General features: G+C 43.1%; 42 protein-coding genes, 2 pseudogenes and 1 riboswitch. Of the genes and pseudogenes, 17 read left to right on the forward strand and 27 right to left on the reverse strand.

Annotation, left to right across the window (positions count from 1 at the left end; translation table 11 throughout):
• Nucleotides 1–1132: 1132 nt before the first annotated feature.
• Nucleotides 1133–2182: a class I fructose-bisphosphate aldolase gene (gene fbaB, locus EAE92_RS18945; RefSeq protein WP_214069205.1), complete on the forward strand. Its 1050-nt coding sequence runs from the start codon at nucleotides 1133–1135 to the stop codon at nucleotides 2180–2182.
• A 151-nt stretch (nucleotides 2183–2333) separates the two neighbouring features.
• Here the strand turns inward: fbaB and thiD are convergent, their stop codons facing one another.
• On the reverse strand, nucleotides 2334–3134 hold the full coding sequence (gene thiD / locus EAE92_RS18950) for a bifunctional hydroxymethylpyrimidine kinase/phosphomethylpyrimidine kinase (protein WP_214069231.1): 801 nt from the start codon (nucleotides 3132–3134) through the stop codon (nucleotides 2334–2336).
• A gap of 40 nt (nucleotides 3135–3174) precedes the next feature.
• A riboswitch (TPP riboswitch) is annotated at nucleotides 3175–3267 on the reverse strand.
• Nucleotides 3268–3382: 115 nt separating this feature from the next.
• Nucleotides 3383–3592 carry a transcription antiterminator/RNA stability regulator CspE gene (cspE, locus tag EAE92_RS18955; protein ID WP_036781809.1) on the reverse strand — a complete coding sequence of 70 codons (210 nt, stop codon included), beginning with the start codon at nucleotides 3590–3592 and terminating at the stop codon, nucleotides 3383–3385.
• Nucleotides 3593–4193: 601 nt separating this feature from the next.
• Here cspE and pagP point away from each other — a divergent pair.
• Nucleotides 4194–4817 carry a lipid IV(A) palmitoyltransferase PagP gene (gene pagP / locus EAE92_RS18960; RefSeq protein ID WP_214069206.1) on the forward strand — a complete coding sequence of 208 codons (624 nt, stop codon included), beginning with the start codon at nucleotides 4194–4196 and terminating at the stop codon, nucleotides 4815–4817.
• A 67-nt stretch (nucleotides 4818–4884) separates the two neighbouring features.
• Here pagP and EAE92_RS18965 read toward each other — a convergent pair whose 3' ends face one another.
• Nucleotides 4885–6264, reverse strand: a complete 1380-nt coding sequence (locus EAE92_RS18965) for an amino acid permease (RefSeq protein ID WP_214069207.1) — start codon at nucleotides 6262–6264, stop codon at nucleotides 4885–4887.
• A gap of 169 nt (nucleotides 6265–6433) precedes the next feature.
• The gene (gene mgrB / locus EAE92_RS18970; protein WP_082300881.1) at nucleotides 6434–6577 is read right to left on the reverse strand and encodes a PhoP/PhoQ regulatory lipoprotein MgrB; all 144 of its coding nucleotides are present in this window, start codon (nucleotides 6575–6577) and stop codon (nucleotides 6434–6436) included.
• Between the two features lie 315 nt (nucleotides 6578–6892).
• Here mgrB and EAE92_RS18975 point away from each other — a divergent pair, with 315 nt between their 5' ends.
• Nucleotides 6893–7276: a helix-turn-helix domain-containing protein gene (locus EAE92_RS18975; protein WP_214069232.1), complete on the forward strand. Its 384-nt coding sequence runs from the start codon at nucleotides 6893–6895 to the stop codon at nucleotides 7274–7276.
• A gap of 404 nt (nucleotides 7277–7680) precedes the next feature.
• On the opposite strand, the gene yddG is transcribed toward EAE92_RS18975, so the two are convergent.
• A complete protein-coding gene (yddG, locus tag EAE92_RS18980) occupies nucleotides 7681–8586 on the reverse strand; it encodes an aromatic amino acid DMT transporter YddG (RefSeq protein WP_246545295.1) in 906 nt (301 codons plus the stop codon).
• A gap of 344 nt (nucleotides 8587–8930) precedes the next feature.
• Between yddG and EAE92_RS18985 the strand changes: the two genes are divergently transcribed.
• Nucleotides 8931–9365 carry a DUF805 domain-containing protein gene (locus EAE92_RS18985; protein WP_214069208.1) on the forward strand — a complete coding sequence of 145 codons (435 nt, stop codon included), beginning with the start codon at nucleotides 8931–8933 and terminating at the stop codon, nucleotides 9363–9365.
• Nucleotides 9366–9729: 364 nt separating this feature from the next.
• Here EAE92_RS18985 and EAE92_RS18990 read toward each other — a convergent pair whose 3' ends face one another.
• The 3 genes from EAE92_RS18990 to EAE92_RS19000 all read right to left on the reverse strand — a co-directional run bounded on the left by EAE92_RS18990 (nucleotide 9730) and on the right by EAE92_RS19000 (nucleotide 15560).
• Entirely contained in the window at nucleotides 9730–10548 is an 819-nt protein-coding gene (locus EAE92_RS18990; RefSeq protein ID WP_214069234.1) for an N-acetylmuramoyl-L-alanine amidase, read from the reverse strand.
• 251 nt (nucleotides 10549–10799) lie between these two features.
• Nucleotides 10800–12272: an alanine/glycine:cation symporter family protein gene (locus EAE92_RS18995; RefSeq protein WP_036805057.1), complete on the reverse strand. Its 1473-nt coding sequence runs from the start codon at nucleotides 12270–12272 to the stop codon at nucleotides 10800–10802.
• Nucleotides 12273–14666: 2394 nt separating this feature from the next.
• Nucleotides 14667–15560: a LysR family transcriptional regulator gene (locus EAE92_RS19000; RefSeq protein WP_214069209.1), complete on the reverse strand. Its 894-nt coding sequence runs from the start codon at nucleotides 15558–15560 to the stop codon at nucleotides 14667–14669.
• 794 nt (nucleotides 15561–16354) lie between these two features.
• On the opposite strand from EAE92_RS19000, the gene folE reads away from it, so the two are divergent.
• On the forward strand, nucleotides 16355–17050 hold the full coding sequence (folE, locus tag EAE92_RS19005; RefSeq protein ID WP_214069210.1) for a GTP cyclohydrolase I: 696 nt from the start codon (nucleotides 16355–16357) through the stop codon (nucleotides 17048–17050).
• Complete coding sequence (locus EAE92_RS19010) at nucleotides 17047–17631, forward strand: 6-carboxytetrahydropterin synthase (RefSeq protein WP_105399407.1); 585 nt, start codon at nucleotides 17047–17049, stop codon at nucleotides 17629–17631. The genes folE and EAE92_RS19010 overlap by 4 nt, the downstream gene beginning before the upstream one ends.
• Nucleotides 17632–17826: 195 nt before the next feature.
• On the opposite strand, the gene EAE92_RS19015 is transcribed toward EAE92_RS19010, so the two are convergent.
• Together EAE92_RS19015 and icd are read right to left on the reverse strand one after the other, a co-directional pair.
• Nucleotides 17827–18201, reverse strand: coding sequence for a hypothetical protein (locus tag EAE92_RS19015; protein WP_036805038.1), 375 nt, complete (start codon nucleotides 18199–18201; stop codon nucleotides 17827–17829).
• A 321-nt stretch (nucleotides 18202–18522) separates the two neighbouring features.
• Nucleotides 18523–19776, reverse strand: a complete 1254-nt coding sequence (gene icd, locus EAE92_RS19020; protein WP_046395879.1) for an NADP-dependent isocitrate dehydrogenase — start codon at nucleotides 19774–19776, stop codon at nucleotides 18523–18525.
• 138 nt (nucleotides 19777–19914) lie between these two features.
• On the opposite strand from icd, the gene rluE reads away from it, so the two are divergent.
• From rluE to EAE92_RS19060, 8 genes are all read left to right on the forward strand, one after another.
• Entirely contained in the window at nucleotides 19915–20544 is a 630-nt protein-coding gene (gene rluE, locus EAE92_RS19025; RefSeq protein ID WP_214069211.1) for a 23S rRNA pseudouridine(2457) synthase RluE, read from the forward strand.
• Nucleotides 20537–20986: an NUDIX hydrolase gene (locus EAE92_RS19030; protein WP_214069212.1), complete on the forward strand. Its 450-nt coding sequence runs from the start codon at nucleotides 20537–20539 to the stop codon at nucleotides 20984–20986. The genes rluE and EAE92_RS19030 overlap by 8 nt, the downstream gene beginning before the upstream one ends.
• Before the next feature lie 84 nt (nucleotides 20987–21070).
• Entirely contained in the window at nucleotides 21071–22174 is a 1104-nt protein-coding gene (gene mnmA / locus EAE92_RS19035; protein ID WP_214069213.1) for a tRNA 2-thiouridine(34) synthase MnmA, read from the forward strand.
• A gap of 2 nt (nucleotides 22175–22176) precedes the next feature.
• Nucleotides 22177–22806 (forward strand): high frequency lysogenization protein HflD, encoded by a 630-nt coding sequence (gene hflD / locus EAE92_RS19040; protein ID WP_214069214.1) that lies wholly within the window; start codon nucleotides 22177–22179, stop codon nucleotides 22804–22806.
• 23 nt (nucleotides 22807–22829) lie between these two features.
• Nucleotides 22830–24200: an adenylosuccinate lyase gene (purB, locus tag EAE92_RS19045; RefSeq protein ID WP_214069215.1), complete on the forward strand. Its 1371-nt coding sequence runs from the start codon at nucleotides 22830–22832 to the stop codon at nucleotides 24198–24200.
• A gap of 367 nt (nucleotides 24201–24567) precedes the next feature.
• Nucleotides 24568–25236 carry a two-component system response regulator PhoP gene (gene phoP / locus EAE92_RS19050; protein ID WP_105399400.1) on the forward strand — a complete coding sequence of 223 codons (669 nt, stop codon included), beginning with the start codon at nucleotides 24568–24570 and terminating at the stop codon, nucleotides 25234–25236.
• Between the two features lie 19 nt (nucleotides 25237–25255).
• Complete coding sequence (phoQ, locus tag EAE92_RS19055) at nucleotides 25256–26719, forward strand: two-component system sensor histidine kinase PhoQ (RefSeq protein ID WP_214069216.1); 1464 nt, start codon at nucleotides 25256–25258, stop codon at nucleotides 26717–26719.
• 83 nt (nucleotides 26720–26802) lie between these two features.
• Nucleotides 26803–27924, forward strand: a complete 1122-nt coding sequence (locus EAE92_RS19060) for a ribosomal protein uL16 3-hydroxylase (RefSeq protein ID WP_214069217.1) — start codon at nucleotides 26803–26805, stop codon at nucleotides 27922–27924.
• A 241-nt stretch (nucleotides 27925–28165) separates the two neighbouring features.
• Here EAE92_RS19060 and pepT read toward each other — a convergent pair whose 3' ends face one another.
• From pepT to lolC, 5 genes are all read right to left on the reverse strand, one after another.
• Nucleotides 28166–29431 carry a peptidase T gene (pepT, locus tag EAE92_RS19065; protein WP_214069218.1) on the reverse strand — a complete coding sequence of 422 codons (1266 nt, stop codon included), beginning with the start codon at nucleotides 29429–29431 and terminating at the stop codon, nucleotides 28166–28168.
• A 55-nt stretch (nucleotides 29432–29486) separates the two neighbouring features.
• A complete protein-coding gene (gene cobB / locus EAE92_RS19070) occupies nucleotides 29487–30338 on the reverse strand; it encodes a Sir2 family NAD+-dependent deacetylase (protein WP_214069219.1) in 852 nt (283 codons plus the stop codon).
• Between the two features lie 91 nt (nucleotides 30339–30429).
• Nucleotides 30430–31677 carry a lipoprotein-releasing ABC transporter permease subunit LolE gene (gene lolE, locus EAE92_RS19075; protein ID WP_214069220.1) on the reverse strand — a complete coding sequence of 416 codons (1248 nt, stop codon included), beginning with the start codon at nucleotides 31675–31677 and terminating at the stop codon, nucleotides 30430–30432.
• Nucleotides 31677–32381 (reverse strand): lipoprotein-releasing ABC transporter ATP-binding protein LolD, encoded by a 705-nt coding sequence (lolD, locus tag EAE92_RS19080; RefSeq protein WP_214069221.1) that lies wholly within the window; start codon nucleotides 32379–32381, stop codon nucleotides 31677–31679. Before lolD ends, lolE begins: the two co-directional genes overlap by 1 nt.
• Nucleotides 32374–33576, reverse strand: coding sequence for a lipoprotein-releasing ABC transporter permease subunit LolC (gene lolC / locus EAE92_RS19085; protein WP_214069222.1), 1203 nt, complete (start codon nucleotides 33574–33576; stop codon nucleotides 32374–32376). The genes lolD and lolC overlap by 8 nt, the downstream gene beginning before the upstream one ends.
• Before the next feature lie 198 nt (nucleotides 33577–33774).
• Between lolC and mfd the strand changes: the two genes are divergently transcribed.
• From mfd to EAE92_RS19100, 3 genes are all read left to right on the forward strand, one after another.
• Complete coding sequence (gene mfd, locus EAE92_RS19090) at nucleotides 33775–37221, forward strand: transcription-repair coupling factor (RefSeq protein ID WP_214069223.1); 3447 nt, start codon at nucleotides 33775–33777, stop codon at nucleotides 37219–37221.
• 771 nt (nucleotides 37222–37992) lie between these two features.
• Nucleotides 37993–38970, forward strand: coding sequence for an L-tyrosine isonitrile synthase (pvcA, locus tag EAE92_RS19095; RefSeq protein WP_214069224.1), 978 nt, complete (start codon nucleotides 37993–37995; stop codon nucleotides 38968–38970).
• A gap of 66 nt (nucleotides 38971–39036) precedes the next feature.
• Nucleotides 39037–39882 (forward strand): TauD/TfdA family dioxygenase, encoded by an 846-nt coding sequence (locus tag EAE92_RS19100; RefSeq protein WP_214069225.1) that lies wholly within the window; start codon nucleotides 39037–39039, stop codon nucleotides 39880–39882.
• Nucleotides 39883–40398: 516 nt separating this feature from the next.
• Here the strand turns inward: EAE92_RS19100 and EAE92_RS19105 are convergent.
• The 12 genes and pseudogenes from EAE92_RS19105 to EAE92_RS19160 all read right to left on the reverse strand — a co-directional run.
• Nucleotides 40399–40890 (reverse strand): DUF2569 domain-containing protein, encoded by a 492-nt coding sequence (locus EAE92_RS19105; RefSeq protein WP_214069226.1) that lies wholly within the window; start codon nucleotides 40888–40890, stop codon nucleotides 40399–40401.
• A gap of 401 nt (nucleotides 40891–41291) precedes the next feature.
• On the reverse strand, nucleotides 41292–41636 hold the full coding sequence (locus tag EAE92_RS19110; RefSeq protein ID WP_011145456.1) for a DUF7957 family protein: 345 nt from the start codon (nucleotides 41634–41636) through the stop codon (nucleotides 41292–41294).
• Nucleotides 41637–41644: 8 nt separating this feature from the next.
• Nucleotides 41645–42535: a hypothetical protein gene (locus EAE92_RS19115; protein ID WP_214069227.1), complete on the reverse strand. Its 891-nt coding sequence runs from the start codon at nucleotides 42533–42535 to the stop codon at nucleotides 41645–41647.
• A gap of 217 nt (nucleotides 42536–42752) precedes the next feature.
• Nucleotides 42753–43208 (reverse strand): immunity 42 family protein, encoded by a 456-nt coding sequence (locus tag EAE92_RS19120; protein ID WP_023044989.1) that lies wholly within the window; start codon nucleotides 43206–43208, stop codon nucleotides 42753–42755.
• A complete protein-coding gene (locus EAE92_RS19125) occupies nucleotides 43205–44017 on the reverse strand; it encodes a hemolysin/hemagglutinin-like protein HecA precursor (RefSeq protein ID WP_214069228.1) in 813 nt (270 codons plus the stop codon). The genes EAE92_RS19120 and EAE92_RS19125 overlap by 4 nt, the downstream gene beginning before the upstream one ends.
• Nucleotides 44018–44347: 330 nt before the next feature.
• Complete coding sequence (imm45, locus tag EAE92_RS19130) at nucleotides 44348–44668, reverse strand: Imm45 family immunity protein (RefSeq protein ID WP_112896999.1); 321 nt, start codon at nucleotides 44666–44668, stop codon at nucleotides 44348–44350.
• Nucleotides 44668–45447 (reverse strand): annotated as a pseudogene (locus EAE92_RS19135) (colicin E3/pyocin S6 family cytotoxin); the annotation flags it as partial. The pseudogene EAE92_RS19135 and the gene imm45, both read right to left, overlap by 1 nt.
• Before the next feature lie 231 nt (nucleotides 45448–45678).
• Nucleotides 45679–46041 (reverse strand): hypothetical protein, encoded by a 363-nt coding sequence (locus tag EAE92_RS19140; protein WP_052105887.1) that lies wholly within the window; start codon nucleotides 46039–46041, stop codon nucleotides 45679–45681.
• Entirely contained in the window at nucleotides 46038–46826 is a 789-nt protein-coding gene (locus EAE92_RS24750) for a hemolysin BL-binding protein (protein WP_339959403.1), read from the reverse strand. The genes EAE92_RS19140 and EAE92_RS24750 overlap by 4 nt, the downstream gene beginning before the upstream one ends.
• Nucleotides 46827–46864: 38 nt before the next feature.
• Nucleotides 46865–47269 carry a DUF4279 domain-containing protein gene (locus tag EAE92_RS19155; protein ID WP_214069229.1) on the reverse strand — a complete coding sequence of 135 codons (405 nt, stop codon included), beginning with the start codon at nucleotides 47267–47269 and terminating at the stop codon, nucleotides 46865–46867.
• Between the two features lie 11 nt (nucleotides 47270–47280).
• Nucleotides 47281–47670 carry a polymorphic toxin type 33 domain-containing protein gene (locus tag EAE92_RS25045; protein ID WP_281422793.1) on the reverse strand — a complete coding sequence of 130 codons (390 nt, stop codon included), beginning with the start codon at nucleotides 47668–47670 and terminating at the stop codon, nucleotides 47281–47283.
• Nucleotides 47671–47772: 102 nt separating this feature from the next.
• Nucleotides 47773–53975 (reverse strand): annotated as a pseudogene (locus tag EAE92_RS19160) (hemagglutinin repeat-containing protein); the annotation flags it as partial.

A 53975-nucleotide genomic window follows, 5' to 3' on the forward strand; every position in this document is an offset into this window, starting at 1 on the left:
GGGGTATAGGTGCTATGATAGGCATAACTCAGTCCGTTTAGTGGTTTGGGATTATCTACAATTGATCAGATTGCAAAAATTGGACTGAGTTCCCTCCAAGTGTTCTACTATTTTGAAAAGTTATTTAAACATGGTTATTTATCATATATAATATTGAAACGTGGTTATAAATAAAATGACAAAATAAAAGATTATTCACACCAATAATTAAGACCAATGAAACTTATATCAAAAGCTGTTAGAAAAATATGAACACCTAACCTTATAAAACTCACTTAAATAATATATAAATATATTATATTTCTATAAAACACTCAATGACAAAACATTAACCTTAGAGGTATGAATAATAAAATATAAAGAATGATTTTATTTACCGGTTAACTAAACTACTCAAAAAACGCAACAAGTCAATATTAATCAATGAGTTATTTATTGAGAATGATAAATTCACATTAGTTTTCGCTCCAAAATCACCCAACAATTTTATCAATTCCATCCAACAACATTGTAATATTATAAATCAATAAAGAACAATAACTAAAAAATTGATTCCTTCATAAATAAAAAGGCACTCTTGGATTCACATAATAAATTTATTTCCATTTTTTGGTATCGATAAAGAGAAATAGTTAAACTTATAGTATATAATCTATATAGATAAAAAACTTAAACAAATAAAATATAAATTATTTTCCCGAAATTTTATAGAAATAGCAATACATATCCAATCAATAATGAAAACATTTCATGGTTGAATAATAAAATCCAAGGAAATATTAACAATATCAACAAAGACGATCAGTTTAACTATATTGATATTTAAATTTATCAAAACCCAATCAATATCAATGTTATAAATACAATGAATAATTTATTCTTTATCAGTATTAAATTTCATACATCTATTTATCTTATCCAAGAAAATTGTCTACTAGCAAGCAATAGGAATTACAGAAATATATAACTCAACACATAAAGATCTTACGTTAAATAGCCACGCTCTAAGTAATAAAATTCTCTTTATCCCCCCACCTGAAGCGATCCACTACCACTTCCCTCCCAATACAACTTGTTATCCTAAAAAGGATAAATGACAATCAATGATATCTTTTCATAACTGGAGTAAAACATGACTGATATCGCTAAGTTGTTAGGCAAAGATGCGGACAATTTATTGCAACATCGTTGTAATACCATCCCAAGTGAAAGTCTCTATCTGCCAAGCTCCGATTTTGTTGACCGCGTAATGATCGACAATAACCGACCCAATACAGTTTTGCGCTCCATGCAAACATTGTTAAATCATGGTCGTCTTGGCGGCACTGGTTATTTATCTATTTTGCCGGTGGACCAAGGCGTAGAACATTCTGCCGCCGCTTCTTTTGCAGCAAACCCTCTCTATTTCGATCCCAAAAATATCGTTGAACTGGCTATCGAAGCCGGCTGTAACTGTGTTGCCTCTACTTATGGCGTGTTATCCTCTGTTTCTCGTCGTTATGCTCATAAGATCCCATTTTTGGTTAAACTGAACCATAATGAAGCACTGAGCTATCCCGCTCAATATGATCAAACTTTATATGCCAGTGTTGAACAAGCATTTGAGATAGGCGCCGTTGCGGTTGGCGCAACGATTTACTTTGGCTCTATTGAATCACGGCGTCAAATTGAGGAAATTTCAGCCGCCTTTAAACGGGCGCATGAATTAGGCATGGTAACGGTGTTGTGGGCCTACCTACGCAATTCCGCCTTCAAAAAAGAGGGAGTAGATTATCACTCCAGTGCGGACCTAACAGGCCAAGCTAACCATTTGGCCGTCACTATCGGCGCCGATATCGTTAAACAGAAAATGGCCGAAAATAATGGCGGCTATACTGCAATTGGTTTTGGTCATACCGATAAACGTGTTTACACTAATTTGACTAGCGACCATCCTATCGATCTGGTCCGTTATCAGATAGCTAATTGCTACATGGGACGCGCCGGTATGATTAACTCAGGTGGTGCATCCGGTAATAATGATTTGAGTGATTCAGTTCGCACCGCCGTCATTAATAAACGCGCAGGCGGTATGGGGCTAATCCTTGGTCGTAAAGCGTTCAAAAAATCCATGAAAGAGGGCATTGAATTGATTAATGCGGTTCAAGATGTCTATCTGGATAAACAAGTGACTATCGCGTAAGTCAAGCTTGTCGCCGGTGATAATGAATAGAATGAATAGATAGTAGGTCGCTGCCAATGTTGAGCTATACTGCTCTCACAGCATAAATACCTTACTCTTCTTATTCATTATCACTTTCTCACCAAATCCCGAAAACGCCAGTCAGTTATTCTCACCACCACTGATGAAAATGGTGTACAGGCCCAATGCCTTTTCCTACCTCTAACGAGTCCGCCTGTTCTAACGCCGCCTGGAGGTATGCTTTGGCGACAGGCAGGGTTGTCTGCCAACTCGAATAACGTGGACGTAAAGCAGCCAATGCAGCGGAGAGCGTACACCCTGTACCATGAGTATGACGCGTATTGATTCTGGGCGCAGTAAAACGCCATTCACCCTCAACCGTAAATAGCCAATCAGGGCTTTCATATTCTGTAAGGTGCCCGCCTTTCAGTAAAACGGCTTCGCATCCTAGCGATAATAATTCACGCCCTTGTTTTTGCATGTCCGTTTCGGTTTTTGCTACAGAGCACTTTAATATCGCCGCGGCTTCCGGCAAATTTGGCGTAATCAGCGAAACCTTCGGTAATAATCGTTCAACAACCTCGGAAACCGCTTCCGGCGTCAGCAACGGATCGCCACTTTTCGCAAGCATTACCGTATCCAATACAACATAAGGAACGGAATAACGACTTATTGCGTCGGCAACAACAGCAACGTTGGCTGCATTAGATAACATGCCTATCTTAGCGCTATCAATTCTGATATCTGACAGCACGGATTCAAGCTGTGCCGCAACAAAAGTAGGATCGATATTATAAATAGATTGCACGCCGCAGGTATTTTGCGCGACAAGCGCTGTCATTACTGTTGTGCCATAAGCGCCAAGCGCGGAAAAAGTTTTCAAGTCGGCTTGAATGCCGGCACCGCCGCCAGGATCAGTACCGGCAATTGTCAGTGAGTTGATTCTCATTATAAGCGCCTCTTCCAACCAGCAAGAGAAAAGCAAGTATCAGGAAAAGACACCATGACTTCCCTACGCTGGCATTATCCAGATCAGGTATTACGGGTTCATCTCAGCTCAATAAAGAGCGCCCCGAGCCAAAAACAAAAACACCCTATCAGCTAACCAACAGGGTGATATCGGTATGTCATTGTTGCCAGTAAAAAATCAATCAGACAACAAATTTACTTCGTCAATCCAAAATGATCGACAAAAAGAAGTTATGCTGTAGTGACGTTTGCCGCAGAAGGACCTTTCTGACCGTCCTGAATTTCAAACTCAACTTTTTGGCCTTCCGCCAGAGTTTTAAAACCCTCGCTCTGAATAGCGCTAAAATGCACAAACACATCTTTGCTGCCATCAGCAGGAGTAATAAAGCCAAAACCTTTTGATTCGTTGAACCACTTTACAGTACCAGTGATTTTTGCCATTTTAAGAATTTCCTTTGGATCACTTAATTCTAATTCGCCGTTTCGGCGCAACATAAAAACTAGAGCGAGTTGCTGCTATTAACAGAACCGTATAACAGAACCGTACCTCGTTTACCCGAACGATTTATCACATATTCTTAATATGATGGCAAGCCATTTTTTATCAGCTATGGAGCTAACGCACATATTTAAAATTCTTAACAACAATTATTGTTTAACATAACTGCAAAAATTTGAAAATCCAAGGTTATCCTAATTAGCTTACAGTTTATCCACTCAACAAAACCCCAGATAACATAAATAATACTAATTTATTTTGCCTATCTTATTATTAGATTTTTTATATCTATAGTATGTTCATAGAGACCAATCTCTACTGTCTGGGTGAAAGAAAAAGTCAACACATTCCCAAGATTAGTCGACTAAAATATCAGTATTAAATATACCCAGTTAATACCTATCACATCTTAATATTAATTTTTCGTTTAACTTTTATTGAAAATAGCAAGAGTAGAATTCCTGAATTTAGATGTTTGTCATATTTTACGTGATGCACAGGATCTTCCCAATTTATGTCGTCGGGAAATTGGAGCAATAAATAATGAAGTTTAATTTAACCGCAACCTATACCCTATCAGCCACTCTTTTAGTCTCATCTGGGACAGTGTTTGCAGCAACGGCAGATACTGCTAATAAGTCATTAGCAACGACTGAATCTCACACACCGATCGGTTATAGCAACAATTCAGGTAGTTTATGGGAAAAATTCAACAGTAATATCGCTCTCACGTGGGATGCGCCCAACAATGAACTTTATCTGCCGGTAATTACTTGGCATAACAGGCATACCTACGATAAAGAGAAAATCGATAGATATAATGAGCGGCCCTGGGGTTTCGGCTATGGTAAATATCGTTACGACCAAGACAATGATTGGCATTCCCTTTATGCAATGGCTTTTATGGATTCTCATAATCGTTTGGAACCCATCGTTGGCTATGGATTTCAGAAAATGTGGATACCCGGTGATTTAGATGGTTTCCGAATGGGAATCGGTTTCACTTTAAGCGTTACAGCTCGTCATGATTATTATTATGTCCCTATTCCACTGCCATTACCGTTATTCTCCATAGAATATGATCGGTTATCGCTGCAAGGGACATATATTCCCGGCACATATAATAACGGTAACGTCCTCTTCGCTTGGTTACGTTGGCAATGGTAACTGGATAAAAAATACCAGGCTGTGTAATATCAGCCTGGTATCTTCATAGCGATAATCCAAATATATGTTATCCCTGCTCCTGTGATCTCATTTTATCACGGCGGGAACGAGACATTAAAAACCCAATCCATAACACACCCACCCAGAATGGCATCAGGATGACTGAAATACGGATGCTGTCCATCATTAAAATAATGACGAGTATAAAGGCAAGGAAAGCCAGACACAGGTAATTACCGAATGGATACCAAAATGCCTTAAATGATGGCTCTATTCCCTGTTTAACTTTTTCTGCCCGGAATTTTAAATGAGCCGTACAGATCATAACCCAATTAATCACTAACGTTGTTACCACCAACGCCATCAATAATTCAAATGCTTTGCCCGGCATCACATAATTAATCAATACACCAACGGACGTTGCCAAAGCAGACACGACAATGGCTCTGATAGGAACACCACTCTCATTAACTTTTGTCAGCATCCCAGGAGCATTGCCTTGTTTTGCTAAACCGTACAGCATCCGGCTGTTACAATACACACCGCTGTTATAAACGGACAATGCGGCAGTTAGGACAACAATATTCAGAACGTTAGCTACCCAGAAACTATCCAGGTTGTGAAAAATCATAACAAATGGGCTTTCACCTTCAACGACATTGCCCCACGGATAAAGCGACAATAACACGGTCAGAGAACCAATATAGAAAATCAATATTCTGTATACTACCTGATTGGTGGCCTTAGGAATGCTGATACGTGGATTTTCCGCTTCTGCTGCGGTAATACCTACCAGTTCCAATCCACCAAAAGAGAACATGATCACAGCCATTGCCATGATTAGGCTGGTGATGCCATTAGGCATAAAGCCGCCATGTTGCCAAAGGTTAGTAATACTGGCCTGAGGTCCGCCATTTCCGCTAACTAACAAGTAAGCGCCAAACACAATCATACAGATAATGGCGGTCACTTTAATGATGGAAAACCAAAATTCTGTTTCACCATATAATCGGACATTAATTAAATTTACTGTATTGATTAAGACAAAGAAGACGGTTGCAGAAACCCAGGTTGGAATATCAGGCCACCAGTAGTGGATATACATTCCCACAGCCGTTAATTCAGCCATGCCAACCAGAGTAAACATCGCCCAGTAATTCCAACCTGATAAAAATCCGGGAAAATCCCCCCAATATTTATACGCGAAATGACTAAACGACCCCGCTACAGGCTCCTCGACCACCATCTCTCCTAGCTGACGCATAATCAGAAATGCAATAAAGCCTGCGATAGCGTATCCTAAAATTACGGAGGGACCTGCCATTTTTATGGTTTGTGCAATACCGAGAAACAACCCAGTCCCGACAGCCCCCCCCAAAGCAATAAGTTGAATATGCCGGTTTTTTAAACCGCGTTTAAGTGTTGACCGCTGCGATTGTCCTGCCATCTTGTCCTCTTGATGCAACTTCTATCTTGTTATTAGTGGGAAAACAACCGCTTCCCCTTATCTGCTTTATTCAAAGCAAACAAAACACTAGCTTTAAAGGGTGGATATTGAAGATATATGTTAGCACAGATATATGACGGGAAAATGGCTGATGAGTATCAGCAACTAATCAGAAAGGCAGATATCGAGTCACAGAACAAATACCTGAATCAAACTTTCCCCCCTGATCACAATAGCTATCCAAAGCTAACAGATACAAGAACAGACATATTCCAAGTAATACTAAGATTGCAATGGTTTTTTTTATGTCCAATTCTATTTCCTTTAAGTTCGGTCAGAACGCAATACGTTAAGAATAAAGTTGGAAAATGATATTTTACAACAATGAAACAAGAAAAATATTCATCCTGTGCTTTCATTGCGAAAAAATCGTACCCGCAACAATATGTATGCTAACAACATATCAGAACACATTTAAACAAATACTAACCATGTGGATTCTATTCACTATAACAAAAAAATCAATTGTCACATTCAGTTACAATCCAAATCGTGATGTCAACGCTTTGTCATCTTTAGAAAAAGTTGTGTATACTTCCTTTCATTTTCAACCAGAACAAAATTGTTAATGCCACAGGATAATCACTTAGCACTTGTATGCGCTCTCAGCAAATGGATTGAGAATCACCTTGGCCGGGTAATCCACCTGGAAGAACTGGCAGCTTACTCCGGTTACTCGCTTTGGCACATGCAGAAAATATTCAAGGAAGTCACCGGCATTTCGCTTGGTAAATATATCCGCCAGCGACGCCTGGCCGGCGCTGTTCATCTTTTAAGAAACAGCTCTTTGCCTATTTTTGATATCGCTTTAGATTTCGGCTTCGGCTCTCAGTCTCATTTCACTTACATGTTCCGCAAAGAGTATGGCATAACGCCCTATGATTTCCGGCAGAATCCAGATATTAAGCTCGAAGTTAAATTACCTCTGCATTTCGCTACCCACTGTTCGTGACACGATAATCAGAGAATATTGAAACAGGCAATTATCCAGCAATACAACCGTGCTTTCCGGTGAAAGATAAAGAGCTCCAACCCTTGTGTTCTGACTTTTATTTGATGCCAGGCACAATACTTCCCTTAGCAAGACTCTCTGGGTTTCATGGCTAGATGGACAGAGAGCTCTGCCGGATTTTTTAACGGCGCTTGGTTTTCGTTAACATGAATTTGAAAAACGGATAAACCAGATGCCAGTACCTTTGGTATTTCATCCCTGATATACCCTATGGATTTCAAGTTGCATCGCGACGGCAAGGGAGCGAATCCCCGCGAGCATAGATAACTATGTGACCGGGGTGAGTGAGTGCAGCCAACAAAGAGGCAACTTAAAAGATAACGGGTATCTTGATTCAACGGGTATCATCTGGCTTTAGTCGCTAACCAGCAAACAATTGATCCTACGGTAACCATTAGCACTCCTTGCCAAAATGAAAAAGAGAGGGCAGTGCTAAGAAGCAATGATGAAAAAGCCGTAGATATTATCGGCGTGAAATAAGACAATGTAGCCAATAATGCAACATGTCCCCTGATGATCGCAACAGTCCAAGCTGCATTCGCCCCCCCCATAACCGCTCCAGCAAACAATAATATGCTGATACTACGCAGGTTTATCGCCATTTCAGGAGGAGACGTAAAAAAATATTGAATCCATAATGCGAAAGCCGTAAGGATAAAAAATAACGACATGCCATTCTTACCTGCCGCCATTATTTTCGTAATGTTACAATACATCGCCCAAATAATTGCTCCCGCAAAAGCCAGCCCATAGCTTAACGGATTGCTCTGGATATTTCCTACCATCTGTCTGAATGACCAACCATTGTCACCACTCATCACCCAACCGATCCCCAGAATAGATAATAATAAACCAGGATATAACCACCAATTCACTTTCTGCTCATTAATAATCACTGTGAGTAAAACAGTAAAACCTGGCCATAGATAGTTGACCATACCCAACTCAATTGCTTGAGCACGGTTATTAGCGAAGCCTAATGCAAGTGATAAACAGATTTCATAACTGACAAATAATAGACTGCCAAGCCACAAGTAAACTCTGGGAAAAGCGCTGACTTTTGGGAAGCCCATTAGCAGAATCAGAAAAATTGATCCAACAGTATAAATCAGCGCCGCGCCTCCTACAGGCCCAAAATCTTCACTCACACTTCTTATCAATCCAACGATTGTACTCCACAACACAATCGCCAATATTCCATACAGAGTCGCTTTATGTTGTTCGATCCTTGTTTTCACATCTCTCCCCATAGTTATTCTTGATCTGATTCTCTATTACACTGTTCAGGCATCCACATCCCCAACTATTCGCCATCAATTGACATGTAATGCCATCAAGAAATGACCAACTACCTCAATATCTGAGATAAACAAACAACCATTTGCCAAGTTTCCCCAAATAACCTAAATACCAAAAAGATCATAAAGCACATAAACTACCATATAATTTAACAATCATCACGTTATTCCTACATATTTAATTATCGAATTACGTTTAAAATATTCCCATCTAATATCTGATTCATATTTTTCTGTTCATACTATCGTTAGATCAGTTATTATCTGTCCCATTCTTATTTATCTGACTATTATTTATGAACGATTCTCTAGTGAGTTCAATAAAAAGCTATTTCAGCCAAAGATTGAGTAGAAAAGATTATATTATTAGCTTTATTAAAATAGCCGCTATTTTAGGAATATTGATCTTTCTCTCAGGTTATCTAGCAGAAAACAATTACGCGGCCCACATGCAATATGAGTTATCAGTGTGGTTATATATAATCTCTATTGGTCTATGGGCAATGTGCTCCTTCGCTACGGTTTACTATTTAATCATGAAAACAGCCTACAGATTTAATGATGTGGGGCTGTATGGTTGGCTAGTCTCTATTTTTATCTATCTGTGCAGTATGTTACCAAACTATTTTCCCGACAAAAACAAAATAATAATATATTCACCCTTTATCAGTCTAATTGGAATTATCCTGGCATTGATTCTGCCAAAAAGGAAAAATAATAAAAAAAATTAATATTTTCTCCATATCGCAAAAATTTCATTTAATCTGACTATTACTTAAGACAGTAATAGTCACTATAAAATAAAGCGACGATTATTTATATACACTGAATATTTTATTACTTAGCCATAACCTTAATTCTTTCTCTATAGAAATAATAATGAAAGCCGCCTGATGTTAAAACAGTGATAACAGGAAAGATGTGATCAACAACTGCCGAGGTAAGACTGTCATTGCAGGTTAAAACAAAGTGAAGAAAGGCTCGAAGAATAGATCATGAAAATCTATAGAGTTAATGAGAAGAATCATGCCATAAAGGTCACTCCGATAAAGTTATTCTTATGGCACGATCGCAACGAGATATTACAAATCAAAACTACTTTTTATATTTCTCAACCAGAGCCAGAGCTATCGATTCAGTTTGTGCATCAGGATTACCACTGATGTCATCTGGCCTGAAATGCATCTGGAACGCACTGATTGTTTTACGGGTATCCTCATCAAGCACACCAGTTTGTGGAATGGTGTAGCCATATTTAGCCAATGTCTTCTGAATTAACTCAACAGAAGCACCATCATTCCACTTTCTACCCGCCATATACTTTTCAACGGTTGCATCATCAGGCCATGCACCGATACCTTGTTCAGCCAAACTCTTCCAAGGGAAAAGTTTACCTGGATCATACTTTCTCAAAGGTGCAATATCACTGTGACCAACGACATTAATAGGTTCAATGCCATAACGTTGGATAATATCTTTCGCCAAACGCGTTAATAGATCGATCTGCTGCTCATTAAACGGATACCACTCTTTCTCAAGTAGCATTTCCGTAAATCCTTTATTAACAATTTCAATGCCAATCGAAGTGTCATTCAAGTCTTTCCGACCATTCCATCCACTAACACCAGCATGCCACGCCCTCTTATCTTCAGGAACCAGTTGCAAAATAACAGGCTTGCCTCTCACATAATTCGGTAACGATGGGAGCAAATAATGAGCACTAACACCGCCCTGAGTGAGTATACGTAAAGAATCTTCATCATTGACAGCGGTATAGTGGAATACCAAAAACCTCACTCTGTCATTTTGACCTTGTGAAGGAAAAGAGCTATCAACTTTATAAGTGCCCCGATCTTCCAGGCTGGAACACCCCGCCAATAGCATAAATAAGCCAACTAATATGATCTTCTTCATCATTTCCCTGTCCTACCTATTAATTGAAAGCAAGATAATAACACAAAGAAATCAAATGAATACAAAATAAAATTTATGTTTTACATGATTTTTTTATAAAACTACCGGTTTTGCTCTTGACATAGACCACAAGTAAAAATGCCTTATTCCCATAAGTTAGATGGAAATAAGGCAAGAATAACAGATGAAACGTGAAAGGCTATCAGCCACTATGTTGTTAAATAGTATTAACGATACTGTGTGCTAGCATTTCACTTGCGGTCAACCGCTTGGTTAGATTGGGCAAGAGTTGCCGTTTCTTCCCAAATACCAACTTCAACTTTTTTCTGAATCTCAGGATACTGATTGATATCAAATGTCGGTAATTTACCAACACGTCTCTGTTGGTTGTAATCTTTTGCGAGCTTAAATGCGACGCCAGAAAGCAACAAAATAGCGGTCAGGTTAGTAATTGCCATCAATGCCATAGACAAATCAGCCATTTTCCAAACTAAAGGCAATTCAGCCAACGAACCAAACATCACCATACCCAACGCCGCCAGACGTAAGATCACTAAACCAGCAGTATGATTACGTTCAAGGAATACGATATTGCTTTCAGCATAAGCATAATTTGCAATGATTGATGTGAATGCGAAAAAGAAGATAGCCAGTGCAATAAATTCAGATCCCCAATCACCAACAGCGGAAGACAGTGCTCGCTGAGTCAGTTCTATTCCACTTATTCCCGAAATATTGCCATCAAGCACACCCGATGACAGGATGATAACAGCAGTAGCGCTACAGATAACCAGAGTATCCATAAAGACCCCTAGCATTTGCACATAACCCTGAGATGCTGGATGAGGAGGATATGGAGAAGCAGAAGCCGCAGCATTGGGCGCTGAACCCATCCCTGCTTCGTTTGAAAACAGCCCGCGCTGAACACCTTGTGTCATCGCCTGTGCAACACCATAACCAACGGTGCCTGCGACTGCTTCCTGCAAACCGAATGCGCTTTTGAAAATTAATGCAAACACTTCTGGCATGCGTTCAAAGTTATGACCGACGACCCAGAATGCCAGAATCAGATAAGCTATCGCCATAAAAGGGACAACCAACTCTGCAACCCGAGCAATAGAGCGCAAGCCACCAAAAATAATGATCCCGCTAAGAATCACCAAACCGATGCCGACATATAAGGGATTGAAATCGAATGCGAAAGCAGCAGCCTGAACGATGGAATTTGCCTGAACAGCATTAAATACCAGACCAAAAGCAATAATGAGGAATATGGAGAACAGAATGCCCATCCAACGTACTCCAAGCCCTTTTTCCATATAGTAGGCCGGACCACCGCGGTAATTCCCCTTATCGTCTTTTGTCTTGTACAGCTGGGCAAGTGTACTCTCAATAAAAGAGGTTGCCATCCCAATCAGAGCAACCATCCACATCCAAAAAATGGCGCCAGGCCCACCGGCCGTTAAGGCGATTGCCACACCAGTAAGGTTACCGGTGCCAACCCGCGCTGCTAAGCTGGTACACAGAGCCTGGAATGATGAAATACCTGCACTGTCAGATTTTTTACTGTTTTTCAATACTGAAAACATGTGCCCAAAATGGCGAATCTGTATAAAACCTGTACGTATCGTGAAGTAAATACCGGCGCCAAGAAGAAGATAAATCAGCACGGAGCCCCAAAGGATACTGTTAAGGCTGTTAAGAAAGCTAATTAGTTCCGTCAAGATATTTTTCCCCTTAAATTAGTAAACCCAGTCTGACCACAAAATCGTATCCGGCAGAATTCATTGCGCCTAATATGCCTTTATAATTAACAAGTAACACAATGCTGTATAAAAAAACACAGAGATACCGGTCAGAAAAACACTATGAATGTAACACAAGTTTGAAATTAATGTGTAATGTTTACTGACCTTTTTACATTATCCATCAGATTAAATGAATGTTTGGTGTACTGTTTTTGACTGATAGTTAATAGATATGGCATTCAATCAACTATTGCCCGTCAGTCATTTCATACACTTTTGGCGATGCCTCCTACCTGTGATTCACAATAAGCTACATATATGAAACCCATTACTATTATGAAGCTCACGACTATAAGCCCTCATACAAGTAAAAGAAGTTCTACCAACGAGCCATTTGTTAATTAAATCAACAACCAATTAATATCAAGAAAAAAAATTCAAAAATAAGATATTGTGATTAATTTTGTGAGCAGATTATCAGCTTTAACAAAAAAATCATCATTAATTTAGAAAATTTCGCATAGTGACATCCATCACATAAAACATTAAAAATCAAAAAGATAAAAAAATCCCTTATCAGATCACAATGAAATACCAACACATACACTCAATGTAGGAAATATCATCCCAATAAATAACATAACATGCAAAAAACTAATAAAAACCTTAACCTATATCTGATATTTATCTGTAGGCATCCTCAATCACAAGAAAAAATGATATTTTTCTCTTAGCTATTTGTGTTAAGTATCATTAAACTTAAAAAGTTTTTAACGAATTTCTCCCACTTCTTCATCTGATTATAACGAACACATTTCTGCTTATTTTTTTATTCTCAAAATATCTTTAAATATATATCTAATGCCTCCTATTACTCTATTTTCCACAAGATGATTGTCCAATATTTCCGCAAGAGGATTAAAATAAAATGACCATAAAATCGGCATAATAAAATCCTTTTTTATAAAAAATCAAGGAGTACTCTGATTGCCTTTTGGAAGCAAATAATATTTATTCGGCAAGTTTTCCAGCTTCATCAGGACAAATTTGATCGACTGCCAGATAGATTGAACATTTAATAAAGCTTGTAGAAAATTTACCGCATGAGCAATAGAATTTAAATAAAATCGGGTACACTGCAAAATAAAGTTATTACAATGATATCACCACGTTGAATTTCCCTAAGACTGGATGCCACGAGTAGAGGTATCTCAAAAATACCAAGACTCAACGTTGGCAATCCATCGTGATAGCCAGTTAGAGATAGTTTGACTCAAATTCCACCCACCATTTTGTTACAACAACTCATGAATACCTATACCCTATGGATTTCAAGATGCATCGCGACGGCAAAAGAGCGAATCCCCGAGAGCATAGATAACTATGTGGCCGGGGTGAGTGAGTGCCGCCAACAGAGAGACAGCTTGAAAAATAACGGATATATAAGCATCAAAATTCTCCCAAACGGACAGTGATATGTTAATCACCACTTCATTCGGCTATAAAAACAACAGACTTAACCCAACTATACAATAGCTAAAATCAATTTTTGTTTTACATTTATCAAACATTGTGTTTTAATTTCCGTAAAATATTATTTCATTTTGAAACTATTTTATAAAAAATGTGAAAAAACTTCTCTTATATGCAACATAAAACTGGATCTTTTATTATCTACTGCTAATATTTTCATTTGTTATCTTTTACAAAAAAAATATGTTTATGAAGTTAATATTGTATAAATATCTCACTTTTATTCTAAATGCATAATTTAAACAATATACGTTGAGGTTATGAATGATGTTAAGAAAAAAAAGGAAGAATCCTACTGATAACAATTTACCTATAAGAGTCTATCGTGGGAGATCTAAATATGAATACCACCCTCCATCAGGGGGTTCAATATCCATTTGTTGTTTAAGTTCACCATTGTCTGTCGTTTGGGAGGAATATGAAAAAGTTCTTAATAAGGAAAAACAATAACTAAATAATAACACTTTAAATATTATACAGTAAGTACTCTATTTACAGTTATAAAACCAGCGGGAGAACAAACTCCCGTTAGCGGTTTTACCTAAATACACACGCAAGAAAGATTTTTACATGCTATTAAATTAACTATCCAGTTTTAACTTCTTACATCTACTTGTCACTCATCAAACCAAGCTGATCATTCCATTCTTTCTCAAGATAGGTATCTTAAGCCCTCGACTCCGATTGATATGAAAACTTTCATCAGACATTGGAAAAAAATGGTCAAATATTTGCCAGAAATTCGCAATTCTCTATCAATTTAGATATTTAGACGATTGCGAATTGCACTTTAATCAGCACTAGCAGAACTCCAAAAGGCTCTTTCCCCTAATAAGATCAACAAACACTGGTGTACAAATTTCCAACTCTTTCTTCAAACCGGGCAAGTTCTTCTGTTAACGGGGCATCAAGCCTAAGCATATACGTCACCAGTTTAGGAATATCACCAGCGAATGGTCTTATGGCGACGTCGCCATGCCGAGCCAGGTTGATCTGTGACTCCCCCGCCACCCCAATCCCATATCCAGCGGCCACTAAAGTTAGCAAAAGGTCAAAACTGGCAACCTTTTCAGATATAGATGGCGCTAACTTTGCATTTTGTAATATAGACAGCACCGGCTCCAAATATCCCTCATACGCCTCCTGACCACAGATGATCAGTGGATAGCGTAAAAGTTCATCTAACGGCACTTCTTTATACGCTAAAAGCGGATGCCTGATAGGAATAGCCGCCACCAACGAATCATACCAAGCCGGCATGGCAATGATGCCATCGCCTGCTGTCATAGATTGAGCAAATCCCACATCAAAAAGGTTGTCACGTAATCCATTCATATGTTGAGCTAGAGGTATCTCGTGTAAGCGAATGTCCATCCCTGGCTCGTCCTCACGGCATTTTGCTAACAATTCAGCTAATTTAGGCGGTGTAGCGCCATCAGATAACGCAATACGGAGCTGACTATGGAATCCAGCCGAAACTGCTTTCACACTATCACGAACCTGACCAAGTACGGAAAAGATGCGAGGAGCCTGCTCCAGTAAAATTTCCCCCGCACGTGTGAGCCGGATATTCCTTGTGGTACGCACGAATAACATCGTACCAAGATCAGCTTCCAAATTTTTAATTATCCTTGATAGCGGTGATTGTTCTATATGCAGGCGCTGCGCAGCTCTCGCGAAATGTAATTCTTCTGCTACCGCCACAAAACACCGTAAATGTCGCAATTTCATATATATGCAACCTCCATCTTTCTCTAAACAGACTTATGCCTATTCTTTCTGAACACATCTTTATTTGTCCTTTCAGATCATCTAAAAGCGTTCAGTTTTAAGTTGGTGTTGTCCCGTAGGTTAGATCAGGGCCTATATTATCAATTCCGAATTACATAAAACCTCCTTTAGTAAATATGTTATAACCGATCACCGGGCAAGATTTGTCTAACCTTGGTAAAAAACAGTATCTGATAGTTGTGAAACCGCTCTCTATCTGGATGCCATTCATATAATTAATTAATTTACTTAATGAATGAGTCCCAAACTGTACGTCAATACATTTACAATAACAATAAATAAGACTCATTATTTTCTCTGGAAAGATAGGTATTAAATATTCATATCAAGAAATTAAAATAAGCAGAAATAACGGCACATCCTATAGATTTCAAGATGCATCGCGACGGCAAGGGAGTGAATCCCCGGGAGCATAGCGAACTGTGTGACCAGGGTGAGCGAGTGCAGCCAACAAAAAGGAAACTTGAAAGATGACGGGTATATAACATATCTAACTTAATGCACAATTTCACAACGTGACTAAGTGAGCGGGAAAACACGAATCCCAGTATCAGTTCCCCCAATTAAGACTTAAAAGGTCTTAAGAGTGACTGCAAAAGACATGATACCCACCACTATTTTATCTAGCATTTAGATAGTAAGGGACTAAATACTGATGGTCCGTTAAACAAAAATGCGCATTTTTCTAAACGGATCATAATGAACCATTTAGTGACAATAACGAGGTACCTACTGTGGAACCAAGAGATTTAGAAATTTCTACACATGGATTTGCAGATGGAATATCCATGCAATTAGCAAAAAAACGCGCATTACACGGACCCAATGAGACTCTGACCAAAACAGAACTTAACCTTATCATAGATAAAGCTGCTATATCATTCGGAGAATTCCTGACCGCCCTTGGCGTAGACTGGCAAAATGATCCTAATTCGAAAGACACGCCGAGACGTGTTGCGAAAGCTTATGTACTTGACCTATGGAAAGGTCGATACAAACCAATGGGACCTATCACTACATTTCCGGCAGATAACTACGATGGCATTGTATTCGACGGCTGGATCGCTCTCGACTCCATGTGCTCTCACCATCATCAAGCAATCAGAGGCTATGTTCACGTTGCCTACATACCAAGTCAACATGGCCGCGTTCTTGGCCTGTCAAAGTTAAATCGAATCGTCGAACATTTTGGCAGACGTGGACTTATACAAGAACGATTAACAGCAATAATCCATAATGCAGTAAACCAAGTATGTGAAAGAAATCAGGGTGTCGCAGTATTGATAGATGCATCACACAACTGTGTAAGTTGCAGAGGTGTACGCCACCAGAAAAGTCGGATGAAGACACAAATGTTCTCAGGTGTATTCGCCGATACTAATTCACCTGCCAAGCAAGACTTCTATGAGTTGATTAGAGGTACCGCATGACAATTCAATACATTACACGTAAAGGTTCTTTTGACTCCGCTCATCGAGTCATGAACGAGAGGGTGAAATGCTTCAATATCCACGGACACACTTATCTGTATGAACTCACTTTCTCATTTGAACAGATGCAGCCAATTGGATACGCGATAGATTTTAAAGAGATAAAGCGTATCGGCGCAGCATGGATTGATGAGTATCTGGATCACGCCTCGATTCTTAATCCCAAGGATGCAGATTTTATATCCGCTGTCCATGCTACGCGCAGTAAATTTAGACTCATGAGCTTAAATCGTAGTGGCGAGTACTGCAATCCAACCGTTGAAAATATTGCAAAAGAGATATTCCTCACTATGGAAGTTCTTTTTAGTGAATGGGATAGCCTCAAAATTCACCACGTCAGACTCTATGAAACACCCAATTGTTTTACAGATTGCAATGCCGATTCGATTCATGAAGAGGAACGTAACGCATTTCTCAGCCAACGGTTCGAGGAGCTGAAAGCTTATTCACAAGCAATGGGCCGGTTTGAATATGACTCAAGAAATATTGTTACACCAGATTCCACTTATAGGCGCTTATAAAGCAATAAACCACGGTAAATAGGTGTAACGAGGACTTACCAATATAGACAGCGATATCTTACGGCCAACAACCTTGTTATCAATACCCTTCAATTTTCGATGAACTGGAAGATACTGTAGCCAAAAAGCAATGAAACAGAGAAAAAATAATAGATGAAAGAATAAGTTAGCAGTAACTTGCAATAAGGTTGCAAGTTACTGGATAACAGCTGCCGCTTTAAAAATATATTCTTTGAATAGCAACGCCAACGCCGCAGCAACAATAAACCATTGAAGTCGATCAAATTTACCTTCAAGTTTATCAAAACGTTTATCTATGGATTCAAAACGCTTATCCATAACTTCGAGGCGTCTATCTATTAATTCGAATCTCTTATCAACAGATTCAAAGCGTTTATCAATAGATTCGAAACGCTTATCAAGTGACGCAAAGTTAGCCTCAGTCTCACGGCGCAGATTATCCACGCTTTCCTGAGTTGCAAGATGTTGCATATTCTGACCGCGATGTAAGAGAGCATTTAACACATCGCTCGTACTAAACTCTATTTTTTTATCATCTGAGCCACTCATCTTTTACCCCCCTCTCCCTAATCAGACAGAACGAATATTAACCTCAGTATACACTCTGTCATATGTGACTTGCAAAATTTCATGCCTAATGAAACAACAATATATACCTTTTAAGTGATTGAGATTTTCCAATTAAGGCTATAGGGCATAAAAAGGTAAAAACGACAGATAACTATCTGAAAAAAATAAAATTGAAGAATATAACGCAAAAAAACACGTTTATTTCCACTATTTTTGAGAATTTTACAGCAAAAATCCCTGTAAATTCAGAAAACCCCACGGAAGCATTAGCTACCGTGAAGTTTTCACAATGATGACGGATTACATATGCTGAATAATCGCGTCACCAAATTCGCTACATTTCAGCAGCTTAGCGCCTTCCATCAGACGTTCGAAATCATAAGTCACGGTCTTCGCGGCAATCGCGCCTTCCATACCTTTAACGATCAAATCTGCGGCTTCTGTCCAACCCATATGGCGCAACATCATCTCAGCGGAAAGAATCACAGAACCTGGATTCACCTTATCCTGACCGGCATATTTAGGCGCTGTACCATGAGTCGCTTCAAACAAGGCACATTCATCACCGATGTTTGCTCCCGGAGCAATGCCAATACCACCAACCTGAGCAGCCAACGCATCAGAGATGTAGTCACCATTCAGGTTCATACAGGCGATAACATCATATTCAGCAGGGCGCAACAGAATCTGCTGTAAAAACGCATCCGCGATGACATCTTTGACAATGATCTCTTTGCCGTTTTTCGGATTCTTAATTTTCACCCAAGGGCCGCCATCCAACAGTTCACCGCCGAACTCTTCACGAGCAAGCTGATAACCCCAGTCTTTGAAAGCACCTTCGGTAAACTTCATAATGTTGCCTTTGTGAACCAGAGTGACAGATTCACGGTCATTATCAATTGCGTATTCAATGGCAGCACGGACTAAGCGTTTAGTGCCCTCTTCAGAACAGGGTTTCACACCGATGCCACATTGTTGTGGGAAACGGATTTTATTTACGCCCATCTCCTCTTGCAGGAATTTGATCACTTTATCCGCCTCGGCAGACCCTGCTTTCCATTCAATACCGGCATAAATATCTTCCGCGTTTTCACGGAAAATAACCATGTCAGTCAATTCAGGTTGTTTAACCGGGCTTGGCGTTCCCTGGTAGTAACGAACAGGACGGAGACAAACATACAGATCTAATTGCTGACGCAATGCTACGTTCAGAGAACGAATGCCGCCGCCAACCGGCGTCGTCAGAGGACCTTTAATAGCTACGCGATATTCACGGATCAGATCCAACGTTTCATCCGGCAACCAAACATCTTTACCGTATACATGAGTAGATTTTTCACCGGTGTAGATTTCCATCCAGGAAATTTTACGCTCACCCTGATAGGCTTTCTGAACCGCTGCATCGACCACTTTCAACATTGCAGGGGTAACATCGACACCAATTCCATCCCCTTCGATATAAGGGATGACCGGGTTATTCGGAACAACCAGTTTACCTTTAGCGTCGACTGTTATTTTTTTACCTTCCGCCGGAATAACTACTTTGCTTTCCATTAACCTCTCCTTCAAGTAAGCGTAATACCTTGTTAATTTTTTGTAAGGGACGTGTCAATACTACTTGAATATTCTGCGAACGCCAATTGATAGCAGACTAATGTATAATACCCCTTCCATTTTATGCAGTGATCTATAATGACAAATTTCTCCATTAAAAAACACAGACTTAACCGATTCAGCCAAAGAAAAATATCACATTCTGTCAAAAAACCAACAGAACCTCGTCGAGTGTTGATATTTAACAAACCTTACGATGTTTTACCCCAATTCACCGATGAAATGGGCAGAACAACACTAAAAGACTTTATCTCGTTGCCTAATGTGTATGCCGCCGGGCGTTTAGATCGCGACAGCGAAGGATTATTAATTCTGACCAATGACGGCAAACTTCAAGCGCAGCTAACCCAACCGAATAAAAAAACGGCCAAAGTTTATTATGTACAAGTTGAAGGCATTCCAGATGAAGCTGCTCTCGATAAGTTACGCAATGGCGTCATATTAAAAGATGGGCCTACCCTACCCACAAGCGCCGAGTTAGTTCATGAACCAACATGGCTTTGGCGTCGCCAGCCACCGATTCGTGAACGTAAAAATATCCCGGTAAGCTGGTTAAAAATAACACTTCATGAAGGCCGAAATCGTCAAGTGCGCAGAATGACAGCACATATCGGTTTTCCCACACTTCGGCTGATTCGTTTTAGTATGGGAAACTTGCAATTAGGCAAGATGAAACCTGGTGAATGGAAGGAGATCAATTTTGTTTAGTCCCCACGTCACAGTTGCCTGTGTTGTCCATGCCCAAAATAAATTCCTGGTCGTTGAAGAGACAATTAATGGCAAAGCATTATGGAATCAACCCGCTGGTCATCTTGAGGCTAATGAAACATTGTTACAAGCGGCTGAACGCGAATTATGGGAAGAGGCCGGTATTCAGGCTAAACCACAAGCGCTACTGAAAGTTCATCAGTGGGTTGCGCCAGACGGCACACCCTTTATCCGTTTTCTGTTTCTGGTTGAAATGGAACAACAAACCGTAGCCAATCCACAGGACCGTGATATTGACTGTTGCCATTGGGTTACAGCCGAACAAATATTCAATAGCCATTGTCTTCGTTCTCCTCTCGTCGCAGAAAGTATCCGCTGTTACCTGCAAAATGAAAAATATCCTCTCACCCTATTGAATAGTTATGTTTCTCCGTTTATTTAATAACAAAACAGTAATACGTTTGATGCGCCCCTGTCTGCGACGTGTTAAAGTACGACGCTTGTTTTTTTCTCCAGTGAGATTCCCATGTCAGATAACAGCCAAAAAAAAGTCATTGTCGGCATGTCCGGCGGTGTAGATTCCTCCGTTTCCGCTTATTTGCTACAACAACAAGGTTATCAAGTGGCTGGCTTGTTCATGAAGAATTGGGAAGAGGACGATGGTGAAGAGTACTGTTCAGCCGCGGCTGATCTGGCTGACGCCCAATCCGTTTGCGATAAGTTGGGCATCGAACTTCATACCGTCAATTTTGCTGCCGAGTATTGGGACAATGTTTTCGAACATTTTCTTTCTGAATATCGAGCGGGCAGAACACCTAACCCAGATATTCTATGTAACAAAGAAATTAAGTTTAAAGCATTTCTGGAATTCGCTGCTGAGGATTTAGGCGCGGATTACATCGCAACAGGTCATTATGTCCGTCGCCAGGATATTAACGGTAAAAGCCAATTATTGCGTGGGCTGGATAACAATAAAGACCAAAGCTACTTCTTATACACTCTGAGCCACCAGCAAATTGCTCAAAGCCTATTTCCTGTCGGTGAACTGGAAAAACCGGAGGTTCGTCGTATCGCCGAAAAAATCGGTCTGGCGACGGCAAAGAAAAAAGATTCCACCGGTATCTGTTTTATTGGCGAGCGTAAATTCCGTGATTTCCTTGGCCGTTATTTACCTGCCAAACCTGGCCCCATTATGACTGTAGATGGAGAAACCGTCGGTGAACATCAGGGGCTGATGTACCATACATTGGGCCAACGTAAAGGTTTAGGCATCGGTGGAACGAAAGAAGGCAGCGAAGAGCCGTGGTATGTCATAGATAAAGATGTTCAGAACAATATTCTGATCGTGGCGCAGGGGCATGAACACCCTCGTTTAATGTCTACCGGCCTTATCGCTCAACAACTTCATTGGGTTGACAGAGAGACATTAACTGAAAAAATCCATTGCGTCGTCAAAACACGTTACCGTCAGCAAGATATTCCTTGCACTGTCACCCCCATAAACGAAGATAAAATTGAAGTCCGTTTTGCTAACCCTGTCGCCGCAGTCACCCCCGGCCAATCAGCCGTTTTTTATCAGGGTGAAGTTTGTCTTGGCGGCGGCGTGATTGAACAACGTTTGCAGGAGTAATCGTGGCAAAGAATTATTACAATATCACACTGGCATTGGCGGGAATTTGCCAGTCAGGTCGTCTGGTACAGCAACTTGCTCATGAAAACCAGTGTGACGCCGATGCTGTCGCCACTATGGTCAATAGCATCCTGAACACTAACCCGACATCTGTTTTAGATGTGTTCGGCAATCATGAACGCAATCTGCGCACCGGGCTAAACGCATTGCTAGGGATGTTTAATAACTCTAACAACAATGGTATTTCCGCCGATCTCACCCGCTATATCTTGAGTCTAATCGCATTGGAGCGCCGACTAAATAAAAATCAGGCAGCTTTCGATGCGCTGGGTAATCGTATCAATTTGTTAGAGCGCCAGCAGGCACATTTTGAACCCATGTCTGAAGGGATGTTCAACGCGTTGGCCGGTATTTATGTCGATGTTATCAGCCCAATAGGCCCACGTATCCAAGTGACAGGTTCCCCGGATGTTCTGCGCAATCCACTTGTACAAGCGAAAGTCCGGGCTATTCTACTGGCTGGCGTCCGTTGCGCGGTCTTATGGCAACAAGTTGGCGGCGGTCGCCTGCAATTAATGTTTTCTCGTCAACGCCTGATCCAACAGGCGAAAGATATTCTTTCTCATTGTTAAATAAAATCCGGGAGTTGCTACCAATGGAATTGTCCTCACTGACTGCTGTTTCTCCGATCGATGGCCGTTACGGCGATAAAGTCAGCGCATTACGTACCATTTTCAGTGAGTTTGGCTTACTGAAATTCCGAGCGCAGGTTGAAGTACGTTGGCTGCAAAAACTGGCAGAATGTGCTGAAATTAAAGAAGTACCCGCTTTTGATACAGACGCAAACGCTTACCTGAATGAAATCATCACAAACTTCAATGAACAGGATGCAATGCGCATTAAAATTATCGAACGCACCACTAACCACGATGTCAAAGCAGTGGAATATTTTCTGAAAGAGAAAGTTGCACATGTTCCTGCATTACACAAAGTTTCTGAGTTTATTCACTTTGCCTGTACTTCTGAAGATATTAACAATCTAGCTTATGCGCTGATGCTACAAACAGCCCGTGAAGAAGTACTTTTACCACAATGGCGTCAGATAATTGATACCATCAAAAAAATGGCGAGTGAATATCGAGATTTACCACTGTTATCTCGCACTCACGGCCAACCGGCCACTCCTTCCACCGTTGGTAAAGAGTTTGCCAATGTCGCTCACCGGATGGAACGCCAGTATCGCCAACTGGAACAAGTCGAAATACTCGGTAAAATTAATGGCGCCGTAGGTAACTATAATGCCCATATAGCCGCTTACCCACAGGTTGATTGGCATCAGTTTAGTGAAACTTTTGTGACTTCACTCGGCATCAAATGGAATCCATACACGACTCAAATCGAACCCCATGATTATATTGCTGAGCTGTTCGATGTCATCGCTCGCTTCAACACGATTCTGATCGATTTTGACCGCGACATTTGGGGTTACATCGCACTTAACCATTTCAAACAGAAAACGGTTGCCGGTGAAATCGGTTCTTCCACTATGCCACACAAAGTCAATCCAATTGATTTTGAAAACTCAGAAGGCAATCTGGGGCTGGCAAATGCGGTATTTGGCCATCTGGCAAGCAAGTTACCAATTTCCCGCTGGCAACGTGATCTGACTGATTCAACCGTATTACGTAACCTTGGCGTTGGCCTGGGATATGCTCTGATCGCTTATCAATCTACGATGAAAGGCTTAAATAAGTTGGAAGTCAATGAGCGGCATCTGCTGGATGAGCTAGATCAAAACTGGGAAGTGCTTGCTGAACCTATCCAAACAGTGATGCGTCGCTATGGTATCGAAAAGCCTTATGAAAAACTCAAAGAACTTACCCGCGGTAAACGCGTCAATGCCGAGGGGATGAAAACCTTTATCGATGGACTGGATTTACCGGAAGAAGAGAAAACTCGCTTGAAAGCCATGACGCCAGCAAATTATATTGGCCGTGCAATTACACTGGTTGATGAATTGAAGTAATTGATATTCAACAGACGGATGAAACATCCGTCTGTTGCTATACCCTATGGATTTCAAGATGCATCGCGACGGCAAGGGAGCGAATCCCCGGGAGCATAGCAAACTATGTGACCGGGGTGAGTGAGTGCAGCCAACAAAGAGGCAGCTTGAAAGATGACGGGTATATTCTTATATAAACCAATCCCAAACACACTTTAAAGTTATATTCTCTATTTCGACTTAACGTCTTGCTGTTATAGATCCATGTATCTAACATGTTCAGCCAGAACCATTGCATTGAATTTTTTACCGGCAGTTTTGTCTATATAACAGTCCGAATGAATTGATTATTACAATACTGCCTGCTGGAGTTGAGAAGGATTATTCCATGCGGATATTGATCGTTGAAGACAACATGTTACTGCGTCACCATTTAACGGTACAGCTTCGTGATACCGGTCATCTAGTTGATGCCGCGGCAAACGCCAAAGAAGCCGATTACTATCTGGTCGAGAGCGAACCCGATATTGCCATTGTTGATCTTGGTTTGCCCGGAGAAGATGGCTTGAGTTTGATCCGTCGCTGGCGCCAAAAAGATGAAAAACTCCCCATTCTTGTTCTGACCGCCCGCGAAAGCTGGCAAGAAAAAGTCACGGTTCTTGATGCAGGAGCGGATGACTATGTTACCAAGCCTTTTCATCTTGAAGAAATTATTGCCCGTATGCAGGCGCTCCTACGCCGTAATAATGGGCTAGTTTCCCAGATCATTGAATTCCCACCTTTCAAAATTGATCTGTCACGCAAGGAATTAACAGTTTACGGGGAGAACGTCAAACTAACGGCGTTTGAATACCGAATCATTGAAATACTGATGTGTAATAGCGACAAAGTTGTCACTAAAGAGTCATTAATGCGCCAATTATATCCCGATGCTGAACTGCGCGAAGGCCACTCCATCGATGTTTTAATCGGCCGACTAAGGAAGAAAATATTAGATATCTGGCCCTATGAAGCTATCGTAACTGTCCGTGGCCAAGGCTATCGCTTTGATGTATAAAACTTTCATAGGTCAAAAAGTGCTTAAGCACAAAAAGCAGCCTTTCTCACTCCGTACCCGGTTTTTAATGGCAACTGCGGCGGTTATTCTCGCTCTTACCATGTCTTACGGTATTGTCGCCATTGTTGGTTATCTGGTTAGTTTTGATAAAACTGCTTATACACTGCTACGCAGTCAGAGTAACCTATTTTTCAGCCTTGCTCAGTGGAATAATAATAAGCTGGATATTTCAGTACCCCCTAATTTCACACTGAATAACCCATCATTGGTTCTGATTTATAACAACAAAGGCGCCATCCTCTGGCGTCAACGCCATATCCCAAAGGTCGAAAACTCTATTCCCAGTGAATGGTTAAAAGAAGACGGTTTATATGAACTGGATACTGACCTAAAAAGCAGCCGCGACTTGCTAAAAAACTCGGCTAACACGCAGGGGCAATTAGGTAAACTTGACGCACTTGACGAAAATGAAGATAACGAGCTAACCCACTCCGTTTCCGTCAACAAATATAGCGCGACAGCGCATTTGCCAGCATTAACTATTGTAGTCATTGATACCATTCCACAGGATTTACAAAAAGCGGTTCTGGTGTGGGAGTGGTTCGGTTATGTATTGATTGCCAATCTTATTCTGGTTATCCCATTAATCTGGTTGGCAGCACACTGGAGTTTACGGCCAATTAAATCGCTTATTCATCAGATCAGTTCGTTAGAAAAAGGTGAACGGGAAAAACTGGATGAGAATCCACCGACAGAGCTACGGGGGCTAGTGCGTAATCTTAATGTGTTGCTCAATAATGAACGCAACCGCTATACAAAATACCGGACAACGCTCGCTGATCTAACACACAGCTTGAAAACGCCACTGGCTGTTTTACAATCAACTCTCCGTTCTTTACGCGACAGCAAACAAATGACTATTCAACAGGCAGAACCTATCATGCTAGAGCAAATTGGCCGTATTTCTCAGCAGATAGGCTATTATCTACATCGAGCCAGTATGCGCAGTGAACACAGCGCCATTATGCGGAAAGTTTCTTCTGTTCCTGCTTTACTGGATAGCCTGTGCAGCGCTTTAACAAAAGTTTACCAGCGTAAAGGCGTCAGTCTCACGTTAGATGTCTCGCCGGAGATCACCTGGCTTGGTGAGAAAAACGACTTTATGGAAGTCATGGGGAATGTGTTGGAAAACGCCTGTAAATATTGCCTTAAATTTGTTGAGATCTCTGTGGCGATCGATCACGATTCGGTAATGATTATTGTCGATGACGATGGTCCAGGGGTGCCGCCTGAAAAACGGGCAATGATTTTCCAGCGAGGCCAACGTGTTGATACTTTAAGGCCCGGTCAAGGGCTAGGACTGTCAATTGCTTCTGAAATTATCGAACAATATAAAGGTGATATCAGTATCAGTGACAGCCCGCTTGGTGGCGCCAGAATTTGCGTTATATTCCGATGCCAGCAAATTAATGATGACGATTAGTTAAATATGCCAGTACCGTCTGATACTGGATTTAACTATTGGTTATAATACCCTGAAATTCACTTCACACTCAGGATGTCACTATGGACTATCAGTTGAACCTGGACTGGCAGGCATTTTTGCATAATCATTGGCAAAAACGGCCTTTACTGATTAAACAGGGCTTCCGTCAATTCATTGATCCCCTTACTCCCGATGAACTCGCGGGTCTGGCTATGGAAAATGAAGTTGACTGCCGCCTGGTCAGCCAGAAAAATGGCCGTTGGGATGTCTCTCATGGTCCATTTGAAAGTTACGATCATTTAGGTGAAAAAGAGTGGTCACTGCTGGTACAAGCGGTTAATCACTGGCATCATCCTTCCTCCGCATTAATGCAACCATTCCGCGTATTATCTGACTGGCGGATAGACGATCTGATGGTCTCCTTCTCCGTTCCCGGAGGTGGTGTTGGTCCGCATCTGGATCAATACGATGTGTTTATCATTCAAGGAATGGGTCGCCGTCGCTGGCGCATTGGGGAAAAGCTACCAATGGAACAGCGCTGCCCTCACCCCGATCTACTACAGGTCGATCCCTTTAATGCCATTATTGACGAAGAGATGGAGCCAGGCGATATTCTCTACATCCCACCTGGATTTCCGCATGAAGGTTATGCCATCGAAGAGTCACTAAATTATTCAGTTGGTTTCCGCGCCCCCAATTCCCGTGAGCTTTTCAGTAGCTTCGCCGATTATGTGCTGGCTAATGATTTAGGCAGCTATCGTTATAACGATCCTGATCTGACTTTCCGTGAAAATCCGGCACTGGTCCAGCCGCATGAACTCTCTGCGCTACACGCCATGATGAACGAGTTATTGGCACAACCTGACACTTTCCAGCAATGGTTTGGTGAATTCATCTCTCAGTCACGGCATGAACTTGATATTGCTCCACCAGAACCACCTTATGAAAGTGATGAAATTTATGAATTAATGAAACAAGGTGAAAATCTCCACCGCCTTAATGGACTACGAGTTATAAGGATTGGTGATCAGTGCTTTGTTAACGGTGAATTAATAGATACACCTCATATTAAAGCGGCTGATGTTCTTTGCCGCTATTATGAAATTAATGCCGAAATGCTTGGTGAAGCGATAGATGATGTTCGTTTTATCAGGTTGCTCACTGCATTGATTAATAGTGGTTACTGGTACTTTAATGATTGATACCTTACCTCAACAGGTTAATTTCAATAGAGTTATCAAAGATAATTAATTCTGTTTAACACCTGAGTTAGTGATTAACTCACTGCCTTTGAATCAGATCCTCTGATTCAAAGGCGATTTTTGGGATTTGTATATTAAAGAAAAGCACAAATGAATCATGCTGTTGTTATCACTCACAAGCGGAAGGCAAGACCTATTAATTTATCTCATATACCGAAAAACAACACAGCAAATTATCGACTTAGTTAATGCCGCACAACGACGAACTGATTTCCGATTTTTTAGACAACAATGCGGTTAATTCAGCAATACGCATGACAACACTGACAGCCTGTTCCATTCCTTCCAACGAAACAAATTCATGTTTACCATGATAATTATACCCTCCCATAAATATATTCGGGCAGGGCAGACCACGAAATGACAATTGCGCGCCATGAGTACCGCCACGAATAGGTTTAATCACGGGTTCAATATTACAATCCAGCATTGCCTGTTTAGCAATCTCAATAACATGCGGATATTTGATAACTTCATCATGCATATTGTAATAATTGTCATCGATAGTCAGTTCGATATAACAACCAGAATGCAACCCCTCACCGGCTTTTTCAGCAATTTTAATCATCTTCTTTTTACGCTCTTCGAAGTTATTCCGATCAAAATCACGAATGATATAGTGCATTTCAGCACGCTCAACCGTGCCTTTAATACGCTGCAAATGATAAAAGCCTTCATATCCATCGGTATGTTCCGGTGTTTCTTCCGATGGCAATGCCTGATGGATATGGATCGCCAGCGATAATGCATTGATCATGATATTTTTAGCATTACCAGAGTCGATATTATTGCCAACAATCTTAACGGTCACTACTGCTGCATTGAAATTCTCAAATGCCAGTTCACCTACACCACCACCATCTACGGTGTATGCCCATTCAGCATCAAATGAATTAATATCAAAATAGCTTGCTCCCTTACCTATCTCCTCATCAGGTGTAAACGCAATCCGAATATCACCATGTAAGATATTGCTATTTTTCAGACGAACCATTGCAGTAATGATTTCCGCAATACCCGCCTTATCATCGGCGCCAAGCAGCGTTTTACCATCGGTGGTAATTAATGTTTTCCCTAACATGTTATGCAAGATAGGAAACATAACCGGCGATAACACCTCATTACCCGTTCCCAGAGCAATCTCGCCGCCTCGGTAATTTTCCAGCATTTGTGGACTAACATTTTTCCCAGAGAAATCAGGTGAAGTATCAAGATGAGCAATAAAACCGATAGCAGGTACGGGCCAAGAGGTATTGGCAGGTAATGTCGCCATAACACAACCATGAGCATCCTGCGCCACATTGGAAAAACCTAATTCGATCAGCTCCTGTTTCAGCGCGTTAGCAAGTTCGAGCTGTCCATGACTACTGGGAATAGTCTTCGCTGACAGCTTTGACTGAGTATCAAAAGATATGTATTTAAAAAAACGCTCTAGTAATCTGTCCATTATTCTCTTCCCCCAGGGATTTTGTTACCTATTATGAGGAAGAGAAACACAATAATTATTGCGTCAAATCAGCTTTAAATTCTTTAATACTATCAATTAACCTTCTGGCATACTCATCTACTATCTTACTGGCTGGTCCATAGTGCTTTTCATCAAATAAACTTTCCACCTGACTCGGTTCTAAGTTCAGCTCTACCGTGTGCGCCCCTGCCAGTTTAGCTTCATGTACAAACCCAGCCGCAGGATAAACATGACCAGAGGTGCCGATAGCGATAAAAATATCCGCCTGGGCCAGTGCGGAATAGATCTGCTCCATCTCCAAAGGCATTTCACCAAACCAAACAATATGTGGACGCAATGGCGAGGGGAACTGACAGCAATGACAGCGTTCATTTGTCGTCAAATTATCTGTCCACTCAAACACTTGCCCGGATTGGCAACAACGAATTTTGAGCAATTCACCATGCATATGCACCGTGCGATAACTACCCGCCCGTTCATGAAGATTATCGATATTCTGAGTAATCAATAAAAAATTATCGCCAAGCTCACGCTCCAGCGCGGCTAAAGCATAATGCGCTGCGTTCGGTTTTATTTCTGATTGCTGAAGTTGATGACGCCGAGCATTATAAAATGCCTGCACCAATTCTGGATCTTTCTGAAAACCCTCAGGTGTAGCAACATCTTCCACCCGATGCTCTTCCCACAACCCATCAGAAGAGCGGAAAGTCCGAATACCCGATTCGGCCGAAATACCGGCCCCCGTCAATACCACGATGTAAGGTTTTTTCATATTAAGCGCCAATCGATTATCTCTATAAAAAATCCGACTACGAAATCTCTGCTGTCTCACACGCTTAACTTTACGAAGCCGGCCAAGCCGACTAAGTCGACGACGAACTCGCATACTGACTTCCTTTAAGATTTCTTAAATGCTGCTTAGGTTTCTGTTTTTCACACCATAACGTTTTGATTAGCTCGTGCCAATAACAGATTAATTATTTCCCACTTAAAATTCGGGCCGGATCAAGTCTACTTGCCCGTCGCGCCGGATACCAACTGGCCAATAAACTCAGAATCAGAGCCGTCGCCAGAACATACAGAACATCCATGCCATGTAACTCAGATGGCAGGAAATCAATGAAATAAACATCGCCAGAAAGAAATTGATGCCCGATCAACTTTTCCAACCCATGAATCAGCGCTGTCAGATTCAGTGATGTCAACACACCGGCTACAACACCGGCAATACTGCCTGTCATACCCGTCAGTAACCCATACCAGAGAAAAACTGCTCTAATTTGCCTATCTTTAGCGCCAAGAGTTCTCAGGATAGCAATATCACTACTTTTATCTTTTACCGCCATAATCAAGGTAGAAACGATATTAAAACACGCTACGCCAATCACCAGAATCATCGCCAGATACATAATGCTACGTACCATCTGAATATCATGGTACATATAGCCATAACTTCTCATCCAACTGCTGATATAGACATACTCTTGTGATGCTTCCCCGGCAGACCTTACCCGCTGATCAGCGACAAATACATCATCAACCTTGAGCGCAATGCCCGTGATTCCCTGTCCATAATCCAAATATTGTTGAGCATCAGCCAAAGGAATCAGAGCCAGACTATGATCAAGCAAGCCGCTCAATTGAAAAATCCCGCTAACCTGTAAACGAATTCGTTTCGGTTGCAACAATTTCATCTCAGGATCATTGTTCGGGATCATAACAGTCAGCCAATCACCCTGTTTAACCTTCAAGGCGTTAGCAACCCCCTGCCCCAGAATGACCTGTTGATGACCAGCCTGAAAATTTTGCCAGGCATTATCTTGTACAAACTGCGGCAATGAGCTGACCTGAGATTCAGTGGCTAAATCAACGCCTCTCACCTGAACAGCATGTAAGCTGGCGCCTTTTTCCATCAAGCCAGTGAAAGTAATATAAGGTGAAGCAGCAACCACGCCAGTTGTGTTTTTTACCCGTTCCAATGCAGGTTGCCACTGTTCAAAAGGCTGATGAACCGTATAGATTTCACCATGAGGAACAACAGAGAGGATGCGGTTTCTCAATTCTCGTTCAAAACCATTCATGGCACTCAGACCAATAATGAGAACAGCGACACCAAGCATAATCCCTAGCGTAGAAATCACAGAAATCAGAGATACCATACCGCCACGGCGACGCCCGCGACTAAATCGCAAAGCAGTGACCAAAGAGAGAGGCAAATTCGCCATTACAACGCCCCCGCCAGGGTCAATTTATCCTGTAAATAGCCATCACGCATCTCCACCTGACGATTTAATCTGCCGGCGAGATTCAAATCATGGGTGACGACCAGAAATGCCGTGCCTTGCTGCCGGTTAAGCTCGCCCAGTAATGCAAAGATGCTATCTGCATTACGTAAATCGAGATTACCGGTAGGTTCATCCGCTAAAACTAAAGACGGCTCATTAACCAATGCTCTGGCAATTGCCACACGCTGGCGTTCACCTCCGGATAATTCCGATGGACGATGATTAGCTCGCTTCTCCAGACCAACGGCCGCCAGCATTTCTAATGCTTTCTTCTGCGCCTGACTACGGTTTTTACCGCCGATCAACAACGGCATAGCGATATTCTCTATCGCATTAAAATCTGGCAACAGATGGTGAAATTGATAAATAAAGCCCAATTCATGATTACGCAGTTCCGCCCTGGCGCCGGAGGACATTTTATTCAAAGAGCGCCCTTTAAAAAGGACTTCACCAGAAGTCGGCGTATCCAACCCACCGAGTAAATGCAGAAGCGTACTCTTACCTGAACCGGAACTTCCCACAACCGCCATCATTTCACTCTGATTGACAGCAAAAGTGACATCTTTCAGCACTTCGGTCAGTACTTGCCCTTCCTGATATTTTTTACACAGATTATTACACAACAATAGTGGTTGATTATTCATAACGCAAAGCCTCAGCAGGTTGGACGGCAGCAGCACGCCAGGAAGGATATAACGTAGACAATAGGGCGATCGCCATCGCTGAAATTGCGATTGTAACAACCTGTAGCGGTTCAATGGCAACAGGCAGTTCAACCCCTGAGGTCAACAAACCAATAAGCGGCATTAAGTTATTAAGCTGACTGGAAAGCAGAACACCAAGCCCAGTTCCCAGTAAAGCGCCAATAATCCCGGCTCCCGCGCCCTGGATCATAAAAATCGCCATCACCTGACGTCGTACCAGCCCCTGTGTTTGCAAAATCGCCACTTCTCCCTGTTTTTCCATTACCAGTAAACCAAGCGAAGTAATGATATTGAACGCAGCCACAGCAATAATCAGGCTTAACAATAAGCCCATCATGTTTTTTTCCATCCTGACCGCTTGGAAAAACTCACCTTTACGTTCGCGCCAATCTTTCCACAACAATCCCTCAGGCAGGGTTTGTAAGCTCAAACTATCTACAGCCAATGGTTCTGAGAGATAGAGACGCCAACCAGTAATGTGACCTTGCGGATAGCGCATCAGACGGGCTGCATCTTGCTGGTTAACCAGAATCTGTGTGCCATCGACTTCGCTATTAGATGCAAAAGTACCAATAACAGTAAATAGACGCTGACTAGGAATACGTCCCATTGGCGTCAACTGACTTGCACCTGGCACCATCAGACGAATGCGATCACCACGTTTTACGCCAAGCTCCCCAGCTATTCTTTCGCCCAAAATAGCATTGTAGCTACCGGGTTCAAGTTGATGACGATAAGCGCCGTTTAAATATTCAGCCAGCGGCTCATATTCATCAGAAGTGATGCCCAACATCACGCCGACGCCAACATTCCGGGCGCTTTGCAATACCACATCCCCCGTCACCAATGGGGTAATCCTGTTAACCTGCTTTAGATCCGCAAGTTCACTGGCAGGATGCGCTTTTGGGTCTAGCGAGCCGTTTACCGACGTCACAACCGCCTGTGGCATAAAACCGAGAATGCTGGTTTCCAATGAACGCTCAAAACCGTTCATCACAGACAATACTGTAATTAGTGCAGCAACACCGAGAGTAATGCCAATTGCTGATAGCCATGAGACAAACCGACCAAATTTGTCAGCCGCCCGGCCACGCATATACCGTAAACCTATAAATAATGAGACAGATTGAAACATGAAATCTGTTACGCCCCTGTTGCCAAAGCAAAGTGTTCGGGGATAATAAAGGGTAGTTATATTTTATGGAACCACCAACACCCAGATTCTGTGGTTTTTTTATTTTCTCTCAACCAGCCTGCGTGTTTACTTGAAGACCATATATGCGTCGAAAGCCCGTTGGGAATGGACTGAATCATAGAGAACACATTTACGCTTATGTCCTCAAAATATCGTTATGAACTTCCTGAACGCCGCGGTAATAACCGTCAATTAGGTCGACTTATTGGCGCCGCTTGCGCTGTAGAATGTGCTGAAATTATCGAGCGCCATCAAGGGCCTGTTGTACTGATAACCAAAGACATGCAAAACGCCTTGCGTCTGCATGATGAAATCCATCAGTTTACCGATTGCCCGGTTGATCTTCTTTCCGATTGGGAAACACTGCCGTATGACAGCTTTTCTCCCCATCAGGAAATCATTTCCAACCGCCTGTCTACACTTTACCGTCTGCCGACGATGACCAAAGGTGTTTTAATCCTGCCGATAAATACCTTAATGCAACGGGTTTGCCCGCATGAGTACCTTAACGGACATGCATTGGTTATGCATAAAGGTCAGAGACTCTCGCGGGACAAACTTCGTGCTGAATTAGAACAGGCTGGCTACCGTAGTGTCGAACAAGTTCTTGAGCATGGCGAATTTGCTACTCGTGGCGCACTACTTGATCTCTTTCCTATGGGAAGTGAGCATCCTTATCGTATTGATTTTTTCGATGATGAAATCGATAGCTTACGCATTTTCGATGTTGACAGCCAACGCACGCTAACTGAGGTTAAGCAAATCAACCTACTGCCTGCTCATGAATTCCCAACAGATAAAGAGACGATTGAACTGTTTCGCAGCCAATGGCGGGAACGTTTCGAAGTCCGTCGTGACAGTGAGCATATTTATCAGCAAGTCAGCAAAGGTACGCTACCGGCAGGGATAGAATACTGGCAACCGTTGTTTTTCAGCCAACCTCTGCCTGCATTGTTTGATTACCTGCCTGATAACACCCTGATTCTTAGCCAAGAAATCAACAATGCCGCTGAACGTTTCTGGCAAGATATTCAACAGCGCTTCGAGAGCCGTAAAATTGATCCAATGCGCCCTCTCCTATCTCCAGAAGAGCTTTGGCTCCCGGCGGATAAATTATTTTCAGCGCTAAAAAACTGGCCCCGCATTCAACTTAAAGCGGAAGAATTGAGTAAAAAAACGAGCCACGTAAACCTTGATTATCAATTACTGCCCGATCTCTCCGTTGTTGCACAAAATAAGGCGCCGCTGGATAAACTTCGCCGTTTCCTGGAACAATTCAGTGGCCGCGTAATTTTCTCCGTCGAAAGCGAAGGACGAAAAGAAGCATTACAGGAATTATTGTCACGAATAAAGATTAAACCAATTAAAATCAATAGATTAAATCAGGCGCAACAACCCGGCCACTTTTTGATGATTGGTGCCGCTGAACATGGTTTTATCGATACAAAGAATGAATTTGCTCTAATCTGTGAAAGCGACATGCTCGGTGAGCGTATTGTTCGCCGCCGTCAAGATACCCGCCGCACGATTAATACCGATACCCTGATCCGTAACCTTGCAGAATTACACCCCAATCAGCCGGTAGTCCATTTGGAGCATGGCGTTGGCCGCTACCAAGGATTAACTACGCTAGAAGCAGGGGGCATCAAAGCTGAATATCTGATCCTAAGTTATGCCGGCGACGACAAACTCTACGTTCCGGTATCTTCCCTGCATCTAATCAGCCGCTACGCGGGTGGCGCTGATGAAAATGCCCCATTACACAAATTGGGCGGAGAAGCATGGAGCAAAGCCCGCCAGAAAGCAGCCGAAAAAGTGCGCGATGTGGCCGCGGAACTACTTGATATTTACGCTCACCGCGCCGTAAAACCCGGATTTGCTTTTAAACATGATTGGGAACAATACCAACTATTCTGTCAGAGCTTTCCATTCGAAACGACCCCAGATCAGGAACAGGCGATTAACGCCGTTCTGAATGATATGTGTCAACCCGTAGCGATGGATCGCTTAATTTGCGGTGATGTAGGATTTGGCAAAACCGAAGTTGCAATGCGCTCCGCATTTCTGGCGGTCCATAATGACAAGCAAGTGGCGGTCTTGGTTCCGACAACACTACTGGCTCAACAGCATTTTGACAATTTCCGCGACCGCTTTGCTAATTGGCCTGTACGTATCGAGATGATATCCCGCTTCCGCAGCGCCAAAGAACAGCAACAAGTTGTTGAAATGGCAGCCGAAGGTAAAGTCGATATTATTATTGGCACGCATAAACTGCTACAAAGCGACCTGCGTTGGAAAGACCTTGGCTTGTTAATTGTCGATGAAGAACATCGGTTTGGTGTTCGCCACAAAGAGCAGATCAAAGCCATGCGTGCCGACGTCGATATTCTAACCCTCACCGCAACCCCAATTCCCCGGACGCTCAATATGGCAATGAGTAGTATGCGGGATCTCTCAATTATTTCGACCCCGCCAGCCCGCCGTCTGGCAGTTAAAACCTTCGTGCGCGAGTATGACAGTCTGGTTGTGCGAGAAGCCATACTGCGTGAAGTTTTGCGCGGAGGCCAAGTCTACTATCTCTATAACGATGTTGAAAATATTGAGAAAGCGAAACTGCGTCTCGAAGAGTTAGTACCAGAAGCACGGTTCGCAATTGGTCATGGGCAGATGCGTGAACGGGATTTGGAACGAGTGATGACTGATTTCCATCATCAACGATTTAATGTTCTGATTTGCACCACAATTATTGAGACAGGCATCGATATTCCAAGCGCCAATACCATCATTATCGAACGTGCTGACCATTTCGGCCTGGCCCAATTGCATCAATTACGTGGACGCGTCGGACGCTCCCACCATCAGGCTTATGCTTACCTACTGACACCACATCCGAAAGCAATGACAACCGATGCGCACAAACGTCTGGAAGCCATCGCCTCCCTTGAAGATTTAGGCGCAGGCTTTGCATTGGCAACTCACGACCTTGAAATCCGTGGAGCCGGCGAACTCTTGGGCGAAGAACAGAGTGGTCAGATGACAACCATCGGCTTCACTCTCTACATGGAGATGTTGGAAAGTGCTGTCGATGCATTAAAAGCAGGCCGCAAACCTTCACTTGAAGACTTGACCAATAGCCAAACTGACGTTGAATTGCGGATGCCTATTTTGTTACCCGATGATTATATTCCCGATGTCAATATGCGTTTGTCTTTTTATAAACGTATCGCCAGCGCCAAGGACGAATCAGAATTAGCAGAACTGAAGGTTGAATTGATAGACCGATTCGGCACATTACCTAATCCGGGGCGCCATTTATTACAATCAGCGGCCATTCGCTTGTCAGCTCAGAAGCTAGGTATTAAACGAATAGAAGCCCATGAAAAAGGAGGATTCATCGAGTTTAGTGAGAAACATAAAGTCGATCCAACTTACCTTATCGGCCTATTACAGAAACAACCCGAAATCTACCGGTTGGATGGCCCCGCTAAACTGAAATTCATCACCGATCTGAACGAAAGAATGACACGTCTGGAATTTATTCAGCAATTACTTGATACGTTTGAACATCATCAAATCTATTCTTAAACCACTGTTAACTTCCCCTATGATTGATTACCAGTCTGTGGGGAAGTACTGCAATTTAATTCACATTGCATAACTACTTTTTTCTACGTAACCCCGCCAAAATCGAGACCAATATTCATTTGTACTATTGAATAATTATGCTGTGATTTATTCATCAATATTTATTCTAAGATAACATTCATATGATATGAATATGAAATGAAGATTACTAATCTGATTGGATTATAGGACAATTTTATTTACGAAAGATAATAACTAGATATAGTCATAATAATGGTCTTTATGATCAACCTCATGCAGTAATTTACTTTAATGATATCTTCCCCCATTTAATTCATAATTTTTCCTTATGGGAAAATCACATCATATAATTATTAACAATATATTAATAGCGAAAAAATGCCTTATTTACCTTATTCAGAATCAATTTCAGAAAAAAATGACCAATATAAAATTAGCCTCAATCTCATTTCACATCGCTCATTTAACTTTAACTAGTGTCTAATTACAGTGGTCACACCAGTTAACAAATGTTTTAATAACCCTATTAAACGGTGCCTTAATGTAACAATCAATCAAATATATTGACTAATTATATAAATCATATTCAAACATACTGTTTATTATTAAATAGATTATTAGATATTCTTAAATATTATATTATCTTTTAATTGCATTATCTTACACTTCGCCTATACCAATTAGTTGAACCGCTATTTATCTATTTTTAAAATAGATATACTTGCAACAAATATATGAGAAATCGTAATTATGCAAATTACCACCGCTAATAATATTACTTCCGAGAATGTTTCCACTAATAATATTTCTATGCAGATTCTGCGTGAGTTGTTGCAATATCGCAGACGCCTTACTGACTCAGGGAGGGATTCGGCTAAAGAAGAAGAGATTGTTAAAACTGTACAATTGCCCAGAATTGAACAATTTATCAAGAACAAAAAACCTATAGAATTTATTTTACCAGCATTCCCAACAAAATCACCAAACAGAAATAAAGTGCTTGGTACTGCTCCAGATATGGCAGAACGTCTATCTTTAATTTTTCTTAATTCTCTTTGCCAGCGTATCCAGCTTTATTATCCGCCTGGCGCCCGCATTATTATTTGCTCTGATGGGCATGTTTTCGGTGATCTCATCCACGTCAATGATACAGTTATCAGCCAATATCATGAAGATATTAAACAATTACTTCATGAAGTGGGTGCTATCAATTTAAGTACATTTAACCTTAATGACGATAAGGAACTTTGCGAACATAGTGATGATTTCAATTTACAGAGACATCTGTTAGTCAAACATTATGCCCGCCCGGAAGAGTCTATCAAAGACGAACTGTTGCAAAATAGTGATGGATTACAATTATACCGTGCGGTCACCCGCTTCTTATATGAAGACAGCTTATTACCCGGCTATACCGGATCAAACAATGCCCTACAAAAAGATGCCAAACAAAGGGCCGTCGGTGTTATTCAACGAAGTTGGGCATGGGGAAGTTTATTGGATACTCATTTTCCAAACGCCATACGTTTATCTATTCATCCTCAGCCAGCAAGTAGTATTAAACTTGGTATTCATATGATGCCAACCCGGGATGATTGGTTAACCCCTTGGCACGGTGTCGCAGCCAATGTAAATGGACAATTCATACTTATGAAACACAAAGAAGTCCAGATGATGGGTGGAAAGCTAGTTAATATTCATGGAAAACCCAGTCACTATGTAATTTAACGTAAAATGGTAATTTAACGTAATATGGTGATTTAAAGAGAAATTATAATTTAAAGGAAAATAGCGATGACAGAATTAAATAACTTCCAGACAGAAGAGATAACCCCATTTGGTTTAAAAATTACTCCTCAATATTCCGATCAACATATTGATACATTATCAGTAGAACAACTGAAAGAACTGACTAGAAAACACAATCTGCTTATATTACGTGGTTTCAAATCTGACTTATCTGACCACAAAAAATATGAAGAATATGCCCATAATTGGGGAGAAATAATGATGTGGCCGTTTGGTGCTATTTTAGATGTTCGTGAACATCAAGATGCTACCGATCACGTTTTTGATAACAGCTATATGCCATTGCACTGGGACGGCATGTATAAACCGACCATTCCTGAATTTATTATGTTCCATTGCGCCCACGCACCTGAAAGTGACCAAGGGGGCAGAACAACCTTTGTCAATACTCGTCGTGTTGTTGCTAATGCTACTCAACAGCAACTAGAACAATGGAAAGATATATCTATTACTTACCGCATTAATAAGGTCACTCATTATGGTGGAGAAGTTCATTCTCCTCTACTGGAAGAGCACCCGGACGGAAACGGATACGTTATCAGATATAATGAACCAGCAATAGATGGAGAAAAATTCCTGAATAAGCATGCTATTGAATACCATAACATCAGCCCTGATCAAGTAGCGGAATTTCAGCAAGATTTCATCAAAACACTCTATGATAAACGCCATTTATATGCTCATACATGGAAAAAAGGCGATCTGGTGATTGTGGATAACTTCTCTCTGCTACATGGACGTGAAGGATTTACCTCCAAATCAGAACGGCATTTACAGAGAATCCATATTCAATCCAATCCAGTATTTAATAATCAAGCGTTAAGATCATAGTATTCTTATACGATAAAGAACTAGAAAGATTATTTGATTCCCATTGTAATATATTGGGAGTCAAATGATCTATCTTTATGAAAAATTTAATTTATTAGTCGAATCCACCGTTTTCTTGAGCAAAATTAAAATCTTTTGAATTATCTCCTTCGCCAGCCTTGATAATCTCAGTATAACATTTACACGTTTATTTTGATTGTAAAAAAACAATTATCAACCAAAATCATTTTGCCATTATAGTCGTTATTAATAGCTGAAATATAAATTCTCTTGACCATAACACTGTTACCCTTTTTCGCTGCACGCTTACGCATCAAGTATAAATTAAATGGTCTGAGTCCAGTAAAATACAGGACTCGGACCTTAATGAGAGCGTGATTTGAATTGTCTGATTTTGGGTAGCAATTCACAAGGCCGAGGTAGTTTTAGCTGTCATATTTTTCAAACAAATATTAATTATAAAAAATTCACCTACTCCCACTGAATATTGTTTATAAAATAGTTTAATTTTAACCATTATTTAATAAATGTCCTTTTAACTCGAATAGATATAATAAAGTAAGGCACCCATACACATGCATAAAACACAGTTCTAAAAAGCAAGAAAAGATGATTATAATCCAATTTTATTTCATATCCATAATGAGCCAACGTTAAATCGGTGATGACAAATAATGAGGTAAAAACTAACAGGATAATGTAAAACAAAGGTGTTTTCTTCTTTTTTCTAAAGAAGAGAATAGATGTATAAAGTGCAATTCCAAAAATAATTGTAAAACAGATAAACTCAAATCCTATAAGGATACGTAATTCACCCAGAGAATCATAACTAGAGTTTAAGATTGTCATTGTTTTATATGAACTAAATAAAGAGCTAAATATTGCAAAGATAAGATTTATTGCAGGTAAATAGAGAAACCCGCCAATGCCACTTAATTCTTTCTCTTCACATGCTGCACAAAAGTCTGATTCATGTAATGCTGGACTTTCACATTTAATACACTTCATAAAATTTCTCCAAATAGTAATTTCAATCCAAAGATTGATTGTTAATTTACGTTAAATCATACAGGTGATAGTATATAAACTAATAACTTGTCAGTCCGATAAATACTCCTATTTTTAATGTAGTTATTTACATCTCCAAGTGAAAAAAATATTTCACCTTGGCTTTTCCCTGAATTTTTCCTATTAATGCGCTGTAATCACTTTGTAATACCCGCAGTTCTTTGGCAACGGCAACACATTGCTCTGCACCAGTACAGCTTGTTATTCATGCCTGAACCTTATCGTATTCCTGACGATATTTATCCCTGACAACAGAACAGCGGTTGATATCACCCTGACAATTAACCAGTTCCTCACTCCTTGAACGATTCTGGTCAACGCTTAGATGATTATTGTCTACCTTATTTTACAACATCTCGTGATAAGAATAGGCCAGTATGAGGATCGAAAAATATTCTTCTTCCATAAAAATCAACAACAAAATATTGCCCTTCAACAACGTTCAATCCTTCATATGGGTAACTGATTTGACCTTCTTTTTGTAAATCTGAAGGCTCTATTTGCCAAAGAAATTCTCCATTATTTGTGTAAGAAAATAGATTATTTAGTCCGTCATCTCCTATAGGAATATCAGTTAAGACAAGAACAGAACCATTATCGATTTCTATCGCCTTAATAATCTTTTGATTAAATATAATTAAGTGCCCATTAATATTAATCTTGTTATCGTTTACTAAGATAGCCATTTTATATCCTATTTTTTCTGAATAGCCCGTTCATTAATGAATGTACCTGTTCTTTGCCCCATAAGATCAAACTGGGTTCCTCCACCTTTATAGCCAAACAGACTATTTGCAGAACCTACTCTCATCTTAGTACCTGCTTTAATTTCAACATCCGCAACGTATTTTGGCTCATATGGCAAAGCAAATTTTTCTTGAATTTGTTTACTACTTAATCCCTTTATATCTTCGGCTCTCATCATCCATCCCCCTCTCATTTGTGAATTAGTACCGTCATAGACTCTAACAAATTTCGTGTTAGCTGCTAATTCAAATTCCTTTACTGTAGTTCCTGGAGTATATGGAGGTTGTTCATATCCTTGATTTTTCCACCAATTATTTACTTCTGCTGATGTTACTTCTTTAATGGGCTTTTCAGGGAGTCGTCCAGAAGTACCTTTGCCCTCATTTATAGATGAAATCGTCGTCTTATTTCCAGTAATACTCTTATCAGTCAGAGAACTTCCTTTCCCCTCAATCACTTCGGTTGACCGATACTTACTTAAAGACAGATATGCCTTTGCTGCCGCAAACTGTATCAGCTTCGCTTCACTGGTAGGTATCCCTCCGACAACAATTTCCGCCGCCTTTTGCGGTGTCATCTGCTCATTTGATAACACGACATCCAACGGAACACCAAAGAAGTTACCCCACGCAATAATCAGACCTTTTGCAGGATCTTGACCATCAGGGACTTGCCCTTTCAGGTAGTGAGTTAAGGCTGCGTTGATTTCTTCGGGTGTTGCCCCAGATTGGGTCATTTTTTGAGCCAGTGAACCCGCGCCTTCAAAATGTTTAGCGCCTTCGGAACCAAATAAACTTCCCATGCTAAGGGCATTATTATCCGCAACAACGCATTCCATTGCGAAGTTGACCGCCGGACACCGATTTTCCCTGTGCACTCAGTCAGTTACAATCAATTTTTCCCGGTACGGTTTGATGCCCGGCCCATAACGCCCCGACGCGACTTTTTAGCCTGTAAGCCACTTTTCCCAGACGTAATGAACCCCCCTTTTAAATGTCGGATGATTGTCTAACATTTGGGGTAGTTCATTTTGGCCGGGATTTATGTTTCTAACATCAATAATTAGATAATTTTTTAATTACAGAGCTTACAGTACCAGATGGTAATAATGTTTCATTTATTGTTTTTCCATCATCATTACTCCATACAAAACGATCATTATGGCTCGTTTTCATGAAGTAAACATAACATCCATTATCTCCCATTGGTGTACATGTCATATCGAACAGCCCCTCAATGAGATTTTCTCCATCCCCTGTGAAATAACTCTCAGCATTTCTATACAGGCTAACTGGTTCAATGTTGACATCATTACATACCAATTCATCTATTTTCATATTTGAATAAAAACTGAAGGTTGTTTTCAGCTCAAAAACATCCAAAAGATCAAATATTTTATGTCCATCCAAATAGAAAAAGAAAATGCCATTTTTCCAAAAACCATCAGATGAGTTCCATGATTCAACAGCATCGAACTGAAGAGAAAAATAAAACGGATCGCCATAAATCATTTCAACCTAACTCCCAATTTCTTTTGAATGTCGCTTGGCACCTGTTTACTTGTTAACTGGTTTTTTATATCTCCAGAACTGCCATTCCAGTGATATTCCCCATTGGTACCTTCGAACCTATGAATATTACCTTTTTCATCCTTAGCGAATCTAACTTCTTTATTACCATAATTTTTGGAGCTTGGAATTGAGTTTTCAAAAAGTTTCAATGAGTTTTTTGGTTCTATTCCCGCATTACGGCGATTTCCATCACCACCAAGAGTATGTTTAGGATTGGATTTATACACTAACCCATTATTTGCTGTCACTGGATTAGGTACTGGTACAGCACTTCCCTTTATTCCTTTTGCTCCAGCCTTACTGATCCCTCCGGCCACCCCCGCAGACGCCGCAATTCCCGTCTGCCCCATAATCTTCACGATTTCCTGGGTGGTTTCTTCTGAACCGCCGGTGACTTGGGCACGATGGAGCACCAAATTCCGTGATGCGTCAATATTTGACATGGCACCGCGTAAATCTGCCCATTCCCGCACTTCTGCTGGAGTGAGGGAATCCAGCCCCTGCATTCTGGCTTTTTCCTGAATTTCACTCATCCGGGCACTGTAGTCACCTTGCAATGCCCGCAACTCTTTGGCAACAGCAACGCACTGGTCAGCGCCTGAACAAGTTGCTATCCGTTCCTGAACCTTGTCATACTCCTGCCGATATTTATCCCTAACGGCAGAGCGGCAACTGCTATCACCCTGACAATTAACCAGTTCCTCACTGCGTGATTGATTCTTCTCCACACTGAGGTGGTTATTGTCCACAACAACTCTCTCTGTCACGGAATCCGGCAGAGAACCTGCTTTTTTACTGTCCTTTCCGTCAGTTACAGCCGTTTTTTGCTGTGGCGTTTTCGATACCGCAACTTTTTCCCTCGACGCGCCTTTCCAACCAGGAACATGCTACCGCTATACCGTGACCTGCGATCTGTACATCCGCATCATAGCAGCAACAGCTTCTTCTACAATTACCGCTTGGATTTAGTGATTGCATAAAGAGGTAACACTAAACTAAAGCAGTTGATTACCCGGCTGGTAGATAGCAAGTAACGATTAAAGAAAAATCCCAGCCGCGAGGATTGGGATTTTACTCATTCAATCAATAGCTATTGCTGTATATCGTTCTATTAAACATACATCTTTCACATCACATTCTGGATAAATCCATTTAGACCAATTTTTAATAACCCATTCCGTATTTAGCCCATGCCCTTCATCCGAAATACTTTCAATGGGTAATTTCACTAAAAATAGGCCAGCCTTATATCCAGAGGAGATAATTAGTCCATATGGGCGTTCATCATCCTGAGTTTCAAAAACCATAAAATCAACTTGTTCTTCATAGGGCCATGCTGCCGGCAACCTGAATACGGTTCCTCTGGATATATATTTTTCTATACGATCGATGAGTTTCATTATTTTACCTTCAAATTATGACTGCCGGATGTATCAGCCGATTTTCTCATTTGCATAGAGAAGTCAACTTCACCTAAGTGCTTACCTTTTGGAGAAACAACTTCAAATCGGCCATGCTGTGTATCAAGAGCATACAAATTTCCATCTTTACCCTTGTACACATCTCGTCCACCGTTCATTTGGGTCAATTTGCTATCTTTAACCATACCTTGCTCGACAATAACTTTTGCAGCAGTTTGTTTTACGATAGCAACACGTTCTCCAGAAGGAAGTCCCACTAAACTTTTTTCGAAACTGCCTACGCTTTGTCCCGTCGCAATTTTTGCGCTGGAATTAATGGGTGGAAGTCTATTACCAGCCTTACTAATCCCACCAAACGCCGACGCCGCTGCACTCGCTACAATACCCGCTTGTACCTCATCCAGACCGTATTCCTTCTGGAGAGCCTCAGAGACTTTGTTTGTAGCAACAACGCCTTCTGCTTGCATTTGCTGCGCAAAGGTCGCAGTCAGATCGTAGACCATTTTGATCGGGATATCTTCACCCAAGGCACGATCTATCGCCTGTTTCACTGTCAGACTATCGGTCAGCACATCACCGTACTTCTGCTGGCAGCTCGCCGGGTTAGCGGCACAGTCACTTATTAGCTGTTTCTGTTGTGCGGTACTCAACTCCTCATATTTTTTAATGATACCTCCACAGTCACCGCCGCCAGCCTGGCAGGACTTCATTTCCGTAGACCAGTCATCTATCTGCTCACTGCTCAGATAGTTATTCTCAGCAACAACGCATTCCATTGCGAAGTTGATTACCGAACTCCGATTTCCCCAATGCCCTCAGTCAGTTACAATCCGTTTTTTCCCGTGCGGTTTGGTCGCCGAACCCAAAACTTCCTGACGCGACTTTTCAGCCCGATAAGCCATTTTGTCCGGCATAATGAACTTCACCTTTAGAGCTAGATGGTTGCCCAACATTTTGGGGTATAGTTCACAACGGCTAGGATTTCTACTTTACTTGTTAGGATAGTTATAATGCTCAGGCACCTGATAATTTTCTGGTATATTCGGCCACTCTGAATTTTTTAAGAAAGTATCAGAATCATCTTTTATATCCTCAAAAAAACCGGACAATCTCATTGAATGCACTCTAATGTAAACTAATGCGGCTTGCATGGTAATTTTATCATCAATAAGCTGTGCTTTTTGTAATAAACAAATTGCCTCTTTTAGCCTATGCATATCCAGCAAATACATTTCATTTAAATCACTTTCATAATCAATCAATAAGTTATCAGTGACATTACTTTCAGAGATTTCTTTCGAAAGTTGATGATAACTATCATTTAACATTTCAAAGAAAAGATCTTTAATCATTTTGGGAGTCTCCTTCCTTCAGCTGCTGCTGCCTTAGTTTTATCTAAATTAATCGAACCATCCAAATTCAACACATGAATAAAGTTTCCTCTCTTATCAAAAACTTCCAAGTGGTTCTTATGACGGCCATCTAAATAGAATTGATCGCCTGTACGGATATTATCACTTATATCATTTGATGCTTTGTAGACACTCTGTCCTTGGTAAATCTTACTAGTTTTTTGTGAGTTTCCTTTCGCTTGGTTACCAAATCCTTTCTGTTTAAAGAACTCATTCATATTCCCTACAGCCCCCTGATTCGGTTGATATGGTTGTTTGCCTTTTCCGACATCCCCGCGGCCTTTTGCTCCAGCTTTACTGATCCCTCCGGCCACTCCCGCAGACGCCGCAATTCCCGTCTGCCCCATAATCTTCACGATTTCCTGGGTGGTTTCTTCTGAACCGCCGGTGACTTGGGCACGATGGAGCACCAAATTCCGTGATGCGTCAATATTTGACATCGCACCGCGTAAATCAGCCCATTCCCGCACTTCTGCCGGCGTGAGGGAATCCAGCCCCTGCATTCTGGCTTTTTCCTGAATTTCGCCTATCCGGGCACTGTAGTCACCTTGCAATGCCCGCAGCTCTTTGGCAACGGCAACGCACTGGTCAGCGCCTGAACACGTTGCTATCCGCTCCTGAACTTTGTCATATTCCTGCCGATATTTATCCCTGACAGTCGCACGACAACTGGTATCACCCTGACAATTAACCAGTTCCTCACTGCGTGATTGATTCTTCTCCACACTTAGGTGATTGTTATCGACAACAACTTATTTAATTTTTAACTATATATATACAGATCAATGTCTAGTCCCGCATTTAACTCGTCAAGCTCTTTGATCATCATTTTATCCAAACTTATTGCTGGTCTAATTCCTTCTTCTATTTTAATTACTATATTAAACTGATAATCAAGCTCATATTCATTAGCTAATTTTACTAAAACCTTTTTTTTGTCCTGTAGTAATACGAATATTTTTCCTAACTGTTCACCAATATCAAGCGACTCTTCATCACCTGTACTCAAAAGCCAACAACTATCTATTCTAAGGCGTTTTTTACCTAGTATAGGATCGCCTTTCACCCAACATTTTGTTGGTTGAATAGCTAATTTTTCAGTTACATCCCCAGGATTTAATTTATCTCCCGAGATCAAAAAATACACACACACAGTTGATTTACTCATTTGTTATAACCTTATTTAATGAATTCACCTGTTGGGATACCTTCTCCAGTACCCCCTTTTCTGAAAACCCATAGTTCACCAGTTTCTTTATTCACATAAATATCATATTTCGATATATTTTTCTTACCAACAACATCAGATTTAAGCTCATGGGCATCAATTCCATTCTGTTTTAAATACTTGTCATCAGCCATTTTGATATTTGATGGTTTATGTTCATTCTGTCCATTCTTATTTTGATTATCTTCAGGTGGCTGTTGATTTCCTGTACCACCATACTTCTTCTTCTCTTCATTCGTCAGGTTTTCCCCCACATTTGGTTGGCTTTCATTATCCACATAATCTGACGAGCATACCCGGCCAAAGGAGCACTGCGTCGCTTTATCTACAGCTTTTCCCATCTCCTTTAGTTTTTTGTCCAAAGCTGAAGCTATTGTCTGATTTGCTTCATTTACTGCTTCCTCGGTATTTACGCCAGCTACAGGGGGAGGGGTCACAGGTATCGCTAGTGCATTATTATCCGCTGCATTCTTCCCTGCCTGCGCCCCAGTGAGGGCACTGGCGCTGGAGTCACCGGCAATACCGCCTGCCAGTCCTGCCGCCAGGGTGGAAAGGGTGCTGATAGTTTGCTTCTGCTCCTCCGTTAACTCACTGACTTTTGCCCCGTCGCCGTAAAGTTGCTTTATCAGAACCTGCGCCGCCAGTTCACCCGACGCCGCACCGGCTGCCCCTGACAGGGCATTGTTACCGCTCACTTCCGCCGCTACCGCGCCTAAAATCGCATGGGCCAGCGTGTTGGTGGCGATATCCACCTGATGGGTTTGCGGGTCAGTGGTCAGCTCTTTTATCACTCCTGCCAGATACGGTGAAGCCCCTCCGGCCAGCGCCTGACCGAGGTTGTTCCCTGCTAAGCCCTGAATCGCTGCCGTAGCCGCCTGTAGGGCTTTCTGATAGGTTCCGCCGGTCCCAAAGCCCGAGTCATTCAGCGCCTGTGTGTAAGCGGTGTCATAAACTTGCTTATTGATATCCGCCGCAGTCGGGTGTGGATTGCCACTGTCGACCAGTTTTTTTCTGGCTGCCGCTTTGTCCGGTTCACTGATATGGTCCAGTTTCGCTTTCGCCGCTTTGGTGGCGATAATTTTCCCTTCCGTACGGGCTATCTCGGTCATCTGGGCGCTGATTTCGCCAATCAGTCGCGCCTGTTTCAGCCGTTGCTGCTCTTTTTCCTTGTCAAATATCGGACTCAGGACATTCGCGGCGTTATCGGTATCGCGGCTGAGGGTCGCGATATCCTGCGTCTGGTGCGCCTTATCCCGGATAATCAGGTTGCCGTCACTGACGGCGGCGTGCGTGGTGCTGCTGTCATGGCCCTGGTTATGGGAACCGCTCAGCCCATTGACCGCCAGATTATTCAGGACCTGACCAGCGGTGGGTTGGCCGAGGCTGACGCCCGCGCTTTGCTGCTCAACAGTAAAGTCCGCTTTATTTTTAGTATCTTTAAAGCCCAGCGTTCCGGTGTTCAGGGTGTTGTTGGTTTTGTCGGCTTGACTCGCTATCACCGCGCCGTCCAGTTGGGTGTGGTCGCCGACGTTAACCTGATAGCCGCCTTTGCCGGCAAACAACCCGGTCTGCTCCTGCACGCTGTCATAGTTGCTGTGGAGTTTATTGCGGCTGGCATTGAGGCTCGCGGTGCCGTTAGTGAGGGGGCCCACGGCGGCGCTGACGCCCGCGCTGGCGTTGTGTTGCTGGCTGTCATAGCGCTGGCTGTCCTGCTCGCTGCTTAATGTCAAATGGCGTTTCACCTCGGCGGTAATCTGCTCGCCGCTGACCTGAGCCCCTTTTAGCGTCGTATCCCGGCCACTGTTCAGCCCGACGGTCTGTCCCGCCTGTAACGTGGTGTTAGTGTGACTGACGCCGTTGCCGTTTTCACGGCCGGTGCCCCGACTGACATTGGCCGAGACGCTCAGGCCGGTGCCCCCCGGTCCGACAGTCAGGCCCACGCCCAGCGAGCTGCCGTGGCTGCTGTTTTTGCCGGTGGTCTGTTCAGTGCTCTGGCTGGAGGAGAGCTGAATATCCCGGTTAGCATTCAGTTGCAGGTCTTTACCCGCCTGTAACTGGCTGCCCTGAATACGGATATCGCCATGCTGGCCTGATGCGCCTTTGCCATCCCCTTTGGCGGTTATGGTCAGGTTATCCCCGGCAGTGAGATGGCTGCCCTGTTGAGTGGTCTGGCGGTGCTGCTGTTCTGAACGGGAAGATTGACGCCCATAGGACAGGCTGACGCCGGCCAGATTATTATTGCCTTTGTCGTCACTGCCCTGAGCTGCCGCCAGTCGGCCAGCCTGCACGGCCTGTACCCCGCTCAAGGCGGCTTGAGTGTTTTGCAGGGCTTTCACTCGTGGGTCACTTTCATTGCGAGCGGCTCTGGCGGTTTGCGCCGCGCTGTTGACGGCACCCCCGGCGGCGCCACTCAGCGCCACGGTTAAGCCGCTCTGTTTTTGTTCGGTTTTTGTCGTGGTGTGATGGCGGTTTTCCGCGCTGGTGATATCGACCTGTTGACCGGCCAGCGTCAGGTCTTTACCGGCAATCACCTCGCTGCCGTGAACCCGGAGCTGTTCCCCCGCGTTGAGGGTGACGTTGCCCTGGCTGCTGCCGACCGTGCTGCCTTTACTCAGCTGGCTGTCACTGTCGGTGGTGGTTTTCTGGCTGGCTTTACCTAAGGTGAAGCCAATCCCCCCGGTGCCCATCAGGCCCGATTTTTTCTCCTGCCGCCAATGGGTTTCATCGCGCGCTTCGGCTGCGGTGGTGACGGTGAGCTGATGACCGGCGTTCAGGCTGATATCCTGCGTACCGGCGACATTGCTGCCGCGGATATTGAGGTCTTTACCGGCCTGTAGAGTCACTTTATCGCCACTGAATGTGGTGCTGAGCGCCTGCCGGTCATGCACTTCGTCGTGGGTTTCCACTGACGATTTCGACAGCCAGCCTTTGCTGGTTTGTTTACTGTGTTCCACTAAATCGGATGAGGCCGTACCGGTGGTCAGCGTCAGGTTATTGCCGGCCTGCGCCGTCAGTTGTCGACCGGCGTTGACGTGGGCGGCGGTGGCGTTCAAATCCTGCCCGGCTTGCAGGGTCACCTCACCGGCGCCGGTTATCTGGCTGCCGATATCCTGTTGCTGGGTCAGATGGCGATAGTTATCTTTCCCCCAGTTGCCCTGTTCTGTACGGCGCGTGCTTAAGGCGTCCAGCGTCAGGTTATGGCCTGCGGTTATCTCGGTGTGACCGTCTTTACCGGCATTTTTGACGTCACTGGCGGTTAATTGCACATTGTTGATGGCGCTCAGCGATAAGGCGCCTTTATCATTCTGCACATAGATGCCCGCTGGATGGTCTAACCAGCGGTTAGCCTCATCCCCGCGCACGGTCGATGCGCTGATGATATCCCGGCCTGTCAGAGTCACCCGGTCATCGCCCTGAATCTGGCCGCCCCGGTTGGTGAGCGTCTGTTGGGCCGTCAAATCCACTTTGCCGCCGCGAATAAACCCACTATTGGTCAGATTGTTGGCCGTCAGTTGGGTGACGTCACGCCCGCTAATCGTGCCGCTGTTGGTGATATCGCCCTGACTGTTGAGCGCCACGGTATTCCCGGCCAGCAAAGCGCCGTCACTGCTCAGGTCGCCCTGACGGACGCGGGCATAAACCTGCGGCACGGTGACCACCTCGGTAGTGCCATCCGGCAGGGTCACGGTTTGATTGGTCAGCCAGATAATATCCGAGGTCAGCAACGCCATCTGTGCCGGGCTTAAGGCGACGCCCGGCGTTAATTGCTGCTGTTTGCCAAAAGCGACACCGGCATCCATCAGCGCTTTAAACTGGGCTTCGTCGTTGTTGTAGCCCGGCAGATAGCGCTGGCCGGTCAGTTGGGTGATTTGGTCACGCACCAGACGCTGTTCGTAGAACCCATCGCCCAGGCGTTTGTGGACCAGCGCCGGGTCGTGCGTTAACTGTTGCCGCATGTAGTCAGAACCCAGCCACTGTTTATACTGGGTAAATTTCGGGTCGGTCTCGACCAGATAGTGGCTGTCACTGCCCGGTTGCACGGTATACAGGCTGTTATTCGGCAGGCGGGTATCGGGCGTCACCACGCGTATCACCGGGTCGACTGTTTGCCCTTTGACGGTCTCCGGGGGCAAACTCAGTGCAAACGGCTGACCGGGCGGCAAGACCAGTGGCTGATTGTTGATACCGTTCACCGGCGTGACCGCTGTGGGGGCAGAATGTATCTGACCGGTTTGTCGGTCGGTAATCGTGATATCGGTACCCTGTGGACGGGTATGCGCCTGCCAGGCCAGCGTTTTCAGGTCAATCGTTTCTATCACTGGGGCGGGGGCATAATTGCTGCGGCTTTTTCCCTGCGAGGTTTTGGTGCCACCGAACCCGAACTTTTTGTGTCTGGTCTTTTTGGCGTACCAGTGAGTTTGGCGACCTTTATCGGTGGTGATACGTTCGCCCTGAGTGGCAATATTGTGCAGCTCGCCGATTTCTCCATCCAGCGCCCCGCCGGCGACAATCTGGCTGTCGTGATTAGTGACCTGCGCGCTGTTGAGCGTGATATTACCCCCGGCCAGAATTTTACCGGGGTCGCTCTGTTTGACCTGAGTTTCTTTGACGGTGCGGGTGTACTGATATTCGTAAAAGTCATTACTGCGGCTGCCATCCGGCATGATGGCATCGTGCACTTTGTATTTATTGCGGTGGGAAGTGTCCACCTGTGACCAGTCATAACGGGTGGTCTGGCCGCTCAGTACCGCGTCATGATGCTGAGACTTTTCCGTTTCGACGACCTGAGTCACCAACCCGGCGTTGGTGTTTTTAATCTGGTCGGCATTCATCTTCAAATTGCGCCCGGCTTCAATCGTCGCCGCATGGTTATTCAGCTCTCGTGCCTGACCGGTAGCCGTCAGCGCGTTATCCAACCGGCCGCCGATGCGCATGTCGCCCACGCTGTAAATCTGAGCATGGTCACGGTTGTTCAGTGTTCCGGTGCCGATATCCAGCCGGTCACGCGCCGCAATCACCGCGGCTTTGCCTTTCTGGGCGGTGTTATTCAACGTGCCCGTCTGGAGGGCGAGCTGGTCACCGTAAATGCGCCCGGTGCCGGTGTTGTTCAGGGTGTTGGCCGTGAGATGGGTCAGGCCGCCGTCAATCAGTCCGGTGTTGTTCAGGGTGTCATGGACGTTGATTTGCGTTTGCATGGCGCTGATTTCACCGGAGGCGCTGTTAGTGAGATGCTGTGCGTCAAGATGCAGCGCCTGACCGGCTTTTATCTGGCGGTCGTTGAGGAGATTGCCGGTTGTTTTCAGGGTCAGATTGCCATTGGCCGCGGTGTTGCCGGTATGATGAAAATCCTCAGTTAAAGTGACCGCCATATCGCCCTGCGATAACAGTTGGCCGTCACCGCTCAGAGAGTGTGCGTTAATCGTGGCCTGTTCCCCGGCAATTAAGGTGCCTTGCCGGTTGTTAATCACCAGCGAGGTGTGCCCGCTCTTGTCGTCTACGGTAAGCTGCTTGCCCGCGGAGATTAACCCCTGCGCATTATCCAGCGTGTGACTCACCTGAGCTTGCAGGTGATTGGCTGCCCGTAAAGCGCCCTGGGTATTATCCACCTGTTGAGCGTTGACCGTCAGGTTTTGCGCTTCCACCCCGTTATCCGTCTGCTTTGTTTCCCGGTTAATCAGGCGAGCGGTGTTCAGGGTCAATTGCTGACCGCCACGGATAAGGCCGCCGGTGTTATCGGTTTGGGTGTCAACATTGAGTGTGGTGTCGCCCACCGCCTGCGCCTGCCCGTGACGATTATCGAGCTGGTGAGTATTCAGGGTTAAGGTATCCGTAGATAACAATTTGCCGTCCCGGTTATCCAGCGCGGCGTGTCGGGTATCGATAGCCAACTGTCCGCCTTGAAGATGACCGTGGCGATTGTCCAGCGGGCCACTGGTGAGGGTCGTCTTGCCATCACCGAGAATATGGCCCTGCTGGTTATCCAGTAACTGCCCGTCAGTGTCCAGAGTCAGGGCGTCAGCGGATTGTAAGGTGCCCTCGCGGTTGGTCAGTTGTCGGCTGTGAATGTCCAGTCCGCCATTGCCGGCTATCTGGCCCTGAGTATTATCAAGCGCGGTGCTGGTCAGCGTGGTTTTGTCGTCCGCAGCGATTATCCCGCCGGTGTTATCAACATCGCCGGCGCGCAGGGTTAACTGCCCGCCGCTTAACACCCGGCCCGCTTTTTGGTCGGCATGGCGGGTATTGGTGAGCTTCTGCCCGTGGGTATCAATAGATATCTCACGGCCGGCCTGTAACAACCCCGCCGTGTTATCCAGTTGACCACTGTTTAAGGTCAGCGTGTCTTCCGCTATTACCTGTCCGGCGGTATTGGTGAAGGGATGGCCTGTGGTCTGGCTGTCAATGTTTTGCGCCAGCAATACGCCCTGGGTGTTATTCAGGGTCTGGCTGGTCGTGGTCAGTCGGGTTTTGGCTTCAAGATGACCGTTAACGTTTTGAATAGTTTTGCCCACGGTAAGGGTAGCGCTGTCCCCGGCGGCAACAATGCTCCCCTGATTATTATTCAGTTGGGAGGCACTGAGTCGGAACGCGTGGCCCGCTTCCAGCCGGCCCGACTGATTGTCCAGCGTGTCTTTGACCGCCAGTGTCA

The organism is Photorhabdus hainanensis (assembly GCF_018448965.1).
Taxonomy (GTDB): Bacteria; Pseudomonadota; Gammaproteobacteria; order Enterobacterales; family Enterobacteriaceae; genus Photorhabdus; species Photorhabdus akhurstii.

Coding starts and splice junctions, on each gene's coding strand:
- fbaB (WP_214069205.1), top strand. CDS start 1,133: ATGACTGATATCGCTAAGTTGTTAGGCAAAGATGCGGACAATTTATTG.
- cspE (WP_036781809.1), bottom strand. CDS start 3,592: ATGGCAAAAATCACTGGTACTGTAAAGTGGTTCAACGAATCAAAAGGT.
- pagP (WP_214069206.1), top strand. CDS start 4,194: ATGAAGTTTAATTTAACCGCAACCTATACCCTATCAGCCACTCTTTTA.
- EAE92_RS18965 (WP_214069207.1), bottom strand. CDS start 6,264: ATGGCAGGACAATCGCAGCGGTCAACACTTAAACGCGGTTTAAAAAAC.
- EAE92_RS18975 (WP_214069232.1), top strand. CDS start 6,893: ATGCCACAGGATAATCACTTAGCACTTGTATGCGCTCTCAGCAAATGG.
- yddG (WP_246545295.1), bottom strand. CDS start 8,586: ATGGGGAGAGATGTGAAAACAAGGATCGAACAACATAAAGCGACTCTG.
- EAE92_RS18985 (WP_214069208.1), top strand. CDS start 8,931: ATGAACGATTCTCTAGTGAGTTCAATAAAAAGCTATTTCAGCCAAAGA.
- EAE92_RS18990 (WP_214069234.1), bottom strand. CDS start 10,548: ATGAAGAAGATCATATTAGTTGGCTTATTTATGCTATTGGCGGGGTGT.
- EAE92_RS19000 (WP_214069209.1), bottom strand. CDS start 15,560: ATGAAATTGCGACATTTACGGTGTTTTGTGGCGGTAGCAGAAGAATTA.
- EAE92_RS19010 (WP_105399407.1), top strand. CDS start 17,047: ATGACAATTCAATACATTACACGTAAAGGTTCTTTTGACTCCGCTCAT.
- EAE92_RS19015 (WP_036805038.1), bottom strand. CDS start 18,201: ATGAGTGGCTCAGATGATAAAAAAATAGAGTTTAGTACGAGCGATGTG.
- icd (WP_046395879.1), bottom strand. CDS start 19,776: ATGGAAAGCAAAGTAGTTATTCCGGCGGAAGGTAAAAAAATAACAGTC.
- rluE (WP_214069211.1), top strand. CDS start 19,915: ATGACAAATTTCTCCATTAAAAAACACAGACTTAACCGATTCAGCCAA.
- mnmA (WP_214069213.1), top strand. CDS start 21,071: ATGTCAGATAACAGCCAAAAAAAAGTCATTGTCGGCATGTCCGGCGGT.
- purB (WP_214069215.1), top strand. CDS start 22,830: ATGGAATTGTCCTCACTGACTGCTGTTTCTCCGATCGATGGCCGTTAC.
- phoP (WP_105399400.1), top strand. CDS start 24,568: ATGCGGATATTGATCGTTGAAGACAACATGTTACTGCGTCACCATTTA.
- EAE92_RS19060 (WP_214069217.1), top strand. CDS start 26,803: ATGGACTATCAGTTGAACCTGGACTGGCAGGCATTTTTGCATAATCAT.
- pepT (WP_214069218.1), bottom strand. CDS start 29,431: ATGGACAGATTACTAGAGCGTTTTTTTAAATACATATCTTTTGATACT.
- cobB (WP_214069219.1), bottom strand. CDS start 30,338: ATGCGAGTTCGTCGTCGACTTAGTCGGCTTGGCCGGCTTCGTAAAGTT.
- lolE (WP_214069220.1), bottom strand. CDS start 31,677: ATGGCGAATTTGCCTCTCTCTTTGGTCACTGCTTTGCGATTTAGTCGC.
- lolD (WP_214069221.1), bottom strand. CDS start 32,381: ATGAATAATCAACCACTATTGTTGTGTAATAATCTGTGTAAAAAATAT.
- lolC (WP_214069222.1), bottom strand. CDS start 33,576: ATGTTTCAATCTGTCTCATTATTTATAGGTTTACGGTATATGCGTGGC.
- mfd (WP_214069223.1), top strand. CDS start 33,775: ATGTCCTCAAAATATCGTTATGAACTTCCTGAACGCCGCGGTAATAAC.
- pvcA (WP_214069224.1), top strand. CDS start 37,993: ATGCAAATTACCACCGCTAATAATATTACTTCCGAGAATGTTTCCACT.
- EAE92_RS19100 (WP_214069225.1), top strand. CDS start 39,037: ATGACAGAATTAAATAACTTCCAGACAGAAGAGATAACCCCATTTGGT.
- EAE92_RS19105 (WP_214069226.1), bottom strand. CDS start 40,890: ATGAAGTGTATTAAATGTGAAAGTCCAGCATTACATGAATCAGACTTT.
- EAE92_RS19110 (WP_011145456.1), bottom strand. CDS start 41,636: ATGGCTATCTTAGTAAACGATAACAAGATTAATATTAATGGGCACTTA.
- EAE92_RS19115 (WP_214069227.1), bottom strand. CDS start 42,535: ATGGAATGCGTTGTTGCGGATAATAATGCCCTTAGCATGGGAAGTTTA.
- EAE92_RS19120 (WP_023044989.1), bottom strand. CDS start 43,208: ATGATTTATGGCGATCCGTTTTATTTTTCTCTTCAGTTCGATGCTGTT.
- imm45 (WP_112896999.1), bottom strand. CDS start 44,668: ATGAAACTCATCGATCGTATAGAAAAATATATATCCAGAGGAACCGTA.
- EAE92_RS19140 (WP_052105887.1), bottom strand. CDS start 46,041: ATGATTAAAGATCTTTTCTTTGAAATGTTAAATGATAGTTATCATCAA.
- EAE92_RS19155 (WP_214069229.1), bottom strand. CDS start 47,269: ATGAGTAAATCAACTGTGTGTGTGTATTTTTTGATCTCGGGAGATAAA.
- EAE92_RS25045 (WP_281422793.1), bottom strand. CDS start 47,670: ATGGGAAAAGCTGTAGATAAAGCGACGCAGTGCTCCTTTGGCCGGGTA.